We start from the raw sequence: 56494 nt of genomic DNA, 5'->3' as shown, positions 1-56494 counted from the left end.
CGCGGACATGAGCAAGCCCGCCGAGATCGAAGCCATGATCGAACACGCCAAGGCCACCTTTGGCGGCGTGGACATTCTGGTCAACAACGCCGGCATCCAGCATGTGGCGCGGGTCGAAAACTTCCCCATCGAAAAGTGGGACGCCATCATCGCCATCAACATGAGCAGCGCCTTCCACGCCACGCGCCTGGCCCTGCCCGGCATGCAGGCGAAGAACTGGGGCCGCATCATCAACGTGGCGTCGGTCCACGGGCTGGTGGGCTCCGCCGAAAAATCGGCCTATGTGGCGGCCAAACACGGTGTGGTGGGCCTGACCAAGGTGACGGCTCTGGAAAACGCCACCACCGGCGTGACCTGCAACGCCATCTGCCCCGGCTGGGTGCTGACCCCGCTGGTGCAAAAGCAGGTGGACGCCAAAGCTGCCGCGCAAGGCATCAGCAACGGGGACGCCACCAAACAACTGCTGGGCGAGAAAGAACCCTCCATGCAATTCACCACGCCCGAGGAGCTGGGCGCCTTGGCGGTGTTCTTCTGCTCTCCCGCTGGCGACAACGTGCGCGGTGTGGCGTGGAATATGGACGGTGGCTGGACAGCGCAGTAATTTCAAGTCAAATCGGGCTCTAGCGCCCGATAAGTAAGCGCAAGCAGCTATCAAATAAATAGCAAATTGAAAGCAAAATGCTCTGCAAAAGTTTGCAGAGGCTTTTTTTACGTGCCGCGAATGCTTAGCTGGATTGCTTGAAGGCCATCACCGCCTGGTTGCGCAGGGTGCGCAGCAAGGCCAGCTCTTTCTCATCCAGGTCCAGCGTGCCGTGCTGCAGCTTGTCGGCATAAATCAAGCCGAAGGGGGCCCCCTTGATGTGCAAGGGCAGCAGCAAAAACGCGGGCGCATTCAAGCCGGTGCGGTACCAGCCCGGCAAGCGCTGCACGATGCGAGGCTCGGTGGCATCGCTAATCATGGTGTCTGCCCCGCGGATGCACACCACGCCAAACAAGTCCGGCGTGGTCGCCTTCAAGTGGGTTTTGAAGCCCTTGGTGTGCAGCTCCACGCCCTGCCCCAGCCCGAAGCGGCCGGTCATCATCTCGGTTTTGGCATCGCGCATGCAAAAAATGATGCGGTCGAACTCCAGCGCACGCAGCATGGTTTCCAGAATCATGCGCAGCACGTCGGTGAGCTTGAAGTCCTCCACCATGGCGTTGGTGATGTCCTGAATGCCGGCCGACAAGGTTTCGGCCACCCGCGAGCTGCGCACCACCGGGTCTCCCGGCTCGTCCAGCGGTGCTGCCTGGGTAGCGTGCAAGGCGAAGCTGCCCAGGTTGCCATCGGTCTCGTGAGGCGGGCTGGCAGGTGCGTTGGCGGTATCCGCCGGTAATTGCAGCAGTTTGGCAGCCGCAGAGCCGGGAGCAATCGTCAACTCCATGGCCTGCGCCAGCTCCACCAGTTTCTGGCGGGCCCGCAAAGTGGCCTCGGTGACCGCCTTGCCGCTGCTGCCCATGGCTTGGGCGTATTTCTTCACCACGCTGGCAATGCGGGCATCCACCTCGCGGGCTTCGCTGTGGAGCAGCACATCCGCAATTTCGTTGGAGGCCAGCGCAATCCAGCGGATGCGCTCCGCCGTGTCTTGCGGCGCGGCCGACGGTGGCGCCCCCGCCGGCTTGCGCATGCAGCGCTGGATGCCTGTGGGCAAGCCCCAGGTTTTGGCAATGCCCACACCCAGGTCCTCGTAGGTCAGGCCCAGCACGCTGGTGGCGGCAGCAAGCTCGGTCATCGGGTCGCGGGCGGACTGCATCAGGCTGCGCACGCGGGCGGCCTCTTCCGGAAAGTAAAACTTGGCCAGCAAGCGCCCGAGGTTCTGAAACATGGAGCCGATAAACGCCTCCTCGCTCTCTCGCAGCACCGGGCACAACTCGCCGCCAATGGAGCCGGCCATCAGGGAGCGTAAAAACTCCTCTTTGAGCATGGCGGCATGGATTTTATCCTGCATGTGCTCCAGCAGCACCAGGCTCAAGGCCATGTTGCGTATGCCGTTGAACCCCACCAACTGCACCGCGCGCGACACGGTGCTGATGCTGCCACCCCGGGCAAAGTGGGCGCTGTTCACCAGCCGCAATAGCTTGTTGGTGAGGGCCACGTCCTTGAGAATTTCGTTGGTAACACTGCCCACGCTCTCTTTGTCCGAGCTGGCCATGCTTTGGATGCGGCTCACCGAGTCGGAGAGCGCCGGAAAGTCACTCTTGTGCCGCATGCGGCGCAGTAAAAACTCCAGCGTGGCGTTGTGGGCCGCATCGCTTTGCGTGGATGCACCCTGCAAGGCTTGCATCCACGCTTCCAGAGCGGCAAAGAAATCGCTTGCGCGGGCGAAGCGCTGGGTGCTGTCCAGCGCCAAGGCCCTGTGCACAATGGCGCGCAGCTGGTCATCCACCCCCGCCGGCATCACCTGCGGCAGCGTCAGCTGCTCGTGGGTGACGCGGTAAAGCGCGCGGTAAGGGTCTGACTCTTGCAGCAGTTGCCGGCCCATCAGCATTTCGGCCAGCACCAGCCCGGCAGAAAAAATATCCATGGCCGGCGCAGGCGCCACACCATGGGCGACTTCGGGCGACAGGTAGCCAATGGTGCCCGCATGGCTGGCATCCTCACCGGCATGGCCGGCCTGACGGATGCGGGCGGCGATCCCAAAATCCATAATGCGCGCCCGGCCCGCCGTATCGATCAGGATGTTGGAAGGCTTCAAATCCCGGTGCACCACGCCGGCGGCGTGGGCGACACCCACCGCATCCAGCACATCCAGCATCAAGGCCACGGCCTGGGTGGCGGGCAAGGCGCCCTGCTGCCGCACCATGTGGTCCAGCGTGTGGCCTGCGATGTACTCAAACACCAGGTAGGGCTGGATGCCGTGAATATCGGCCTCGTACACCGGCACGATGTTGGGGTGCGTGACCCGGCCCACACTGCGGGCTTCCTGCAACCACTTGGCCACCGCCTGCTCGTCCGCCCCTACCGAGGTGCGCAACACCTTGATGGCGACTTCGCGCTCCATGCGGGGGTCAAACGCCAGCCACACGGTGCTCTGCGCCCCTTGGCCCAGCATGCGAATCAACTCAAACCGGCCCAACTGTGCGCTGGCATCGGGGTGGGCCAGCACATCAGGGGCGGCACTGGCATTCAATAAATCGGGCATGAGACAACTACAAATTACAGATGAGAGACATAGGTCTCAAAATCAGCCAACGACAGCGGACGGCTGAACAAATAGCCCTGAAACAACTCACAGCGGTGGGCAAGCAAAAAGTCGCGCTGCCCGGCGGTTTCCACGCCCTCGGCAATCACCGAGAAACCCAAACTCTCCCCCAGCTGCAGTACCGTGCGGGCGATGGCAGCATCGCTCGGGTCGGTGAGCACATCGCGCACAAAAGACTGGTCGATCTTGAGCTGGTCGAGCGGTAATTTTTTGAGGTAGCTGAGCGAGGAAAAGCCGGTACCAAAATCATCCAGCGAGCAGCCCACGCCCAGGCTGTGCAGCAGGTGCATTTTTTGGACGATGTCATTCATGTCATGCACCAGCATGCTCTCGGTGAGCTCCACCTTGAGGCGGTCCGGCGGCACGCCGTTGGCCGCCAGCACATCGGCCACTTGCTGCACAAAACTGGGCTGTAAAAACTGCTTGGCGCTGACGTTGACCGACAGCGTCAAGCCGGCCAGTGCAGGCGTTTTTGCCCAGGTGGACAAGGTGGCACAGGCGGTTTGCAGCACCCACTCGCCAATGGGCAAAATCAAACCCGTGTCTTCCGCGGCGGTAATAAATTGGCCCGGCGGCACCAGCCCCAGCTTGGGGTGCTTCCAGCGGATCAGGGCCTCAGCCCCCACCACAACACCATCCGCACGCACCTGCGGCTGATAGACCAAAAAGAACTCTTTGCGCGTCAGCCCCTTGCGCAACTCCAGCTCCAGCCAGTTGGCCTCAGCCACATCGGCGAGCATGATGTGTACCAGCGCCATCAAACCAATCACCGCAATACCGCCATGCACCCAGCCCCCGTAGCGGCGGATGGAGGTGGCAATCAGGTACTCCGACTCAAAGCCCCAGGTAGTACTGGCGAAAACAATAAACGTCACGCCCAGCACCGCGGGCGCGCCCCAACGCAACCACCGCGACTCCCCCCGCAAGACCAGGGTGCACGCCATCATCATCACCAGCAGGTACAGGTGGGAGGTGCGCGGCGCATCCTCGCGGGGCACATCAAAAAACAAGGACATGCCCACGATTACCAGATACGCAACCCCCAGCGTCACCAGAAAAGCCAACCGGGTCCGCCGCTTGTGGGTGAGCCAGCCCACCAAGCCGCCTAGCACCAGCAGCGACAAATCCACCAGAAAAATATTGACGTCACCCCGCCACGCAAAAAACACGGCCCAGCTGCCTCCGAGCAGCGCCGTCAACCCCGCAGCAAACCACAACAGCAAGCGGATGCGGCGGATGTGGATGTTCTCGGCGAGGTCTGGCGAACTCATGCGGGCTCCAGCCGGGATGCCGACGCCACCACAAACCCGGCAAACGCCTCTGCCGGCAAGGGGCGACTGAACAAATAGCCTTGGTACATGGTGCAGCCATTGTCAAACAGAAAGCGCTGCTGTGGCTGGGTTTCCACGCCTTCGGCAATCACCGCCATGCCCAGGGTGCGGCCCAGGGCCACAATGGTTTGCACTATCGCCGCGTCGTTGGGGTCGGTGAGCACATCCTGCACAAAGCTCTGGTCGATCTTGAGCTGGTCCAGCGGCAGGCGCTTGAGGTAGGACAGCGAGGAATAGCCGGTGCCAAAGTCATCCAGCGAGAAGCCCACACCCCGCGCCCGCAGGGCAGACATTTTGGTGATCACGTCGTCCAGGTTATCGGCCAGCAGGCTCTCGGTCAGCTCCAGCTTGAGGCGCTTGGGGTTGGCACCGGTGTAGTCCAGCAGGCCGAGGATGTAGTCGGCAAAATCCTGCTGGCGGAACTGCCGCGAACTCACATTCACCGCCAGCGTGAGTGCCTCCGTGGCGGGGTGCCGTGCCCATTCCACCAACTGGGCGCAGGCGGTGTCGAGCACCCAGCTGCCCAGGTTCAAAATATGGCCCGACTCCTCGGCCACCGGAATGAACTCGGCCGGGGACACGGCACCGCGCACCGGGTGTTGCCAGCGCAGCAGGGCCTCTGCACCCAGCACCGTGCCGTTCACATCCACCTGCGGCTGGTAGTGCAGTGCAAACTGGCCTTGCAAAATGCCTTGGCGGATGTCGGCCTCCAACTCCGCACGCCGGCTTACCGCCGCCTGCATCTGCGGGTCAAAAAACTGCATGCCATTGCGGCCGGCGTTTTTGGCTTGGTACATGGCCAAGTCAGCCTGCTTGAGCAGCTCGTCCACCCCGACCTCGTGCCCGCTGTACAGCGTCAAGCCCACACTCGGGGTGCTATGAAATTCGTGGCCCGCCAGGTTGTAGGGGCGGTTCAGGGTGGTAATGATTTTTTCTCCCACCAAAGTGGCCTGCGACGCCGCCGCATCGTGGGCGGCGTCCAGCCCTTCGAGCATCACCACGTATTCATCGCCGCCTAGGCGGGCCACGGTGTCTTCCTCCCGCACTGTGTCGAGCAGGCGCTGGGCCACTTGCTGCAACAATAAATCGCCTTTGTCATGGCCCAGGGTGTCGTTCAGGGTTTTGAAGTGGTCCAGATCAATGAACAGCAAGGCGCCGCAGGCACCGCTGCGGGCACTGCTGGCCAGGGCGTGGCGCAGCCGGTCCAGCAGCATGCGCCGGTTGGGCAGGCCGGTGAGCGGGTCGTAAAACGCCAGTTGCCGGATCTGGTCTTCCGCCGCCTTGCGCTGGGTGATGTCGGTCACGGTGGCCACATAGTGGCTCACAGCACCGGTGTCATCCGCCACCGCCGTCACATGCAGCCACTGCGGATACACCTCGCCGTTTTTGCGCCGGTTCCAGATTTCGCCCTCCCAAGTGCCTTTCTCGACCAGGGTGTCATTCATTTCCTTGTAGAACGCGTTGTCGTGCCAGCCTGAGCTGAACATGGTGGGCTGGCGGCCCAGCACCTCGTAATCCTCGTAGCCGGAAATTCGGGTGAAGGCCTGGTTGACCCGCAAAATTTCCCGCTGGGCGTTGGTCACCATCATGCCCTCTTGGGCTTCAAAGGCAGTGGCGGCCACCCGCAACTCCGCTTCGGTGCGCTTGCGCTCGGTCAGGTCAATATCAAAGCGGAAAAACTCGGCATGGTCCGTCGCCCCTTCCACAGCGGCGTAGCTGGAGAGCACCGGCACCTCGTGGCCGTGGTTGTGCAGCATCACCAGCTCTTGGGGCGCCAGCGCCTCGCCGGTGTCGTGCATGGTGCGCAAGGCCTCCAGCGCCTGCGCCTGGTAGGGCAAGGAAACCAGCGCTTGCAACCCGTCGCGGCCCAGCACCTCTGCCTCGGGGTAGCCGTACAGCTTTTCCGACGCGCGGTTCCAGTAGGTAATAGTGCCGTCTGCCCGGTAGCCCTGCACCGCCACGGAACTGATGTTTTGCAGCAGCCCACGAAAGCGCGCCTCCGACGCGCGCAGGCGCTCCTGAGCGGCGTGGTGTTCGGTCACATCGCGCACCAGCAACAGCACTGCGGGGGTATCAGCAGCTGCCGCGCTGTGCAACGGCGCCACCGCGTGCAGGCGGACTTCAAACTGGCGCAGGCCCTGGTCTGTTGCCCAAGCGCACTCCACCGTGCGCACGTCCCCGGTGTGCAAGGTGGCGCGAATGTGCTCCAGCAGGGCCCCTCTCTGAGATTCAGGCACCGGATTTGCACAGGCGCCAGAGGCGCTCAACGCCTCCACACAGCGGCCCTGTGCATCCATCAGGCACAGCACGTCCGGCAGGGCCTGCATGGTCAACTGCAACCGGCCTACTTGCCGGCGCAGGGCGCGCACGCTGCGCTGTTGCACCCACAGGCAGCCCAGCAAACCCGCCACGCACAGCCCCAACGCCAGCGTCAGCAGCCAGCGAAGCAAACCGTCTCCAAATGCGTAGGGTGTATCCAAGTAATCCTCCCCGAATACCTGTTCGGGTCATTATGGCGCGCCCGTTGTCATCTTCCCAAGATTTGTAACATAGTGTCAAACTCGGGCCCGGCGGGGGCGACTCCGCTCGCCAGCCGCGCAAAATCTGCCTTGTTACATATTTCGAGGACGCCATGCAGCCCCAAGCCAACCGACCCAACAAAATCCTGGTGGTGGATGACGATGCGCGCATCCGCGACCTGCTGCGCCGCTACCTCACCCAGGAAGGGTTTGAGGTGCTGCTGGCCGAAGACGGCAAGTCGCTCACCCGCATCATGCTGCGGGAAACGGCAGACCTGATCGTGCTGGACCTGATGATGCCGGGCGAAGACGGCCTCTCCATCTGCCGCCGCCTGCGTGCCGCCAACGATCTCACGCCGGTCATCATGCTCACCGCCAAAGGCGAAGACATTGACCGCATCGTGGGTCTGGAAGTCGGCGCCGACGATTACCTGGGCAAGCCTTTCAACCCCCGCGAGCTGCTGGCCCGCATCCATGCGGTGCTGCGCCGCCGGCCTGCACAGGAGGCCCCCGGCGCTCCTTCCAGCGACAACGAAGTGGTCAAATTCGGCACCTTTGTGTTTGACCTCGGGCTGCGCACCCTCAAAAAAGCTGACCAGGAAATCACCCTCACCACCGGTGAATTTGCCATGCTCAAGGCCCTGGTCCGGCACCCGCGTATTCCCCTGTCGCGCGAAAAGCTGGCCCAGCTCTCGCGCGGGCGGGAGTTCGAGCCGTTTGACCGCAGTCTGGATGTGCAAGTCTCCCGGTTGCGCAAAATGCTGGAGACCGATCCCACCACCCCCCGCTTTATCCAGACGGTATGGGGCGTGGGCTATGTCTTTGTGCCAGATGAAGCGGCCGCCAGCTAACTACCGGTAGACGCGTTTGCAACAGACCCAGATTCCCGACTTTGACGCCAGCACCCCCGCCGAGCTGGCCGAGGAGATCACCGCCAGCGGCTGGCGCAAGCCGTTTTCCCGCGTCAGCCTGTTTTGGCGTACTTTTTTTCTGCTGGCAGTGCTGCTCATCGGCAGCATCCTGGCGTGGCTGCAAACCCTGCGCGCCCTGGAGTTTGAGCCGCGTGCGGTGCAAACAGCGCAGCTGCTGGCCTCCCAAGTCAACCTGAGCCGGGCCGCGCTGGTGTATGCGGACGGCATTGCCCGCATTTCGCTCATCAAAACCATGAAGGACGAGGAAGGCCTGCGCATCGTGCCGCGTGAGCCTACGGACACCTTTGCCTCCAAAAACAACGATGCTTTCAGCCGCCAGGTGATCGAAGAGCTCGGCACCCGCCTGGGCCAGGGCACAGTGGTCGCCAGCAGCATGAACGGCCAACCCGGCCTGTGGGTGAGCTTCCAGATCGACAAGGACGACTACTGGCTGCAAACCGACCAGACCAAGTTCAACCCCGCAGGCGGCACCACCTGGCTGATCTGGCTGCTGGTGGCGGCGGTGCTCTCTCTTGCAGGTGCTGCGCTGATTGCGGGTCTGATCAACCGCCCGCTGAAGGAGCTGTCTTTTGCCGCCAGCCGCATGCGCGAAGGCAATTTCACCGCCAGCCAGTTGGACGAACACGTGAACACCAGCGAAATCCGCGAGGTCAACATCGGCTTCAACCGCATGGCCCAAAAGCTGGCCAAGGTGGAGCAAGACCGCGCGCTGATGCTGGCCGGCATCTCGCACGACTTGCGCACGCCTCTGGCCCGCCTGCGACTGGAAACCGAGATGAGCGTGAGCAACGAAGAGGCCCGTGCCCACATGGCGGCCGACATCAGCCAGCTCGACGCCATCATCGACAAGTTTCTGGACTACGCCCGTCCTGACCGGGTGAGCCTCACCCCGGTGGTGCTGGGCGATGTGGTGGACACCTGCATCTACAGCATGCGCAAGCTGCACGATGTGCAGATTCAGGTAGAGCTGGAAGACGACTTGCTGGTCTACGCCGACGAGGTCGAGCTGGGCCGCGTGCTGACCAACCTGCTGGAAAATGCCCGGCGCTACGGCAAATCGGTGCACACCGGCATTGCCGACATCCACATCCGCGCAGTGGCCAAAGAGAAATGGGTGCTGATCAAGGTGCGCGACCACGGCATCGGCGTGGCGCCCGAGCAGCTGTACCAGCTCACCCAGCCCTTTTTCCGGGGCGAGGCAGCTCGCACCGCGGCCAATGGCGCCGGCCTGGGGCTGGCGATTGTGGAAAAAACCATGCAACGCATGGGCGGCACCTTCCACCTGGCCAACTCCAGCCGGGGCGGGCTCACCGCCCACCTGCGGTTGCAGCGGGCGACCCGGCTTTGATCTTGTTTTGCAGGTAACTCAGCTCTTGCTGAGCAAGACTACAGCCCGCGCCTCCATGGCGCGGCCCTCGCCCACCGGGCCCATTTTCTCGGCCGTTTTGGCCTTGACGTTCACACAGCCGATATCCAGATCCAGCACAAACGCAATGCGCTCCCGCATGGCCTGAATATGCGGTGCCAGCTTGGGCGCTTGGGCGATCACGGTGCTGTCCAGGTTGATGATGTGGTAGCCCAGCGCCCGCACGTCCGCCGCCACTTTGGCGAGTAACACGGTGGAATCGGCGCCCTTGTACTGCGCATCGGTGTCCGGGAAGTGCTTGCCGATATCGCCCAGTGCTGCGGCACCCAGCAGCGCGTCGGTGATGGCGTGCAGCAAGGCGTCGGCATCCGAGTGGCCCAGCAAACCCTTGGTGTGCGGAATCTCGACGCCGCCCAGAATGAGCTTGCGGCCCTCGACCAGTTGGTGGGTGTCCCAGCCTTCACCGATACGGATGTTCATAGTGCGTTACCTGTTGGGGTTGAAATAGACCTCTAGCGCAGGTGGAATATGCGCGAACAGCTATAAAAAAGATAGTAATAAACGCGACCTCAAGCACGCGCCGCCAGCACCGCCGCCGCCAAAGCGAAGTCCTGCGGGTAAGTGACCTTGAAGTTCTGGGCACTGCCTTCGACCAGTTTGGGGCTTTGGCCCACAAACTCCAGCGCGCTAGCCTCATCCGTCACCGCATCACCGGCCGCTTGCAAGGCGGCTTGCAGGGCTCCAAGGCGGAACATCTGCGGCGTTTGGGCCAGCCATTTGTCGCTGCGGTCCACGGTAGCCGCTACACGGCCGCCGTGCTCTTGCTTCAAGGTGTCGGGCAGTTTCAGGGCCAGCAGGCCACCCACAGCGTCGTGTTGGCAGGCATCTATGAGCCGGTTCACGTCAGCGGGGGTGATCAAGCAGCGCGCGGCGTCGTGCACCAGCACCCAGTCGTGCAGCTGCGCACCTTGGGCCATCAAGGCAGAAATACCGTTAAAAACGCTGCTGGCGCGCGTAGCGCCTCCGCAAGCAGCTACAAAAACAGGAGCGCCCACGAGCTTGGGGGCTGACTCAAAAAACGTGTCCCCCGCAGACACCACCACCTGAATGCCCGCCAGCCGCTCTACCGCCGCCAGCGCCTGCAAAGTGTGCAGCACCATGGCGCGGCCTCCCAACACCGCGTATTGCTTGGGGCCCGCTGCGCCAGACCGGCTGCCGTTGCCAGCGCAGGGCACCAAGCCCCACAGGCGGGCTGGTGCGGCGGGAAGCGAGGGGGCCGTGCGTGCGTCAGCAGGCGACGAAGGGGATATGGACGGTATCTGGGTCATAGTGCGAGCGGCCATTCTAAAATCACCCCAGCGCACTGACGCCCCACGCCGGATTTTTCTGGCGCGGGGCTTATTGCACGCCAGCCGCCCTTTCAGGCGGCTGCACCTATTTTGGCCGCCCTGACTGCACCACACCGATTCATGGACCTCCCCAAGCTCTCCCCCGGCAAACGTTTCACCCTGCCCCGCCCCGTTGGCTCCGCCGACGCCATGTTGCTGGCGCGCCTGGGCGCCCGGGAAAAAGCAGCCGGCAAGCCCATGACGGTGGTCACGGCAGACGCCAGCGATGCCCAGCGCTTGCTGGACGAAATCGCCTTTTTCGCGCCCGACTTGCGCTGCGCCCTCTTCCCCGACTGGGAAACCCTGCCTTACGACACCTTTTCGCCGCACCAGGATCTGATCAGCGAACGTCTGGCCACGCTGTGGCGCATCAGCCAGCGCGACAAGGAAAACGGGGCCGACGTGGTCATCGTGCCCGCCACCACCGCGCTGTACCGCTTGGCGCCCCCCAGCTTTCTGGCGGGCTACACCTTTGAATTCAAGGTCAAACAAAAGCTGGACGAGGCGCGCCTCAAGAGCCAGCTCACATTGGCGGGCTACAGCCATGTCACGCAGGTGGTGAGTCCCGGCGAATACGCGGTGCGAGGCGGGCTGATCGACCTGTTCCCCATGGGCAGCCTGGTGCCCTACCGGGTGGATTTGTTTGACGACGAGATCGACAGCATCCGCACCTTCGACCCCGACAGCCAACGCAGCTTGTATCCGGTGCCCGAAGTGCGCCTCTTGCCCGGCCGCGAGTTCCCCATGGACGACGACGCCCGCGCCAAGTTCCGCAGCCGCTGGCGCGAACTGCTGGACGGCGACCCGACCAAGAGCCGGATTTACAAAGACATCGGCAACGGTGTGGCCACCGCGGGTATTGAGTACTACCTGCCGCTGTTCTTTGAAGAAACCGCCACGGTGTTCGACTACGTGGGCGCAGACGCCACCGTGGTGCTGCATGGCGATTTGGAGCCGGCCTTCCAGCGTTTCTGGCAAGACACCAAAGACCGGTACCGCCTGGTGCAGGGCGACCCGGACCGCCCGGTGCTGCCGCCCGAGAGCCTGTTTTTGGGCACGGAGCAGTTTTATGGCAAGGCGAACGAACATGCCCAACTCGCCGTGCGTGCTCAGTCCGAAGGCACCGAGTTCACCGAGGTCAGCCCCCTGCCCGAGCTGGGCGTGGTGCGCGGCACCGAAGAACCGCTGGCCTTGCTCAAGCAGCACGCCCGCAACACCCAGCAGCGCCTGCTGGTGCTGGCCGAAAGCGATGGCCGGCGGGAGAGCCTGCTGGACTTTTTGCGTGCCTCGCAGTTCAGCCCGCCCGCCTTTGACAGCCTGCAGGAGTTTCTGGACAGCAAAGAGCCCATCGGCATTGCCACCTCGGGCCTGACCAAAGGCTTCAGCTGGCTGGAAACCGGCATCGACCTGATCACCGAGACAGAGCTGTTTGCCGCAGGCCCCACCACCCGCCGCCGCAAAAAACAGGAACAGGTCAGCGATGTGGAAGCGCTGATCAAAGACCTCTCCGAGCTGAACGTGGGTGACCCGGTGGTGCACAGCTCGCACGGCATCGGCCGCTACCGGGGCCTGATGCACATGGACATGGGCAACAAGAACGCGGCGGGAGAGCCTGAGTTGCAAGAATTTTTGCACCTGGAATACGCCGACAAAGCCACGCTCTATGTGCCGGTCAGCCAGCTGCAGCTGATTTCCCGCTACACCGGCGTGAGCGCCGATGAGGCGCCCTTGCACCGCCTGGGCAGCGGCCAGTGGGAAAAAGCCAAGCGCAAGGCGGCTGAGCAGGTGCGCGACAGTGCGGCCGAGCTGCTCAACATCTACGCGCGCCGCGCGGCGCGCGAAGGCCACCCCTTCCGCTACAGCCCAGGCGACTACGAGACCTTTGCCAACGACTTCGGGTTCGATGAAACCGCTGACCAGAAGGCCGCCATCCACTGCGTGATCCAGGACATGATTTCGCCCCGCCCCATGGACCGCCTGGTCTGTGGCGATGTGGGTTTCGGCAAAACCGAAGTGGCCTTGCGCGCCGCATTCATCGCGGTCACCGGGGGCAAGCAGGTGGCGTTTCTGGCGCCTACGACCCTCTTGGCTGAGCAGCATTTTCAGACCTTGGTAGACCGCTTCAGCAAATGGCCGGTGAAGATTGCGGAGATGAGCCGCTTTCGCAGTGGCAAGGAAATTACCGCCGCGCTCAAAGGCGTGGCCGATGGCACGGTTGACATCGTGGTGGGCACGCACAAGCTCTTGTCTGAGTCCACCCAGTTCAAAAACCTGGGGCTTTTGATCATCGACGAAGAGCACCGTTTCGGCGTGCGCCACAAAGAGCAGATGAAGGCGCTGCGCGCTGAGGTGGATGTACTGACGCTCACCGCCACCCCTATCCCGCGTACGCTGGGCATGGCACTCGAAGGCCTGCGCGACCTGAGCGTAATTGCCACCGCCCCGCAGCGCCGCCTCGCCATCAAAACCTTTGTGCGCACCGAGGGCAATGGCGTGATCCGCGAAGCAGTGCTGCGCGAGCTCAAGCGCGGCGGGCAGGTCTACTTCCTGCACAACGAGGTGGAGACCATCGAGAACCGCCGCCAGAAACTCGAAGAGCTGCTGCCGGAGGCCCGTATAGCCGTGGCCCATGGCCAGATGCCCGAGCGCCAGTTAGAGGCCGTGATGCGCGACTTTGTGGCCCAGCGCTACAACCTGCTGCTGTGCTCCACCATCATCGAGACCGGCATTGACGTGCCGAGCGCCAACACCATTGTCATGAGCCGAGCCGACAAGTTCGGCCTCGCCCAGCTGCACCAGCTGCGCGGCCGCGTGGGGCGAAGCCACCACCAAGCCTATGCCTACCTGATGGTGCCCGACATCGAGGGCCTGACCAAACACGCCCAACAACGCTTGGACGCCATCCAGCAGATGGAAGAGCTGGGCAGCGGCTTTTACCTGGCCATGCACGACCTGGAAATCCGGGGGGCCGGCGAAGTGCTGGGCGAAAACCAGAGCGGCAACATGCTGGAAGTGGGCTTTCAGCTGTACAACGAAATGCTGTCGGAAGCCGTGCGCTGCCTCAAAAACGGCCAGGAGCCCGACTTACTCAGTCCGCTCAACGTCACCACCGAGATCAACCTGCACGCCCCCGCCCTGCTGCCCGACGACTATTGCGGCGACGTGCACTTGCGCCTGTCCTTCTACAAAAAGCTGGCCACCGCCAAAACCACCGATCAGGTGGACGGGCTGCTGGAAGAAATTGTGGACCGCTTCGGCAAGCTGCCGCCCCAGGCGCAGACGCTGATCGACGTGCACCGCCTACGTGTGATCGCCAAGCCCTACGGCGTAATCAAGGTCGATGCGGCACCCGGCGTGATGAACATCACCTTCAAAAAGAACCCGCCGGTGGAGATGATCAAGCTTATCGAACTGATCCAGAAGAACAAGCACATCAAGCTGGCCGGCAACGAGAAGCTGCGCATCGAGCGCGAGCTGCCCGAAGTCAAAGACCGGGCGCAGATGGTGCGCGACATCCTGCGCTCTCTGGGGCAACCCGTCGCGGAGAAGGCCTCCGCATAGACCGAATCAGGCTCTAGCGCACATCCTATCTGCGCCAGCAGCTATTAAATTTATAGCAAATAACTTTATGCCCAGTACCGAACTCTCCCCCGGCCTCGTCGTCCAAAACCTGCCTGCCTCGCTGCGTTTGAGCGACTACAAGCTCATCGCGTTTGACATGGACTCGACCCTCATCAACATCGAGTGCATCGACGAGATTGCCGATGCCGTGGGCCGCAAAGCCCAGGTGGCCGCCATCACCGAAGCCGCCATGCGCGGCGAGATCACCGACTTTAAAGACAGCCTGCGCCGCCGTCTGGCCCTGCTGCAGGGCGTGACCGAGGCCGACCTGCACGCCGTCAAGACCGAGCGACTGCGGCTGAACCCCGGTGCGGCTGCGCTGGTCGCTGCCTGCAAACAATCGGGGCTGAAGGTGCTGCTGGTAAGCGGCGGCTTCACCTACTTTGCCTCGCATGTGTGCGAGCTGCTGGGCATTGACTTCATGCGCTCCAACGCCCTGCAAATCGAAAACGGCGCGCTCACCGGGGCTTTGGTGCAGCAGGCCTGGGGCGATATTTGCGACGGCGCCGAAAAACGCCGCACATTACTGGAAGTCGCGTCGCTGATGAACATCCGCCCCGATCAGTGCATCGCCATGGGTGACGGCGCCAACGACCTGCCCATGATGGGCGCTGCGGGCCTGTCGGTGGCCTACCACGCCAAGCCTGCCGTGCGCGAGCAAGCGCAGGTAGCGATCAACGAGGGCGGCTTGGACCGCCTGTTGGAAGTTCTAAAGGCCTGATGGTCTGCTAAAGACCTTGAGGAGGCGGTTGGGACGCTTGGCCGAAGTCCCTCAGGCGCTGTGGACCGTGGGCTGCCCCTGCTCCACCACAAAAGCGGCCAGCGTGCTGATTCCGCTGTCTGCGCGGGTTGCGTCATCCACCACCCGCAAGCGCACGCTGAGCTGTTGCGGGGTGAACTCCGCCACCCCATAACCGCGCCGCTCACGGTCGGCCATGACGAAGTGCGGGTTCTCGGCCAACACCTCCGCCAAACCCTTGTTGTCCCCACCGCGGGAGGTGATGCTGGTACCGCAGAACTCCACCCCCACCGCTTGGCTGTCCGGCCGCGCGTAATCGGCTTTGACGTGCCCCACCCAATTGGAGTGCACATCGCCGCCCAGAAACACCGGGTTGCTGACCTTGTAGCGCTGCAAGGCCTGGGTAAGACGGGTGCGTGCGGGCGCGTAGCCGTCCCACCCGTCGTTGTGCAGCACCAGGCCGTCACCGGACTTGAAGTCCCGCTGCCCGAACACGGTTTGCTGGGCGATCACACTCCAGGTGGCGCCGCCGGTGGCCAAACACTGATCCAGCCAGCGCTCCTGCTCCATTCCGAGCAAGGTACGGGCGGGATCATTCCAGCTGGCGCAGGCCACAGGATTCACCCCGCTGGAGCCGAATGCCCCGCCTTTGGTACAGGCCTGCCGGTCGCGGTATTGGCGATCGTCCAGGGTGTGCAGCACCGCCAACCGGCCAAAAGCCACGCGGTCATACAAGCGCAACTCGCTGCCGGTTTGCATCACACCCGCCATCGCCTTTTGCAACACCGAAGCCCGCAAGGGCATGTGTTCGTAATAGGCCTGGTAAGCCGCCAGACGACGTGCGGCAAAGTCCGGCACCTCCGGCCCGAAGGTGCCTTGCACTCCGCCGGCGTAATCGTTCTGCACCTCGTGGTCGTCCCAAGTCATGATCCACGGGCAGGCAGCGTGCATGGCCTGCAGATCAACGTCACTTTTGTACAGCGCATAGCGGGCGCGGTAGTCATCCAAAGAGATAGTGGCGTTGGTGGGCACGCGCCGCACAGACTTGCTGCTGCCACCGTACTCGTAGATGTAGTCGCCCAGGAACATCACCGCATCGAGGTTTTCAGCGCGCATGTGCCGGTAAGCGCTGTAAAAGCCGTGCTCCCAATGCTGGCAGGACGCATAGGCCAAGCGCAGCTTCTGCGCCACCGCACCCGGCGCAGGAAAGGTGCGGGTGCGCCCGGTAGCACTCACGGCATGCCCGACCTGAAAGCGGTAGAAATACCAGCGGTCCGGCTCCAGGCCCTGCACTTCTACGTGTACTGAGTGCGCCAGTTCCGGCACGGCATCCACCGAGCCGGCTTGCACCATGCGCTGGAAGCCTTCGTCATGCGCCACCTCCCAGCGCACGGCCACCGGGGCCGAGCCCCACGGGGCGGAATCAGCGGCTTGCGCCTGTACCAACCGTGTCCACAGCACCACCGAATCGTGCCGCGGCGAGCCACTGGCTACGCCCAATGCAAACGGGTCACTCGCGAAACGGGGCTGGGCGCGGGAACGATCCGGCAGCCACAAGCCCCCGGCAATGGCACCTGCCATCGCCAGCACACGGCGCCGGTCGAGGAACGATGGGGTGTCCGCCGCCATGGTGAATATGCGGTTCGCCTACTCCGCAGCGATCTGGCGCAATGCCTGCTCAAACACTTCCGGCGGCTGCCCACCGGAGATCAAATGCCGGTCGTTGATGACCACGGCCGGCACCGAGTGAATGCCGGCATTCAGGTAAAACTGCTCTTGCTCCCGCACCGCGTCGGCAAACTCATCGCCTGCCAGCACGGCGCGTGCCTCGTCACCCGACAAACCCACCGATTCAGCCGCCTCCACCAGCACCGTATGCTGGCTCGGGTCCTTGCCATCGGTGAAATAGGCCTTGAACAGCGCTTTTTTGAGCGCGGTTTGCAGGCCGGTGTCTTCGGCCCAGTGCAGCAGGCGGTGCGCGTCAAACGTGTTGTAGATGCGGGCGCGCTTGTCCATGTTGAAGGTGAAGCCCAAGGCCTCACCCCGCGCGCGGATGTTTTCGCGGGCAGCAGCGGCCTGCTCGGGCGTGGAGCCGTATTTTTTGCTCAGGTGCTCGGTGACGTCTTCGCCCTCGGGCACCATTTGCGGATTCAACTCAAAGGGTTGGAACTGCAAATCCACCTCCACCTCGCCACCCAGGCGGCTCAGCGCGGTTTCCAGCGACTGCAGGCCGATGGCACACCAAGGGCAGGAGACATCGGAAACAAAATCGATTTTCAATCGCTGGGTCATAAATATTTAAATAGTTAAAAAACTTGCGCAAGCGGCATAAAACAAAGTTTACAATTACAACGTTTTTGCCACTTAAATCACCAAATCATGTCCGCTGTGCGTTTTTTGGTTGCCGACAGCAGCCCTGCATTACAAACCTTTGTCAAAAACCTGCTCGTGAGCTACGGCTTTGAGGCGGCGTGGGTGCACACCAGCCGCGATCCGCAGTCTGCCTTGGCTGCGGCCAAGGAGCAGGCACCGCACTTTTTGCTGACCGACTGTTTTGCCAAAAGTGCCTTAAACGCAGTGGCCCTGGTGCAAGAACTCAAAGCCCTCAACCCCGATCTTCGCTGGGCGCTGATGAGCACCCAACTCCACCCCGAATTGAACGACACCGCACGTCACCAGGGCGCGATGTTTCAGTTGGAAAAGCCTTTTGGCGTGCACGACATGCAATCCGCCATGGGCAAAGCCCTGGAGCAATGGGGCCGGGACAACCACGAGGTCGGCCGGCGCATGCCTGGCTACCGCCGCCCCCGCATGGCCCCCACCGCGCCTCTGGTGCCTGACACCCCCACGCTCAAGGCAGGCGATCTGGTGGACTACCAAGGCACCCGCGACCGGGTGCGCTACGTGATCTTCCGGCGTGTCGAGCTGCTGGTGCAGCTCGACAGCACGCCGGGCATGCTGCCGGCCACCAAGCTCCGAAAACTGTAGCAGCAGGCGCTTACAGCGCCTGCCCCAGGCGGGCAATACCCTCTTGAATCTTGGCCACGTCCGCCGTGGCAAAGCTCAGGCGCAGGGTCGTCTGGTCCGGGTCATGGGCATAGAACGGCGCGCCCGGCACAAACGCCACCAGCTTGTCGATAGCCCGCTTGGCAAAGTCGCCCGCGTGGGTGGGCTTGCCGTGTGCGCCCGTCAAACGGGCCCAGAAGAACATGCCGCCCTGCGGAGCGTCAAACGCAATCGCATCGCCCAACTCCGATTGCAAGCACGCCGCCATCACACGGGCCCGCTCTGCATAGGTGGTGCGCACGGCTGCAAGCGCCGTGGGCAAGCGGTTCAGGGTGAGGTAATGGGCGGCGGTGGCCTGGGTCAGGTTGCTGGTATGGGCATCGCTGAACTGCTTGCACATGGTGGCGCGGCTGAGCAAAGCAGGCGGCGCGATCAGCCAGCCCACGCGCAAACCGGGGCTCAGCACTTTGCTGAAGCTGCCGCAATGCGCCAACCACTCGCGGCTGCCGGGCACCTCGTCACTCAAGGCCAACAGGCTGGGCGGAGGCGCTTGGTCAAAAAACAGCTCGCCGTAGGGGTCGTCTTCCACCACCAGGGTTTGGGTACGGGCGGCGATTTCCAGAATGCGCTTGCGGCGTTCCAGGCTCAGCATCGCCCCGCTGGGGTTGCCGAAGGACGGAATCAGGTACACCAGCTTGGGTTTGTGTTCTTCGATCAAGGCTTCGAGCTTGTCCACATCCACGCCATGCGCATCGATGGGGGCGCCAATCACCTGCGCACCATAAAGGCGGAAGCACTGGATGGTGGCCAAGAAGGTAGGCGCCTCCATGATGACTTTGTCGCCAGGGGAAATCATGGTTTTGCCGATCAGGTCCAGCGCCTGCTGGCTGCCGGTGGTGACGATCAGCCCGTCCGGCGCCACCGTGGCGCCTTTGCCGGCCATGTGCAGGCTAATGCCTTCGCGCAGGGGTTGCCAGCCTTCGGTGGCACCGTATTGCAGTACCGGGCCCGGGTTGGCGGTGAGCACGGCGTCGGTTGCCTGGCGGATGCCCTCCACATCAAACAAGGCAGGGTCAGGAAAACCACCGGCAAAGCTGATGATGCCGGGCTTGCCCAGCAGCTTGAAAAGTTCACGGATGGCGGAGGTTTCTACGTTGTTCAGACGGTCGGCAAATTGCATATTCTTATTTCACAATTCAAACAAAAAATTATTAATAGTCAGTACAAAACAAGATTCACAAGCAGCAAAAGTAGGAGTAAATTGTCTCCGACAACGGCCCGACAGACGAACCAGGAGACACCATGACCCAGCTCGCAGCGTTCTTTGAAACAGTCAAATTGCCCTCCATGTCCGAGGTGGCGCATGCGCTCATTCAGTCCCTGAATGATGACAGCACCAGCGTCCCGCACATTCGCGATCTCATCGCCAAAGACCCGGCCCTGTCCGCCAAGCTGCTGCGCCTGGCCAACAGCGCCCAGTTCGGGCTGCCGCGCGGCGTCAGCAGCTTGGATGATGCCATCAGCATGGTGGGCATGAGCAAGGTGCGTACTTTAGCGCTGGGGGCCTGCCTGAGTGAGGCGTTTCCCGACATTCCGGGCCTGGACCGCCAGGAATTCTGGCGCACCAGCATGGCCTGCGCCGGCTACGCGCAGTGGCTGGCCACGGGCCTGGGCATGGACGGCCAGCAAGCCTGGCTCACCGGCATGATGCTGCGCTTGGGCGAGCTGCTGATCGTGCAGGCCGAGCCGGAGGTGTTGCAAGAGATTGAAAAGCTGCCCCACATCCCGGGTGTGCGCTGGCAGCGCGAAGCCCGCCTGACGGGCTTTACCGAAGGGCAAATCACCTCCGAGCTGGCACGGCGCTGGAACTTTCCGCCGCAAATGGTGCAGGCCTTGGCCCAGTCGGCAGAGCCGGTCACCACCCACGGCTTCTCACGTCTGGCGGGCATATTGCATCTCGCCGGCCTGATGGCTGAAACCGACCACAACGGCCCCGAAGTGATTGATACACTGCCCGCAGACGTTTTGGGCGCGCTCATGCTGGACATCGACTGGCTGCACGCCAAATTTCCCAAAGAAGACAGTTTTGTAAATATCACCCACCTGTGAAACCTGCCCAGATCGACCAGTTTTTCGCCACCCTGCAGGCCGCCAACCCTCACCCCCAAACCGAGCTGGAATTCAGCTCGGTATTTGAGTTGTTGGCGGCCGTGTTGTTGTCCGCCCAGGCCACCGATGTGGGCGTCAACAAGGCCACCCGCAAGCTGTTCGCCGTGGTCAATACGCCGCAAAAAATTCTCGATCTTGGACAGGAAGGCCTGGAAGCCCACATCAAAACCATCGGCCTGTACCGCAGCAAAGCCAAACATTTGATGGAGGCCTGCCGCATGCTGGTGGAGTTGCATGGCGGCCGTGTGCCCGCAGAGCGCGAGGCCCTCGAAGCCCTGCCTGGCGTGGGGCGCAAAACCGCCAATGTGGTGCTTAACGTGGCCTTTGGCCAGCCCACCATGGCGGTGGACACCCACCTGTTTCGCCTGGGCAACCGCACCGGCATGGCACCGGGCAAAACGCCTTTGGAGGTAGAGCAAAAACTGCTCAAACGCATTCCCGAACGGTTTTTGGTGGATGCCCACCACTGGCTGATCCTGCATGGCCGCTATGTGTGCCAGGCACGCAAACCTTTGTGCTGGCAATGCAGCGTAAATCAAGCGTGTGGATATAAACTCAAGACGCCTGCACCCGCAGGCTGACAGACACCGTAACCAGCAAAGCTTCATGCCGGAAATCACCACTTTTATCCAGACCGTCAAATTGCCCGTGATGCCGGAAGCGGCCCACGCGCTGATCCGCACCCTCAATGACGAGGATGCCGATGTCGTGACGGTGCGGGACATCATCGCCAAAGACCCCGCCCTGACGACCACGCTGCTGCGCATGGCCAACAGCGCCTTGTTTGGTTTGTCGCGCTCGGTGACCACGCTGGACAACGCCGTGAGCGTGGTCGGCATGGCGCAAATCCGCGCGCGGGCGCTGGGCATTTGCATGGCGCAGGTGTTCAAGCTGCCCGACAGCGTGAACCGCCTGGAGTTCTGGCGCTACAGCATGGTGTGCGCGGGTTACGCCAAATTTTTGGCCGGCCAGTGCAAGGTCGACGAGCAGCAGGCCTGGCTCACCGCCATGATGCTGCGCCTGGGCGAGCTGGTGATTGCCCTGCACAGCCCCGATGTGATGCCCGCCATTGAAAGAGCCCCCTGCGCCCCCGGTGAGCGCTGGCAGCGCGAGCGGGACCAAATTGGCTACGACGAAGGCCAGATCACCGGCGAAGTGACCCGCCGATGGGATTTCCCAGAAGAAGTGGTGCAAGCCTTGGGCAACTGCGCCGACGCGCTGGCCGCAGTGAGCGAATCGCGCCTGTGCGCGGTGGTGCACCTGGCCGCCCTGTGGGCCGACCGCTGCAGCGACCTGGCCCAGGTGCAAGCTACCGTGCGGGCGTCGTCCCCCACCGTGCTCAACTACCTGGGGCTGGATGCCGAAGCTCTGGCCGCCAGCGTGCCGGACCCTGAAACCTTCAGCGACATTTCTTCACTCACCTGATTCGTTGCTGGCGTAGCCTGCGGTCAAAAGCAGCGCCATTCCCCGAACGCCGGCCCCTCTTGGGGCCAATTTTTTGCCTGTAGCACCTGCCGCTGCCCTTGGGACAGCAGCTGCACCGCACGCGCCACGCCGGCGTGACTGATCCACACCACATCGTAGCCAGGGCTATCGCGCAGGCGCTGCTGGTAATCGTCCCACGCAGCACCCACACGCGCCATGAACTGCTGCACCGACTCGCCGCCACCAAACCGGTGGTGGGCAAAATCGTCCGTCCAGGCCTGCATCAGCGCGTGGGGAATGGCGGCCCAGGCCTGCCCTTCGTGGGTGCCGAAATCCATCTCTATCAGGCGGGCGTCGGGCATGCAATTTGAAGCCAAATCGGGCCGTAGCGCACACAGCGCGTGCGCAAGCTGCTCACATCTTTGTAGCGGAGAGTAAAAAATTGTGCCCTGCGGTGGCAGCGCGGCGGCCAAGGCGGTGGCCGCGCGCGCGGTGTCTTGCGAGTCAGCGGGCATGTCCAGCCGGCCGTAGCACGTGCCCTCGGCCACCAGAGGGCGCGCATGGCGCACCACCCACAGGCTCACAAAGTAGCTCCCTGGAGTACACGCATCAAGGGGCCGCTCGCCAGGGCCAGCCCCAGGTAAAACGCGATTTCGCACACCTGCTGTGCCGCGCCCAGGCAATCGCCGGTAAAGCCCTGCAGCCGCCGCGCAAACCAGCGGTGCATCCAGCCCCAAGCGAGCACGCTGCACACCACGGCAACCAGCCACAGAGCTGCACAAGCCATCACCCCGGAGGGGCTATTCGCTATTAAAAGCATAGCTGCTTGCGCAGATATCACGAGCACTAGTGCCCCCAAACACCATAAAAGCGCGACCGCTAGCGCAGCCCCGCTGATCTGGCCCGCCAAGGGCTTGGACTTGGACTGGGCAGCCTCCCCCACATGCGGCAGCAGCCGGATGGTCAGCAGCGGCCAGGTGCGCGACACCACATGGGCGGCAAACGCGCCTGCCACCATCAAGCCTGTGCTGATCGAGCCCAGCAGGGCAAGAAGTGCCACTTTGCACAGCAGCGCCAGCATGACCGCAATGGCCCCGAAGGCGCCGACGCGCGAGTCCTTCATGATCTCCAAGGCGCGCTCGCGGTTCAGGCTGCCGCCCAGGCCGTCGGCCACATCGGCCAAACCGTCTTCATGGAAGGCGCCGGTCATCACCACGCTCCAGGCGGTGCCCAAAGCGGCCGCCACCAGGGGCGCGAACGGCCCTGGGGGTAACAGCACCAGCAAGCCCCACGTGAGGAACGCCACCGAGCCCCCCACCAGCCAGCCGACCCCGGGAAAGTGCGCCGCACTGGCGCGCAGCATGACCGGGCTGAAGCCCACCCAGTCCGCTAGCCGCCCAGTAACCGGCACGCGGCTGAAAAACTGCAGGGCCAGCAGGTAGTGGCGAATGAAACTGCGCATAGCGAGCGTACGCCGGGCTCAGCCCACCGCCACCGGAGCGTCTGCTTTTTCAGACACACCGGCAGACGCAAAGCTCGCCATATCCCGCAGGACGGTGCAGGCTGACTGCAGCAACGGCCAGGCCAGCGCCGCGCCCGAGCCTTCGCCCAAGCGCAAGCCAAGGTCCAGCAGCGCCTGCACGCCCAGGTGCTGCAGCATGAATTCATGGCCCCGCTCGCCCGAGCGGTGGGCAAACACACAGCGCTGCAACACATGCGGCTGCAAGGCATGCGCCACCACGATGGCGCTGGTGGCGATGAAGCCATCCACCACAATCACCCGCCGCTCCTGGGCCGCCTGCAACACCGCGCCCACCATGGTCGCGATCTCAAAGCCCCCAAAAGCCGCTAGCGCATCCAGCGGCGCGGTTGCCCCGGCATGCAAGGCCAGCACCTCGCGCAGCACCCCGGTTTTGCGCTGCACCGCAGGCGCGTCCAGGCCGGTGCCGGCGCCGGTGCACACCGCAATGTCCAGCCCGCCCAGGCGCGCCAGCAGCATGGACGCGGCAGATGTGTTGCCAATGCCCATTTCACCCAGCAAAAGCGCATTGCCGGGCAGCCCCTTCACCAGTGCCATGCCGTGCTGCAGCGCTTGGTCGCGCTGGGCAGAAGTCATCGCAGGCTGCGCAGACGAATCCGCAGTGCCCTGCTCGGCCCCCTGGGCCTTGCGCACCTGCAGACCGGGCCGCGTGGCGCCTACAGGCAAGCCCGCCAGAAAGTCGTGTTTTACGCCGCAGTCCACCACCGTCAAGGCGATGCCGTTTTGCTTGGAGAGCACGCTCACCGCCGCGCCACCGGCCAGAAAGTTCTCCACCATCTGCCAGGTCACGTCACTCGGAAAGGCCGAAATGCCGCGGGCCGTGAGCCCATGGTCCCCGGCGAACACCACCATTTGCGGCTGCTCCAACACTGGTGTGGTGGTGCCCAAAATCTGCCCGATCTTCAGCGCCACATCTTCCAGGCGCCCGAGCGAGCCCAGCGGCTTGGTTTTGTTGTTGAGCGTGTCTTGCAAGGCTTGCGTCAATGCCGGATCGGCAATATCGGCTAAGGCAGTCCGCCCGAGAGCGAGGCCCCAAGCGGCTGCAATGTCATTTTGAATTTCGGAAGTTTGGGCGTGCGAGCCCGATGCGGCGTGCGCCGGCGATGTATTCATGGCATTCCCCTGTGCTGAATCAATGGAACGCAGCCCGGCCTTGCTGCGCTAAAAAAACATCAGGCCGGTCTTCTGGCTCGGAATCACCTGACCCGGCGCGCCTTCCCGGCCTTGGCGGCCAGTGGCATAGAGCGCGGGTCATCATCCTTACAGCGTTGGGCACGCGACGGATTCACACCGTCTTCCCGATTCTCCCCAAGCCGTAGCAAGGGGCACCTGAAGCGCCGCATCATAGCAGCGCCCACAAGCCCCACCGGGCATGCCAGCACACCGGTACAGAACCGGCTCAGCGCTTCAAAAAGCCATCCAACACCCCGGGCGCAAAGTGCTGGCCCAGGTAATCGGCCAAGCCGTCAAACACACTGTCCAAGGTAGGCACACGGCCCTGCAAACGTGCGCCAAACAAGGCCTGCAACACCGCCGCGTCCTCCAACATGCCGTGCAAATACACCCCCATGACATTGCCCGCCGCGTTGCACCAGCCCAAGTCATCGGGCAACACCGCCTGCGCCAAGTTGCCCGCCGCCGCCATAGCCGCATGCTGCGCCGTTTGCCCATGGTGAATCTCGTAGCCGGAGACAGTTACGCCAGCGAGCGCGGCCCAAGGAGAAGAGGGCTGCAAGGCATCGTCAGAACTACCCACCAAGCGTGGGGAGGCGAAGTCGGGGGGCGATTTCTGCGCGTTTGGCAGTATGAGCCCCCCGGCTTTGCCTCCCCGCGCGGGCGAGCAAAACGCCTCGGTAAAAGCGGTGGATGTGTGCCGAACCGTCTTGTCCTGCGCAAACACCGTCACCAGCGGCAACAACCCCAGCCCCGGTGCATTGCCATCAATCCCATGCGGATCAATCAAGGCCTCGCCCAGCATCTGCAACCCGCCACACACCCCCAACACCGCCCCACCCTGCCCTGCATGCCGCGCCACCGCCGCATCCAGCCCTTGGGTGCGTAGCCACGCCAAATCCCCACTGGTGTGCTTGGAGCCCGGCAAGATGATCCAGTCCGAAGCCTTCAGCCCCGCCAATTCGGAGGGGCTGCGCACCCACTGCAGCTTGAGACCGGGAATGTTCTTGAGCGGCTGAAACTCATCCAAGTTGCTCATACGCGGGTAGGCAATCACCGCTACCGTCAGGTCCACCGAACCGCGCGCCACGCTGCGGTCGTCAAACACGCCGTCTTCCTCGGGCAGCCCGTGCTGCCACCACATGGGCAACACCGCTACCGTGGGCACGCCGGTCAGCTCCTGCAAGCGCTCCGGCGCGGGGGACAGCAGAGAAGCATCCCCCCGGAACTTGTTGAGCACAAAGCCTTTGATCAGGCGGCGCTCATCCTCCGGCAGCAAGGCCCAGGTGCCATAGAGGTGGGCAAAGGCGCCACCCTTGTCGATGTCGCTCACCAGCAGGCAGGCGGCGTCGGCGTGCTTGGCCACGCGCATATTGACCACGTCGCTGCTGGAGAGGTTGATTTCGGCGGGCGAGCCGGCGCCTTCAATCACCACCACATCGTTTTCCGAACGCAGCTCGTCCAAGGCGGCGGCAATCTGCGGCCACACCTTCAGGCTGCGGCCGCGCCAGGGCAAGGCGCTCAGCTCGGGGCTCACCTGCCCCATCAGCACCACTTGGCTGTGGGTGTCGCGCTCGGGCTTGAGCAGCAGAGGGTTCATGCGCACTTCCGGCACGGTGCGGGCCGCCAGTGCCTGAAAGTACTGCGCGCTGCCGATTTCCCCTTGCCCGCTGGCCGAGGACACGACGCGGGCGTTGTTGCTCATGTTTTGCGCCTTGAAAGGCACCACTTTGAGCCCTTGCCGTGCGTAGTAACGGCACAGCGCCGTGGTGACCCAGCTTTTGCCGGCGCCACTGGTGGTGCCCAGCACCATGATGCATTTGGCGGTCATGGCAGTGCCCTCACCCACGCCAGCACCTGCGGCGCCGCGACTTCCGGTGTGCCCAGGTGGTCGGCCTCCACCACAAGGTATTGGCTGGCAGGGTGCGCGGGGGCTTTCTCGAATGCGTAAGACGGACCGGCCGGGTACAAGGGGTCCTTGGTACCGATCACCCACAAGAAGGGCACGGCTTTCTTGAACATGGACGCGCTCTGGGGCATGTGCCCCAGGCCTTCGGGGTCGAAGTAACTCAGCAGCACATCGGCCCGCATGCGCACGGGGCGCGATTTGCCTTGGTTGAAGTCTTCCATGTCCAGCATGTCGGTGCCTTTGCCCTCGGCCACCATCTGGCGCGCCTGGTCCACCGCCGCTTTGCCGATACCCTTGCCGTAGGTGAACGCGGGCGAGTGCCCAGGCGCCAGGGCAATCACGCCATCCGCATCCGCATGGGTTGCCATGTAGGCCAAGGCCGCATTCGCGCCAAAGCTGTGCCCTGCCAGCAGCACGCGGGCGTAGCCCTTGTCGTGCAGCGCCTTCACGTGGGCAGCGATCTCGGCAATCGCCACCGGGTAGGGCTGGTCGTAATTGCGGCGGCGGGACCAGGGCATTTCGATGCTCTGCGTGTCACACGCAGGCTCCATCTGCCGGTCGAATGCCGCAAGGTTGTTGGGATGGCCCCATTTGCCGTGCATCAGCAGCATGGCGCAGGGCTTGGGCTGGGCCCAGGCGGGTGCAAGGCAGCCGACCAAAAGGCTGGCGAGGCCCGCCACAAGCCAGCGCCGCTGTAAATGGATTTTCATGGTGCGTTTCTCCGTGATGGGGGCTCAGCCGGCCGGCGCGGTGGTCCGGTTGCAGGCCGGCAAGCCGTCGGGCGCGAAACTGCGCAGTTGCGCCCATTGTTCATCTTCCAGCTGCTGCCATGCCGGCAAAGCGGCTTCGGGGTGGGTAAATTCAACCGCAATGCCCTCCCGCTTGAAGGCATGGTGGCAGGAACCACTGGCGGCATGGCACTGCATCCACGCAGTGACCTCGCCGGCAGCGTCCCGCAGAATCCATTGCACATGGGGCACGGCGCGGCGCGAGGTCACGATCTCTTGCTGTTCCAGGCCATACGCCTGGTGCAAGGTGCGTACCTGGTCGCCCGGGCTGGGTGCGAGATACCACGGGTGAATCGGCCCGCGACCACACGGCCGCACATGCACCCGCGCCAACGCCGCCCGGGACGGACTCAAGCCATTGGCAGAAGCAGGCAGGTACTGAAAGGCCGGCATGGCGCAGTCAGTGGTTGGAAGATGCGCCCTAGGAATGCTCCAGGCCACGCCTGCCATCCAAAAGCGCATGGGGTCGCCCCCCACAGGAGCTGGCGCCCACCAGGGCAATGCACTTGCACGATTTGGCACCAGCGGACAGGTCAACACACCCGGCAACGGGTCTTGTTGCCATGCAGATTGCCGGTAGGACCAATAGCGCCACACAGGCTGCTCCACCGTACCTGCCACCATGCGGGCATGCCGGTCGCCGCCCCGGCTTGCCCGGGCAGCAAAACCTGATAAATCCAGCCGACTCAACACCGGTTGCATGCCATGCGGACTGCCGGACAACAAGCAATAAGGCTGCCCCTGTGCCGCCTGCTGTGCTGCATCTGCCTTGGAATACGACGAGGCGAGGGACCACGCAATGGCACCCACGATCGCCACCAGACCCGCCATGCGGAACACGGTGCGCGCCTGCACGCGGTAGGGCACCGCGGACAGCGGCCACACCGCAGGCCACACCTTGGGGATAGCGAACCACCACCCCACACCCGCCACTACGGCGCCCAAATGCAATGCCAGGGCGCCGGGCCACCACACATCCACCACTTGCAGCGTGGCAACCAACAGCGCCGCAGCCACGACCGGGCCGCCCAAGGCTACGTAATACAGATGCACCGCATGCAGATCGGCTACGGGTTCCGGCGTTTTGCGGAAAATAGCAGTCAGCGCCCAGCGCACAGCCCCCACGGCCAGCACGGCGGAGAGCATCAGCATCAAAAAGCCCATGCCCAGCATATCGCCCGCCCGCGCGTTCACCCGGCTGAAGTCCAGCCAGCACAAAGCGAACCCCAGCAGCAGGGTCGCAAACCACGGCCCCAGCCAGCGCCGGGGTATCAGCGCGGTGAGCACCAGCGGCAAAAGGAGCAGCAACAAGACCATAAGCGGGCAGCGCCCTGTCAGGCCGCGAGGGCGGCCATCAGTGCATCTACCGCGCCCGGCGGCAACACGCCAAGCCGGGCCCAGCCGGGTAGGCCAAACGATGTCGTGTCACGCAGCTTGATGCCGCGAGCGCGCAAGGTGGCCAACAAGCTCTGCAAGTCATGGTGCTTGGGCGGGCGGGCACAGAAAAAGTTGGCATGGCCGGGCATCACCGTCCAGCCAGCCTGCTCCAAAGCTTTGATTTGGTACACCTTCCACGCGCGCAAGGTGTCCAGGCTTTGCGTTACCCAGCCCTGTGTCTCGGGCGCAGCCCAGCTGTGCAGCATCGCCACACCATGCGCGCCCAGCACCCACGAGGGCGCCATGGCGTCCAGCGCAGTGGCAGCCGCCTGCGCATGCAGCGGTGCAATCGCATAGGCCGCGCGCACGCCGGTCAGGCCCAGGGCCTTGTTGGGGGAAAACAGTTGCCACACGGCATCGCGCTGCGGTGCGGTCAGTGCCGGCTCACCGCTGAGGCGCAGAGGGGCATAGGCCCCGTCCAGCACCACGGTGCTGCGCTCCAGCGCCCGGAGCCAGCCGGTGTGGTTCTGGCCGGTGGGGCTCGCGGGGTCGCAGGCCCAGACCAGGTCTGCAGCGTCCACGTCGCCCATCTGCACCAAACCCCACGCCTGTGCCGCATGGGCGTAGTCGCCATAAGCGTGCTGCGGCAGATGCACCCGGCTCCCGCCGGCTTGGCGCACCCAGGCACTGATGCGGAAGATGAATTCGCTGGCACTGCCCGCCAGCACCACCCGCCAGGGCTCCACCGCGTGGTGCGCAGCCAGGGGGACTTTCAGTGCGGTGTACTGCGGGTCCGGGTAGCGGGTTGCGTCGGCAGCCTGCACGGCAGCCAAGGCCATGGGGCACGGCCCGCAGGCGTTGCTGTTGGTGGAAAAGTCAAAGCGCGCCGCCCCCGCCGCATCGGGACCGCCGTGGATTCGGGTAACGGCGTTCACTTTTCAAACTCCGATTGCTATCAAAAGAAGAGCTAGCAGCGCACATTTCACGAGCGCTAGCACCGCTTTTGATGCATAGAGCTGCGCCGCTTCTGTGTCCGCTGCCTGCGCCTCGCGGCCATGGGGGTTCAGCACATACACCGCCGGTTTGCGCAGGCCCACGCCCAGCACCAGCGCCATGGCGGCCATGGGCCAGCCGCTGTTGGGGGACGGGGTTTTGCGGGCTTCAGCGCGCAGCTGGCTGCGCAGCGCCCAGCCGCGCCGGCCGGCTGCCAGCAAAAGCAGCACGGCAGTGATGCGGGCGGGCACCCAGCTCAGTAGGTCGTCGGCACGCGCCGCCCATTTACCGGCCCAGGCCCAGTTGCGGCCTTTGTAGATGCCGGGGTAGCCCCACATGGCGTCGGCCGTATTGGCAAAGCGGTAGAGCACCGCGCCCGGCAAGCCCAGCAGCAAAAACCAGAAGATGGGCGCCACCACCGAGTCATTGAGGTTCTCGGCCAGCGTCTCGATGGCGCTTTCACGCACCTGCACGGCAGTGAGCTGCGTCACATCCCGGCTTACCAGCCAGCGCAGGCGCTCCCGCCCGGCGTCCAGCGACACGGCCAGCGCGGCCTCCACCGCACGCACTTCGCTTTGCAACATGGCCATGGCCAGCATGGGCTTGAGCAGCAGGCCCATAACCCCACCTGCAGCCCACCAGGGCAGCTCCAGCGCAGCGCCTTGCAGCAGCAATGCCGCTATCAAAAACAGAGCAACTCCCGCACACCACATAAGCGCTGCAAGCCCAAAAGCCTGGTAATCGGGCACTTCAGGGTCTTGCGCAGCGCGCTGCTGCACCCGGTCGCCCGCCCGGCCAAGGAAGTTGCCCATCCACACCACCGGGTGCAGGCGCACCGGTGGCTCGCCCCAGCGGCGGTCCACCCACAGGGCGACGAGCACAGCCACGCCCACGGCGCCGGCCCAATGCTGGGGGGTGAAATCGGTGGTCATACGGGGTGGGAGTCTGTCATGGGCGCGCCATCATACGTGTGTCAGGCCGTATCAAGGTTGGTCGGGCACAGTGGCGTTTTTACAGAGGGGATGGTGAGATACTTGAGAGTTACCGACGCGCATCCCCCCGTGCAAAGCCATCTTTCCCCCTCCACTGCCAGCGAGCCCCGCATTCAGGGCTGGTGCCCCGGCGCGCTGCGGCCCATGCCGTCCGGCGACGGGCTGGTGGTGCGGGTCCGCCCGACCTTGGGGCGCCTCACGCCTTTGCAGGCGCAAGGGCTGGCGGGCTTGGCCCAGCAATACGCGTCGCCCGTGCTGGAACTCACCAGCCGGGCCAATTTGCAGCTGCGTGGCGTCTGCCCCGACAGCTACCCCGCTTTGATCAACGGCCTGCGCGCATTGGGTCTGCTCGACGAGCGCGCCGATGTGGAAGCCCGCCGCAACCTCTTGCTCAGCCCTTTTTGGACCGAATCCGACAGCACGCCGGCCATCTGCGATGCGCTGAATCGCGCCCTGGGCGCCCCAGACGCGCCCGCCCTGCCCGGCAAATTCGGCTTCGCCATCGACTTGGGCGCACAGCCGGTGCTGCGAGAAGGCTCGGCCGACATCCGCCTGGAGCGCTTGGGCGATCAGGTGCTGGTCTATGCCGATGGCGCAACCACCGGCGCCTGCGTGCCTGAGGCACAAGCTGCCCACATCGCCATAGAGCTGGCGCACTGGTTTGTGGCCTCCGGCGGCGTGATCAATGGCCGTGGCCGCATGGCCAGTCTGATTCAGCGGCACGCCTTGCCCGCACCATTCACCACCACGCCGGTACCCGAGGTCCCTGCACACACCGCCACTGTGGGCAACTCTGCCACCGGCATGGTGATCGGCCTGGAATTCGGCCAGTTACCCGCCGACACCTTGCACCAGCTGGCGGCCTTGGCCCCGCTACGCATCACGCCCTGGCGCGGTCTGGTGCTCGAAGGCTTGCACACTGCGCCCGAATTGTCCGAGCTAATCACCCACCCCGGCGATGCGCGCCTGCGCGTCATGGCCTGCACCGGCGCCCCAGGCTGCACCCAGGCGCTGGGCCCCACCCGCGCACTGGCCCGTTTTCTTGCCCCCTTGTTGCCCGCCGGCCGCACAGCCCATGTATCGGGCTGCACCAAAGGTTGCGCTCACCACGGCGCCACCCTGACCCTGTTGGCTAGTGAAGCGGGCTACCACCTGATTGACCACGGCACTGCCCAGAGCACGCCCGACGCCACCAGCCTCGACGCAGCAGGCATTGCCGCCTACCTAGAACAACAACAATTGCATGCGCCATACGTATGAAACCGATGGCGACGCCATCTACCGACAGTCTTTTGCCATCATCCGCTCAGAGGCGGATCTGGCCCGCTTCAACCCCATCGAGGAAATGGCGGTGGTTCGCATGATCCACGCCGCCGGCATGGTCGGGCTGGAAACCCATGTGCGCTTTTCCGAGGGCATGGCCGAGGCCGCCCGCACGGCGCTGGAAGCCGGTGCCCCCATTTTGTGCGACGTGCGCATGGTGAGCGAAGGCATTACCCGCACCCGCCTGCCGGCCGACAACCAGGTGATCTCAACCCTGCAAGACCCGTCGGTGCGCGAACTCGCCCAATCCATGGGCACTACCCGCAGCGCCTCTGCGCTGGAGCTGTGGCGCCCGCACCTAGCCGGTGCCGTGGTGGCCATTGGCAATGCGCCGACCGCACTTTTTCATTTGCTCAATATGTTGCAAGACCCCGCCTGCCCGCGCCCTGCCGCCATCATCGGCTGCCCCGTGGGCTTTGTGGGTGCGGCTGAATCCAAAGTCGCCCTCATGGCTGACCTGCCCGCCCCCAGCATGGTGGTGCACGGGCGCCTGGGCGGCAGCGCCATCACCGTGGCGGCAGTGAACGCACTCGCCAGCCGGAGGGAAATCTGATGGGACGCATCCTCTGCGCGGGCCTGGGGCCCGGTGACCCGGATTTGATGAGCGTGCGCTCCGACCGCGCCATACGCGCGGCCACCCAAGTGGCCTACTTCCGCAAAAAAGGCCGCCCCGGCCAGGCGCGCCGCATCGTGGAAGGCATGTTGCTACCCGGCGCCACCGAGTACCCGATGGAATACCCGGTGACCACCGAGCTGCCCTTTGACAGCCCCGAATACATCCACTGCCTCGCCACGTTTTACGACGACTGGGCCGACCGCCTGGCCACACTCGCCCAAACGGAAGACGTGCTGGTGCTCTGCGAAGGCGACCCATTCTTCTACGGCTCCTTCATGCACCTCTACACCCGGCTGCAAGGCCGCGTCACGGTGGAGGTGATCCCCGGCATCCCCGGCATGGTGGGCTGCTGGTCCGCTACCGGCGTGCCCATCACCTGGGGCGACGATGTGATGACCGTGCTCATGGGCACCCTGCCCGAAGACGAGCTGGTGCGCCACATGCAAACCGCCGACGCACTCGTCGTCATGAAAACCGGCCGCAACCTGCCCCGCGTGCGCAGCGCACTCGCAAAAGCCGGCCGCTTGGAGCAGGCCTGGCTGGTGGAGCGCGGCACCATGCCCGGTGAGCGCGTCATGAAACTGGCCGACGTGGACGGCACCGACTGCCCCTACTTCGCCATCGTGCTGGTGCACGGCAGCGGCCGCCGCCCCGAGGTGCAGGAATGACTGCGCCCCAGACCGCAGGCACGCTGTGCATCGCCGGCCTGGGCCCGGGCGACGCGCAGCTGGTCACGCCCGAAGTGACCGCCGCCATCGAGGCTGCCACCGACATCGTGGGTTACATCCCCTACGTGGCGCGCATTGCGCCGCGCCCCGGCCTGACGCTGCACGCCTCCGACAACCGCGTCGAGATGGACCGCGCCCGCGCTGCCTTGCAGATGGCGGCCGAGGGCAAGCAAGTGGTGATCGTGTCGTCCGGCGACCCCGGCGTGTTTGCCATGGCCGCTGCCGTGTTTGAAGCGCTGGAAGGCCGGCCCGACTGGCAGGCGCTGGACATTCGCGTGCTGCCCGGCATCACCGCCATGCTGGCGGCGGCAGCCAAAGCCGGTGCGCCCCTGGGCCACGACTTTTGCGCCATCAACCTGAGCGACAACCTCAAACCTGCCGAGCTGATTGAAGCCCGGGTACGCGCCGCCGCCGGGGCCGACTTTGCGATGGCGTTTTACAACCCCCGCTCCGCCAGCCGTCCGCACACCTTCGGCCGCGTGCTGCAGGTGCTGCTGGAAGCCTGCGGCCCGGACCGCCTGATCACCTTTGCCCGCGCCGTGAGCACCCCGGAAGAAAAGCTGCTCACCGTGCGCCTGGGTGACGCCACCCCTGAGATGGCGGACATGCGCACGGTGGTCATCGTGGGCAACAGCGCCACCCGCCACGTGGGCCGCTTCGTCTACACCCCGCGCTCGGCGCTATGAAAGATTCAATGGCCTGCCACGCCCAGCCAACGCAGCACCTCGGGCACGCTGCCCACGGTGCGGCGGCTGGGGATGTGCGGCCGGTCTATCAGAATGACGGGCAGCCCCAACTCACGGGCGGCCACCAGCTTAGCCTCAGCCCCCGTGCCGCCCGAGTTTTTGGAAACGATATGCGTGATTCCATGCGCCTGCAGCAAGGCACGGTCGCCCTGCAATGTGAAGGGGCCGCGGTCCAGCACCACATGGCCTCGCGCTGCGGGCAGCTCCAGCACCGGGTCCACCAAGCGCAACAGGTACCAGTGCTGACCGCAGGCCAAAAACGGCGCGAGGTTCTGCTTGCCGATGGCCAAAAACACACGGGCTGGCTGGCTGGGCAAGGCTTGCACGGCGGCTGCCATGTCCGCCACATGCGTCCACACATCACCACGCTGCGCCTGCCAGGCGGGCCGCTCCAGCGCCAGCAGGGGCACGCCTGCGGCTGCACAGGCCTGCGCCGCGTTGCTGCTCATCTGCGCGGCGAAGGGGTGGGTGGCGTCCGCCACATGGGTGATGCGCTCAGCCTGCAGATAGGCCTGCAAACCCGCCACCCTGCCAAAGCCGCCCACACGCGTGGGCAGCGGCTGGGCGATGGGCGCATCGGTACGGCCTGCGTAAGAAAACACTGCATCCACCCCGGCCTGCGCCAAGGCCTGCGCCAGGCGGCTGGCCTCGGTGGTGCCGCCCAGCAACAACACTCGCAAGGAGCCGTGCGCCATGTCTGAACCGTGGTTATCTAACCCTTGGCTAACGGTCATTGGTATCGGTGAAGAGGGTTTGCATGGTCTGGGCGATGGTAGCCGCTCGGCACTGGCCCGCGCGCAGCATGTATTCGGCGGGCCACGCCACTTGGCGCTGGCAGACGTGGGCAGCCGGGGCATTGAATGGCCCGTGCCTTTTGACGTGGCGCCTGTGCTGGCCCTGCGCGGTCAGCCGGTCGTGGTGCTGGCCTCGGGCGACCCATTTTGGTTCGGGGCGGGTGGCAGCTTGGCGGCGCATTTACAGCCCGGCGAATGGGTGGCCCACCCCGCGCCGTCCACCTTTGCACTGGCAGCCTCACGCCTGGCCTGGCGGCTGGAGACGGTGCACTGCTTCGGCCTGCACGCCGCGCCGTTTGAGCGCACTCGAAGCAGCCTGCACCCCGGCGCGCAGTTGCTCTGCCTGCTGCGTGATACGGCAGCCGTTAGCGAATTTTCCCAGTGGCTTACCGCTCAAGGCTGCGGCGCTTCCAACGTGTGGGTGCTGGAGGCATTGGGCGGCCCGCGTGAACGTATCCGCCAGACCACAGCAACTGCACTCGACTTTGTAGACATCCAAAACCCGGTCGCGGTAGCCGTGCAAGTGGCAAGCACCGACACCACTTTCAAAGGCTTGTCCCGCAGCACCGGCCTGCCGGACGCGGGCTTCGCCAGCGACGGCCAAATCACCAAATCGCCCATACGCGCCTTAACGCTGGCCGCACTCGCGCCCCGCCCTGGCGAACACCTGTGGGACCTGGGCGCAGGCTCGGGTTCGGTGTCGGTGGAGTGGTGTTTGGCAGGCGGCAGCTCCAGCGCGGTGGAGCAGCACGCCGAGCGCGTGAGCAATATCCGCAGCAATGCGGCCCATTTCGGCATCGACCACCGCCTGACCGTACACCACGGCCACACGTCGGATTTGCTAGCCAGCCTGCCCCCACCCCACGCCATTTTTGTAGGTGGCGGGTTTGACCTAGCGCTGTTTGCCCGGCTTCAAGCCGCCGCACCACAGGACACGCGCTTGGTGGTGAACGCAGTCACGCTGGAGACCGAATCGGCCCTGCTGCAACTGCACGCCCAGCACGGCGGCGAGCTGCTGCGCATCGAGTTGGCGCAGGCTGCGCCCCTGGGCCGTATGCGTGGCTGGCAGCCCAGCCGCCCGGTGATGCAGTGGAGCGTGACGCTGTGAACTGCGCTCGCTTGGCGGCCCGCCACTTACATTGCTTGCCCGCATGACGCTGGTGGCGGGCTTGGGCTTTAGAGCCGGGGGCGATGCGGCCTCGCTGCGCAATGCCTTGCAGGCCGCTCTGGATGCCGCGTCCACAGCGCACGGTCAGCCCATCACACTCGCCAACTTAAGCGCGTTTGCCACCGCCGCCGACAAAGCCCACCACCCCGCCCTGCTGCAACTGGCCGCCGAGCTACAACTCCCCATCCACTTCATCCCCCTGCCCGCGCTGGCCGACCAACCCTCTGCTGCCCCCAGCGCCCATGTGCCTGAACGCTACGGTGCGCACAGCGTGGCCGAGGCGGCTGCACTCGCAGCGGCAGGCCCCAGCGCAACGCTCTTGGGCCGCCGCAGCATCAGCCCCGACCGCATGGCCACTGCGGCACTGGCTTTCACTGAAAATACCTCCCCATGACTGTTCACTTCATTGGCGCCGGCCCCGGCGCACCCGACCTTTTGACCCTGCGCGGGCGCGACCTGATTGCTGCCAGCCCTGTCTGCCTGTATGCCGGCTCGCTAGTGCCCGAGGGCGTGTTGGCCCACTGCCCACCCGGTGCGCGCATCGTCAACACCGCGCCCCTATCGCTGGAGCAAATCTTGGAGGAAATCAGCTCCGCGCACGCTGCCGGGCACGACGTGGCCCGCCTGCATTCGGGCGACTTGTCGGTGTGGTCAGCCATGGGCGAGCAGCTGCGCGGCTTGCGCGCGCTGGGCATCCCCTACACCGTGACGCCGGGCGTGCCCTCGTTTGCTGCCGCCGCCGCCACTCTGGAAGCTGAGCTGACGCTGCCGGGCCTGAGCCAATCGGTAGTGCTCACCCGCACCTCGGGCCGCGCATCGGCCATGCCCGACACCGAGTCGCTGGCCAACTTTGCGGCCACGCAGGCGGTGCTGGCGATTCACCTGTCCATCCATGTGCTGCCGCGCGTGGTGGCCGAGCTGTCGCCCCACTACGGCGCAGACTGCCCAGTGGCCGTGGTCTGGCGCGCCAGCTGGCCGGACGAACGCGTGGTGCGGGCCACGCTGGCCACCATCGAAGCAGCTATCGGCGAAGGCATGGAGCGGACGGCGCTGATTCTGGTGGGCCACACGCTCGGCCAAAACTTGGGCGAAGCAGACTTTGCCCACAGCCGCCTCTACGCCGGCGACTACGACCGCCGCTACCGACCGCTGGGCACCGCGCCCCGCTTCCCGACAGGCACAGAATGAATGCCGGCATGAGAGTTGAACTTTACCTGGTCGGCATTGGCACCGGCAACCCCGACCACGTCACCCGACAGGGCGTGAAAGCGCTGAACGCGGCGGACCTCATCCTCGTGCCGCACAAAGGCGACGGCAAAGCCGACCTGGCCGAGCTGCGGCTGGCGTTGTGCCAAGAGCTGGTCACCAACCCTGGCACGCAAGTGGTGCAGTTCGACATGCCAGTGCGCGACGCGCAAGACCCGGACTACCCCGGCGCAGTGAACCGCTGGCACGACGCCATTGCCGAGGTGTGGCTGGCAAAAATCCGCGCCCATCTGCCCGAGGGGGGCCGCGTGGCCCTGCTGGTGTGGGGCGACCCGTCTTTGTATGACAGCACCCTGCGCATTGCAGACCGGCTGGCGCTGCAACTGCCGCTGGCGATATCGGTGGTGCCCGGCATCACCGCCCTGCAAGCGCTGACCGCCGCTCACGCCATTGCGCTCAACGACATCAACGCCCCGGTCACCATCACCACCGGCCGCCAACTGCGCGACCACGGCTGGCCCGGGAGCGCCGACACCATCGCCGTGATGCTGGACGGCCACTGCGCCTTCCAACACCTGACGCCCGAAGGCATCACCATCTGGTGGGGCGCTTACCTGGGCATGCCCCAACAAATCTACATCGCCGGGCCGCTGGCCGAAGTGAGCGAGCGGATTCAGGCAGAGCGCCAAGCCGCGCGCGCAGCGCATGGGTGGGTGATGGATATTTATTTGATGAGGCGGGTGGTTGGCTGACGGAATGACCCGAGGAAGCCACGCGGCAGGGAATTCTTTATTCGATTTTCATATGTCCGTACCCCGCTGTTTTCACCTACCGGTCTAAGCATTGAGTTGTCGTGGTGCTTACGGGTGGCCGGCGAGTTTCGATAACATTGAAGCGTAGGGTTGCCTAGGCGGCTCTGCACAAAGATCAACTATTAGAAAAAAATTGGGAGGTTCAATGTCAAACAAAGTCAAAGTCAAATCACTGACGTTCGGAAAGCCGCCTTTCCGCAAGCTCGGGAGTTTCGACATCCAGTTCGCCGACAGGCTAACGCTTATCGCCGGTCATAACGGCATTGGCAAGTCGACCATATTGGGTTTAGTGGCCAACACATTCGGCATTACCGAGCGCAGTGGACCTAAGACATACTTGGGCGATCCTTTCTACGCAAACATTGAGCAAATTGTTTTCTTGGCTTTGGACGAAGTGGTGGAAGCGCAGAAGAACACTGCGTCCGCACCAGTAGTCATAGCAAATGTCGGCGGTGTGGAAGTCAAGAAGCGATGCTCCATGACCCAGCGCACTCAATGGCAGCGGGCCAGGGTTGTGCCCCGTACGGTGGACAAAGTAGAAGGCGATACCGTTGGTCAAGACGCGAAAGTACCGTTGCCAACGATTTATCTTGGGATGAAGCGCCTTGCCTCCGTGGGGGAAGCAGAGGAGAAGGATGTCAGCAGCGTCAAGTTGGCTATGCACGCGGATGACAGCGCCCTTATGCGGGAGTTTGTCAGCGCCGTGATTCTTGGGGCGGAGTTGACCAACGACGTGAATCACCAATCCATCAAAGGGGCGAAAAAGAAGTCGGCCCAGCCCGGCTACGAAAAGCATGGGCCGTTTGCGGTCTCCATGGGTCAAGACAGTCTGGGCAGCATCGCCACCGCGCTAGCATCGTTCAGCAAGTTGAAGAGGGATATGGGCGACGACTATCCAGGCGGATTGCTGGTCGTCGACGAAATGGATGTCGGATTTCATCCGCATGCCATTGAGCGGCTTGTCAAGTCATTGAAATCTTGCGCGAATCGCCTCGATCTGCAAATCATCGCGACTACCCACTCGCCACGGCTGATCGAGGCGGTGCATCCCGATGGCGACGGGAACGCAAAAGCTCCCGACAGCGTGGTCTATCTGCTGGATACGAAGCACCCCCGCATTGCCAAAGATCAGTCGCTTCGCGCCATCCTCAACGATATGGCCTTGCTTCCCGACGATGACAAGCCGTCTCGGAAGGCAAAGCCTACGTTGGCAATCTACTTCGAGGACGAAGAAGCTACGGAATTTTGCAGTGGACTGATTCCAGCAGCCAAGAAATTGGCGCTGGCCAAGAAATATGGCGTGCGGATCAATTGGATTCCGCTGGGCGTTGGTGGGTCGAATTTGCTGGGCTTCCCTGCCAAAGACCCACTTTTCTTGAATCGGGTTTTGGTCGTCGATGCGGATACGACCATTCCGAATGAGGCTGCAGCGCGAGGCAATGCCGTCAAATTGCCATGCGTTGCGGGCTCTGCCGGGACCGCCAGATCATCGGAAAACACCGTGAAGAAATTTTTGCGAGACATTTCAGAGTCAGGCGATGGCGCCCTCCACGAGGCGTTGCTGAATCTCAACATCACAAATCCGACCAGCGACAGGATTCAATCCGTCTTTTTTGAAGATGGTGCTGGCAAAAGCACCAAACGGGACAGCACCAAGAACTGGTGGACAAAGAACTGGCCCAAATTAAAGAAATGGGGAGTGGTCGAGCGGTGGGCCGAGGTCTACCAAACAGAGGCGGGAGAGTTCGAAGCGGCCTTCGAGCTCGCGATATCGCGCACTGTTGCCCGATTGACGAAAAGTCCATGAGGTAAGCTCGGAACAGCTACCCGTTTTTATGTACTCCAACAAGCTATACACCCCACTGCGCTACCCAGGAGGCAAAGCGCGCTTTGCGCCCTTGATAGCCGGGGTGATTGCGGACAATGACCTCACGGGTGGCCACTACCTTGAGCCGTACGCTGGCGGTGCTGGCGTTGCTTTGTGTCTGCTGGTGGACGGTATCGTTGAGCATGTCCACATCAACGATGCAGATCCGGCAATTGCCGATTTTTGGCGGGCCGCCACGCAACAGTCGGATCAGCTCGTGGCCATGGTCGCATCGGAGCCCATCGACATGGATGCATGGCACCACTGGCGCGGCGTGATGCTTGGTAATGTGCCTGGGTCTGATTTGGAGCGCGGGTTTGCCACGCTGTTCATGAACCGGACGAATCGGTCCGGCATTCTCAAGGGCGGCGTAATCGGCGGGAAAGCGCAGTCAGGCGATTACAAGATCAATGCGCGTTTCATGCGCGATGAGTTGTGTTTGCGCTTGGATCGCATCGGTGCCCATGCCGGTGGCATACATGTGTATGAAGAAGACGCGCACCAACTGCTATTGCGGTGCCATCAGTTTTTGCCTGCCAAATCTCTTGTGTATTTGGACCCGCCCTACTACGTTAAAGGTGCAGGTCTTTATCGTAATTTTTACAAACATGAAGACCATGTCCGAATAGCGAAGCTGTTAGGAAGTGATCGTTTTAGGCGGCCTTGGGTCGTCTCATATGACAATGCGGACGAGATCAAAGAAATGTATGCGTACGCCACACCGTATGCGTATGGCCTGAACTACACGGCCCAACGGCGCTACACCGGTTCAGAAGTGATGTTTTTCAGCAAGCGTATCGCAGCTCCACTGATGTCTATAGAGAAAATGGCAGCTTGAACTATTTGAAGCTAGCTACAAATAGTTCATATCCGGCACGGAAATTTTATTGACTACAACAGCCTAGGGTCGCAACGCGGCTCACACCCAAGCCTTGGTCGGCAACTCATGCGAAATCGTCTGCTCATGTTTGGCGATTGAAATAACATGCTTACCAAATTAGCCCTGCTCTAACGATTAGATCTGTAGCCCAAAGAGTGGGACTTAGCGCTACTTTGCGACGAAAAATTGTGGTTAAAAACAGGCTGTAGCGCCTATGGAACATGCGCAAGCAGCTCCTAACTCCATAGCAATCTAAAGCTTGACGCTAGTCCGCAGCAACGCAGTCCTCAACTCCCGAGTAGCCTCCTTCGCCACATCCACCCCCTTCACCGCCAGCTCAAACGGGGAGCCTGACTTGATGTGGGTGGGGAGCAATTTCTTGATGGGCGTCACAGCGGGGTACTTGCCGCCCGGCACACACATGCGAACCGAGAAGCCGTACTCGTCGAGCACGCCTTTGGCGTAGAGCTCAGCCAGTTGGGCGAAGGACACGAAAGTGGAGCGTTTCACGTCTTTGCCGCTGGGCTCGCGGACGGTGCGGACGATCTCGAACTTGCCGAGCGAATCGCGCTGGGTGTTGGTAAATGGGTGCAGCAACACCGTCACGCTCAGCCCGCCTTTGGGTGGCGCGATGGTGTGCTCGACGGCAATGTCTGTTAACAGCATGTTGTTTTCCTTGTCATCCAATCAGCCGCTAGCGCACATCCTGTATGCGCAAGCAGCTCCTAATTTCATAGTACCTAGTCACCCTGCCGGTACTCTGCGCCCCAGCGTGCAGCCCAGTCGGCACAGCGCCCGACCTTGACCTTGGCGTCGTCAAAGTCCACCACCACCAGTTGCTCCGCGCCTAGTGGCGCGCGTGGTTGCTCCAGCGTGCGGCCATCGGTCAGCAGCCACAGGACGGTAGACACGGTGCTGGCACTGGTGCCGCGCACGCGGCGGTGTTGGGCCATGAGGTTATCAGCGGCGGCCATGGCCTGTGCCAAGGGGGTGCCGCCACCGCCACCGCGCTGTTGCACGCGCACTGCGGCGGCGCGGCGTGCGGGGCCGGGGGGCACCAGCACTTCCACGCCCTGCCCGCCAAAACACAGTAGCGCCACATGGTCGCCCGCGCGAGCGGCCTGCTCCAGGACCTGGGCGGCATAGCCTTTGGCCCGCGCTAGACGGCCGCCTTGACGCATGGAACCGGACGTGTCCAGCAGCAGCAAGTGCAAGGTGGATGGCTTGGCTTGGGGCTCGCGCCAGCGCAGGTGCTGCGCGGCCAGGGCATTGCGGCCTTTGGCTTGCAGGGTGGGTAGCCAAGCGATGGCGCCGCGTCGTGTCGCCGAGCCGGATGGCACGCGCACAGCCACCGCAGGTGCGTGGGCACCCGTTGGTAGAGCTGCTGTGCGCCACCGCCCGCCGCGCGCCGCACTCTGAGGCACAGGGCCGGGGTGGCTCAGGCTTTTTTTGGCGGGAGCACTCCTGCAGCCGCAGGCCGCACGGTGCCCACAGGCACGGGGGGCATGGCGCCCCAATCGCCATCGGCACTGCCGGCACCAGCCGATTCGGGCTGAGCTTTACTTGCGTCTTGGCCCTGGGCGGGGGATTGGGGCTTTTGAGCTGCTTGCGGCGTTGGCTGTTGCGCCCCCACCTGCCTGCGGTGGTGCAAGGCCAGCTCGGCCACGGCGTCCACATCGGCCACCGTCACCGCATCGCGCCCATCCAGCGCGGCGGAGGCGCGGGCGGCGCGCAGCATCACCAAATCGGCCCGCACACCGTCCACTCCGGCGGTCAAGGCCAATGCACCTGCGTGGGTCAGTGCATCGTCCGGCCACTGCACGCGGGGCAACAGAGCTTGCGCGTCCAGCACGCTGGCGGCCAGGTTTTGCAATGCGTCGGCATGGCTTTCGGCCACAGCGCCCGGGTCGGCGTCAAACAGCAAGCGGCTGCGCACGATCTGCTGGCGCTGCGCTGCGTCGGTGGGGTTGTGCAGCCACACCGAGAGGCCAAAGCGGTCCAGCAGCTGAGGGCGCAGCTCGCCCTCCTCCGGGTTCATGGTGCCCACCAGCACAAAGCGCGCGGCGTGGCGCTGCGAAATGCCGTCGCGCTCCACCGTGTTCACTCCGCTGGCTGCTACGTCCAGTAAGGCGTCGACCAGCGCGTCGGGCAGCAAATTCACCTCGTCCACATACAGCACGCCGCCATGCGCGCGCGCCACCAGGCCGGGCGAGAGGCGCACGGCGCCGCTTTGCAAGGCGTCTTCAATACTGAGTGTGCCCACCAGCTGCTCCAGGCTGGCAGCGAGCGGCAGCGTGACGAACGGGGCCTGCGGCAACAAGGCGGCCAAGGCGCGTGCGGCGGTGGACTTGGCGGTGCCACGCGGCCCGCCAATGAGCACCCCGCCAATGCCGGGGTCTACCGCCACCAACAGCAAAGCCCGCTGCAAAGCCTGCTGGCCTACCAGCGCAGTGAAGGGAAAAGGCACTGGCTCGGGCGCGCTCGCGGATGCTGGGGCGCTGGTCTGCTCGGTGGAGCGCATGTCAGGATTCAGGGGCATGGTCAGGATGCTTCCAATTGGTTGTCGAGCGCCAGCACATGGTCCTGGATGCGTTCGCGGTGGTCGCCGGGCTCGGCCCACAGGCCGCGCTGCATAGCTTCGAGCAGCCGCTCGCCGATGCTGCGCAGGGCGCCGGGGTTGTGTTGTTGCAGGAAGGCTCGGGTGTCGTCGTCGTGCACATAGGCGTCGGCCACCAGCGCGTACTGGTGGTCGGCCACCACGCCGGTGGTAGCGTCAAAGGCAAACAAAAAGTCCACCGTGGCGGCCATCTCAAACGCGCCCTTGTAGCCGTGGCGCTTGATGCCGTCTATCCACTTGGGGTTGACGGCGCGTGAACGCACCACGCGGGCCACTTCTTCGCCCAAGCTACGGATTTGCGGAGCGCCGGGTACGCTGAAGTCGCCGTGGTACAGAGCGGCGGTCTTACCGTTCAGGTGCTCCACCGCAGCAGCCATGCCGCCCATGAACTGGTAGTAGTCGCCGGAGTCGAGGATGTCGTGCTCGCGGTTGTCTTGGTTGTGCAGCACGGCGTCCAGAGTGGCCATGCGCTGGGCAAAGGCCTCGGGTGCGGCAGCGCCATCGCTGTCCTGGCCGTAGGCAAAGGCACCAGCGCGAAGGTAAGCCTCGGCCAGCTCCGAGCGCTCGGTCCAGTTGCCACTGGCAATCGACGCTTGCAAGCCCGCGCCATAGCCGCCGGGCCGGGGGCCAAACACGCGCCAGGTGGAGGCGCGCTCGGCGTCTGCATCGCTGTGGCCGGCGGCCTGGGCAAGAGCTGCCTCGGCCTGCACCCGCACGCGGATGGGGTTGACGTCGTCCGCCTCGTCCTCGGGCGAGATGGCGGCCACAGCGCGCACGGCGGTGTCAAACAAATCGATCACATTGGGGAAGGCATCGCGGAAGAAGCCGGAAACGCGCAGCGTCACGTCCACGCGCGGGCGGCCCAGCACGGTCATGGGCATGACTTCGATGTCGGTGACGCGGTTGCTGCCCGCTGCCCATTTGGGCCGCACGCCCAGCAGCGAGAAGGCCTGGGCCACGTCCTCACCGCCGGTGCGCATGGTGCTGGTGCCCCACACCGACAAGCCCATGGCCGTGGGGTAGGCGCCGTGGTCTTGCAGGTGGCGCTCGACCACACGATCTGCGCCCTTGGCGCCCATGGCGTAAGCGGTTTGGGTGGGGATGGCGCGGGTGTCCACCGAATAAAAGTTGCGCCCGGTGGGCAGCACATCGGGCCGGCCACGCGACGGTGCGCCGCTCGGGCCGGGCGGGATGAAGCGGCCATCGAGCCCGCGCAGCAGCTGGGTGATCTCATTCGGGCCACAGGCATCGAGGCGCGGGGCCAACACCGATTGCAGGCGCTGCAATACCTGGGTGGTGTGGGGCCAAGATTCAGGCGCATCCACCGGGCCACCGGGCAGCGCACTGCCCTGCTCTGCCATGTCTTGCACCACGCGGGTGGCCAGCAGTTCCACGCGCTCGCGGGTGTGGCCGGCGTGGCGCCAGGGGTCATCGCTCAAGGCTTGCAGCACGGCGGGGCGTGGGCCGGTCCAGGGCGCGGCCCAGTCGGGGCTCAGGGCGTCAAAGTCCGTCAGGCCCAAGTCTTGCGCCAAGGCCACCGTGAGGCTGGCTTGGGCTGCACCGGAGCCACCGGGGTAGCGAGCCAAGGCCACCAGGGTGTCCACCCGCTGGCGGCCGGTGGGCGACTGGCCGAAGGTGTGCAGGCCATCGCGGATTTGCGATTCTTTGATCTCACACAGGTAGGCGTCCAGCCGGCGCAACAGGGCGTCACGCTCGGTGTCGTCCGCAGGCTTGGTAAAGCCCAGCTCGGTATGCAAGCCATCGGCCAGCACCTGCTCCAGAATGCCCGCGCGCAGCAGCTTGGCGCGGCGCGGGTCCAGGGACAGGGCTTCGTAATACTCGTCCATGCGACCTTCGAGCTGCTGCAGGGGCCCGTAGGTTTCGGCCCGCGTCATAGCGGGCATCAGGTGGTCGATGATGACGGCCTGCGTGCGGCGCTTGGCCTGCGCGCCCTCGCCGGGGTCGTTCACGATGAAGGGGTACAGGTGCGGCAGCGGGCCCAGGATGGCGTCGGGCCAACAGGCCGCGCCCAGTGCCACGCTTTTGCCGGGCAGCCACTCCAGGTTGCCGTGCTTGCCCACGTGCACCACCGCATCCACGGCGTAGGCACGGCGCATCCAAAAATAAAACGCCAGGTAGTTGTGCGTGGGCACCAGGTCAGCATCGTGGTAAGTGGCGACCAGGTCGAGGTCACGCCCACGGGCGGGCTGGTTGCCCACAAACACGTTGCCGTAGCGCTGGCCGGAAATCATGAAGCGGCCATGGCGCACCAACGGGTCCTGCTCCGGCAGGCCCCACAGCGCGTTGATGGCGGCTTGGCTGTCGGCAGGCAGTGCGCCAAAGTCTTGCAGGTAGTGGGCAAGAGCCAAGCTCTGGCCTGCGGGGCGGGCGTCGTTGGCGTCGAGGTTGTTGGTGATGCCGCGGGTCAGGTCGGCCATCAGGGCGTCGCTGTCAGGTGGCACATCGCCCGTCGCATAACCGGCGGCTTGCAAGGCTTGCAGGATGACCACCGTGGACGCAGGTGTGTCCAGCCCCACGCCGTTGGCGAGCCGCGAGTCGTCGTTCGGGTAGTTGGCCAGCACCAGTGCAATGCGCTTTTCGCTACTCTTTTTATAGCGCAGTGCGCACCATCTGCGGGCGAGAGCGGCCACATAGGCCATGCGCTCAAGCTCTGGCTGGTAGCGCACCACATCAATCTCTGCACGCTCGCAGCGCCAGGCCAGGCCCTTGAAGCTGATGGGCCGGGTGCCGATGCGGCCATCCACCTCGGGCAGCACAATTTGCATGGCCAAGTCGCGCGGGGTGAGGCCGTGCGGGTCGTCTTGCCACTGCGCTTGCGAGCAACCCGCGGTAATGAGCTGCAGCACCGGCGCATCGCCCGCCAGCAGCACGGGCTGCACTTCGGCGCCACCCTCTCCTTCCCTATCGTTGCCGTCGATGGAGCCCACGGCAAAGCTGGTGGCGTTAAGCACCACGTCCACCCGATGCTCGTGCGCCATGGTTTGCAGCAGGGCCATGCTCTCGGGGTTTTTGAGGGAGTCCAGCGCCAGCGCCAAGGTGTTGAGGCCCTGCTCTGCCAGCGCGGCCAGCATGGCATCAAAAGCGGCGGTGTTGCCGGCTTGCAAGTGGGCTTTGTAAAACACCAGCAGCGCTACCGGCGCACCTTCACGCAACGGCGCCACTTGGCTCAAAGGCTCGTAGCGCACCGCACCGGGTAGCACTTGCGCAGGCGCAGGCCGCTCGCCCCGGCCAAAAGCGGCGTGGGCAATCAGCTGGAAGAAGTTGTTGGCGTTGTCGCGCCCGCCTTCGCGCAGGCAGCGCCAGAGGTGGGTGCAGTCGGCGTTAGTGGCGGTGCTGCGCAACAGGAGCTGCGCGTCTTCCACGCATTCGCCCGACACCATCACCAGCCATTGGCCGCGCGCTGCCGCCGACTCGCACACCTGGTCCACGATATAGGCCCAGTCGCTGGGGGCGCCCAGGTGTTCGATGACGATGGCCTTGGCGTGGCGCAGCACATCGTCCATGTACAGGTCGGTGGACGCGGGCTGGCGCAGCCACATCAGATTGGCCAGGCGCACGGTCGGAAAATCAGCAGGCAAATTGCTGGCCACCTCGGCCAGGAGCGACAAAGTGGTGTCCGCCACGGTGAGCACCACGATGTCACCGGGCGTTTGCTCCACGCGCACGATGCCGTTGCCATCGTCTTCGACATGGCCGCCGGGGCGGGTGGAAAGCAAATGCATGGTGAACCGCCTTGAATGAGCTGCTCTTAGGCCAACGCGGCTTGCAACTCAGCTTGCAACGTGGCCGCATCCAAATGATCGCCAATGAACACCAGGCGGGTCGCACGCGGCTCGTCGGCACGCCAGGCGCGGTCAAAGTAGCTGTCAAAGCGCTGGCCTACACCCTGCACTACCAGGCGCATGGCTGCACCGGGCAGCGACACAAAGCCTTTGACGCGATAAATCTCGTGTCGCTGCACCAGCGCGGTCAGGGCCGGAATGACCTTGGCGCGGTCGGCCACTTGCAAGGTGAGGGACACGGAATCGAACTCGTCGTGGTCGTGGTCTTCTTCCTCGTCGTGGTGGGTTTTGCGGGAGTCGATCACATCTTCCACCGCGCGCTCCAGGCCCAGCAGCACGTCCATGGGCACCTCCCCATGCGAGGCGCGCACCAGTTTCACACCGGCGGGGGCTTCGGCGCGGATGGTGGCTTCCACGGCTTCGAGCGAAGCGGCGTCCATGCCATCCACTTTGTGCACGATGACCAGGTCGGCCGTGGCCAACTGGTCTTCAAACAACTCAGCCAGCGGGGATTCGTGGTCGAGGTTATCGTCGGACCGGCGCAAGGCGTCCACCGCCACCGGATCTTCGGCAAAAGTGCCGGCGGCGACCGCCGGCGCGTCCACCACCGTAATCACCGAGTCCACGGTAAAAGCGTTGCGCAGCGCGGGCCACTGGAAGGCCTGCACCAAGGGCTTGGGCAAGGCCAGGCCGGAGGTTTCGATAACGAGGTAGTCAATCTGGTCGCGGCGGGCGGCCAGTTGCTCCATGACCGGGGCAAATTCCTCTTGCACGGTGCAGCACAGGCAACCGTTGGCCAGCTCGAACAGTTGGCCGTTTTCTTCACCGTTCTCATCACAGCCGATGCCGCAGCCGCGCAGCAATTCGCCGTCAATGCCCAGCTCGCCAAACTCGTTGACGATGACCGCAATACGGCGGCCTTGCGCGTTGGTGAGCAGCTTGCGCAGGAGCGTGGTTTTGCCGCTGCCGAGGAAACCGGTGACGATGGTGGCGGGGATTTTGCGGGTTTGCATGGTGTGGAAATGGACGTAAAAAATGAATAAAAAAGGTAGCGCTCAGGCGCCGTCCGACTGGTGCAGCAAGGTGTACATGACAAACAAGGCGCCCACGCTGGCAGTGACGATACCCACCGGAAGCTCTTGGGGCGCCAGTATGGACCGGCTCACCACATCGCTGAGCAACAACAGCAAGGCACCAATCAGCATAGCGATGTGCAGCATGTGGCGGTGCAGTGCGCCCGCCAGCGCGCGGGCGAGGTGCGGAACCATGAGGCCGACAAAACCAATCACCCCGGAGACTGCCACAAAACACGCGGTGGCAAAGGCGCACACCACAAAGGCCTGCACCCGCAGCCGCTCAGGCGCAATGCCCAAGCTATGCGCGGTGTGGTCGCCGCTGAGCATGGCGTCCAGCGCGTGGCGCCTGTGCCACGAGAAGACCGACAGCACCAGCAAACCGGTCAAGGGAATGAACAGGTTGTCCCAGCGGGCGGAACCCAGGCCACCCATGGTCCAGAACATGACCGACTGGGCGGCACGCTGATCGCCCAGAAAGGTGAAGTAGTAGGTCAGTGCAGTGAACAAGAACGAAACAGACAGGCCCGCCAGAATCATGCGCTCCGGCGTGTGGCTGCGGTAGCGGCGCAACAGCAGCAACACAACCACCACCGACGCCATGCCGCCCACAAAGGCGGCAAGCGGCAGCGTCCAGACGCCCAACACCTCGCCAGTGAGCGTGATCACCGCCACGGCTCCGGCCGCCGAACCTGACGACAGGCCGAAAAGGTAGGGGTCTGATAAATCGTTACGGGTGGTGGTTTGCAACAGCGCGCCCACCAAGGCCAGACCGGCCCCCACCACAATGGCCAACAACATGCGGGGCACGCGCAGGTCCACCACGATGCGATCCACCATGGTGTAGTCCGCATCGGGTGCGCCGCGCAACCACAGGCCCAGGCCATGCCCGACTTGCGACCACGCCACCTCAGTGGCGCCCGACACCACCGACAGCAAGCTCACGCACGCCAGCAACAGCAGCAGACACACGGTCAGCAGGCTAGTGGATCGGGTGGCAGGAGCCAGGCGCATGCGGGCGGTACAAAACATCAGCGGTTGACGGCGCGGGCCATTTTTTCAATGGCTGCCACGTTGGCCGGGCCGGGGGTGAGCTCTTCGTAACGCAAGGCCACAAAACGCTTGTTTTTGACGGCTGTGGTGTGCTGCATCAGCGGGTGCTTTTGCAGGAACTGGAGGAGCTTGTCAGCGCCGCCGTCGTTCTGGTAATCGAGCAGCACCAGAAACTCGGGGTTGCGGGCGGCCACCGCCTCCCAGGCCACGGTGCCCCAGCTGGCGTCGACATCGTCCATGATGTTGCGGCCGCCCACGGCGGCCATCATCGCGGTGGGGATGGCGTATTTGCCGGCGGTAAACGGTTTGTCTTCACCCGAGTCAAACAAGAACATGCGCAGCGGCTCTTTGCCGGTGCCTTTGGGCAAAGCCGCCAGGCGCTGCTTCCACTGGGCGATTTGCGCGCGGGCCTGGGCTTCTTTGCCGAAGATGGTGCCGAGCTTGAGGTAGTCGGCATACAGCAGCTCCATGCTGGCGGGTGGGCGGGCCTTGTCCACATGGATGCAGCTTTCGCTCAGCACCAGCGTGGGGATTTTGTATTTTTTCAGTGTCGTGGGGGTCACGTCGCCACCCACCGCCATGCCGTAGTTCCAGCCTGCAAAAAAGAAGTCGGGCTTGAGCGCCAAGATGTTTTCCAGACTGGGCTGCTTGGGCGCAATTTCTTGGATGTTGCCCAGAGCCTGCTTGAACTCGGGGCTCATCTTGTACCAGCCGGTAATGCCGCTCACACCCGCCATCTGGCTCTGCAGCCCCAGCGACAGAGCCATATCCGTCATGTTGATGTCGTGAATCAAGGCGGCCTTGGGGGGCGCTGCAAAGGTGAGTTTTTCGCCGCAGCTGTCCACCGTCACCGGGAAGGTTTGGGCCTGTGCCGCCAAAGAGAGCACCGAGAGGCCACAAGCGGTAAGCCACGAGCGGCAGGAAAAAGTGAGATTGGTTTTAGTTTTCATATTCACGGATTGAGTGGCGGAGCCCGGGGGATTCAAACACGGCGACCGGTTGGTCGCGGTGGGGCAGCGGCAGGTAAAACACATCCATACCAAAATTGCCAAGCACCAGCTCGGGCGTGAGTACCCGCGCGGGCACATCGTCAGCCACCACCCTGCCCTCACCCAACAACACGGCGCGGTGGGCGAAGCGCTGCACCAGGCTCAGCTCGTGCAATGCGGCGACCACCGTGATCTCCAGGCTGGCCAGCAGGTCCAGCACATCAGCGCGGGTGCGCAGGTCCAAATGGTTGGTGGGCTCATCGAGCAACAAAATGCGGGGCTCTTGGGCCAAGGCGCGGGCAATGGCGCTGCGCTGCTGCTCTCCGCCCGAGAGCGTGCCCATGGCCCTGTCTTGCAGGCCTTGCAAGCGGCAGCGGCTCAAAGCCGTGTCGATGGCGTGCGCGTGTTCAGCCCGGCTCGCGCCGGTGTGGGGGGTACGGCCCAGGGCTACGTAGTCGCGCACCCGAAGCTGGGCGTGAATGAATTCGTGCTGGTGCACCACGGCCATCTGCCGCGCCCGCTCCGGGCCGGGCATGTGCTGCAAATCGGTGCCGCCCAGCGCCACCTGCCCGGAGTCGGGCCGCAGGCGTCCCGCCATCAGGTGCAGCAGGCTGGACTTGCCCGCCCCGTTGGGCCCCAGCAGTGCAATGTGCTGGCCAAACGGCATGTCCAGCGACACCTGCGCCAGCACCGCCCGCCCCTGCCGCTGGTACGACACGCCAGCGAGAGACAAGGCAGGCTCGGCGGAGGCGACCCGGGGCTCGGTCATCAGTCTTCAATCCCGCGTTGGGCGGGCACACCGGCTTTGAAGTGGTGTTTGATGAGCGTCATTTCGGTCACCGTGTCGGCCAGCTCAATCAGCTCGGCCGGCGCGTTGCGGCCCGTCAGCACCACATGCACATGCGACGGGCGCTCGCGCAAGCAGGACAGGATGGATTCCAGCGGAATCCAGCCGTAGCGCAGCGGGTACATGATTTCGTCCAGCACCACCATGAAGTGCTCGCCGGCCATCACGGTGGCTTTGGCTTGCTCCCAGCCGGCCTGGGCCAGCTCGGCAGAGTGGTCGAGGTCTTTGCTCTTCCAGGTGAAGCCGTCGCCCAGCCCCACGATAGGAATGCCCAGCTGCTCAAACAGGCGGTGCTCGCCAAAACGCGCGGTGGGCACTTTCATGAACTGGTAGACCTTGACCGCCTTGCCCCGGCCGTGGGCGCGCAGGGCCAGCCCGAAGGCTGCCGTGCTTTTGCCTTTGCCGGTGCCGGTGTGCACCAAAATCAAACCACGCCGCTCGCCTTGGGGGCGGGGCGTGTCGCGGTCAACGGGGGGGGCGATCAAATCCACAACAACAGTCCTTCAGTTCAGCAAATGTTTAGGCAGCGGAGTACACGCGCTGGTTCACCAGCAGGTCGCCCTGCAAGCGGCGCAGGGCTTTGGCAGCGGCCAACACCCCCAAGTCCACCAGCGGCTCGACCAGCACGACGGTCATGTAGGCCGCGCCAAACGTGGCGATCTGGCTCATGTTTTCCATGCCCACGCCACGGCCGTAAATGGCCCAGAAAGCCACCCATGCCACGATGCCGCCTTGGTAGGCGGCGGACAGCTTGAAGGCTTGGAGGTACGTCAGGTCCACATAGGCCACGTTGGCAGGCACGATGCGGCGGGCCAAGGCAGCGGTGACAAACAGAGGCACCAGCAAGGTGGTGACGTTCATGCCGTACTGGGGCAAATCCTGCTGCGCGAAAAACACGCTCTGGATCAGCAAGCCGCCCATCAGGCCGATGGCCGCTGGTGCCACGCCGAACATCAACATCAAAGTAGTGCCCAAAATCAGATGCACTTCGGACACGCCCACGGGGTGGTGCGGTGCCACTTCAAAAAAGCAGAACACCAAGCCCACGCACAGCAGCGCGCGGGCAATCAGGGCCCATGGGCCATCTTTTTGGGCGGCATCGACTGCCAGTTTGGTGGCATAAAGCGCGGCCGTGGTGGCGGTGGCGTAGCTGAGGAAGATTTTGGTGGTGTCGACCAACCCGGGTTCGATGTGCATGCGATGGCTCCTTGGTAAAAATGTTTCAGGGCGCTTTCAGGGTCAGCGGCAAGCCGGCGGCCATGAGGGTCACGCGCTCGCAGGTGGCTGCCACCTGCTGGTTGAGCCGGCCCAGCGCGTCCACAAAGGCGCGCACCTCGCGGCCCATGGGGATCACGCCCAAGCCAATTTCGTTACCCACCAGCACTACCGGGCCGGGCGCCTGTGAAATTACTATCAAAAGAGAAGCTGCTCGCGCGGTATCTACGGGCGCTGGAGGGCTATTAGGGTCAAAATCTGGCGGCATCAGCTGGTTGGTCATCCACAGGGTGAGGCAATCCACCACCACCAGCGTGGCCGGTGTGCTGTGCTGCGCAATCGCCTCGGCGAGCGCCAGCGGCTCTTCCACCGTCGTCATGCCCGGCACCCGCTCGGCACGCTCTTGCTGGTGGCAGGCGATGCGCAGGCGCATTTCGTCATCCCACGGCTGGGCAGTGGCGACCATGACGGCGCGATGATCCGGCGACTGCTGCACCCACTGCCGGGCCAACAACTCGGCACGGCGGGATTTGCCACTTTTCTGGCCCCCCAGAATGAGCTCGCTGCGGGCTATGGTGAATGCGGTCATGGAGAGGCTCCCGAGCCGCCGGGCCGCCCCAAGGCGCGGACGGCCTCCTCGGCGGGCAGCGCAGCACACGCAGTGGCAAGCGTGGGGGCCACAGGGTTGTCCATCCACTGCATGAAAAGGCGGTGCATTTGCTGCACCCCATCCGTCAAGGCGGCGGGGCCGGGCTGCAGGATGTCGGCGGACTTGATTTCAAACAGCTGCCCGTCCCTCACGGCTGGTACATCAGCCAAGCCTTCTCGGGTAGCGACCTTTTCAGGGCGGAATTTTTTACCGCACCAGGAGCCCAGCACGATGTCGGGCGCGCGCTGCACGATGGTGGCACCGTTCGCAATGATGCGCTGCTTGCCCATGGGCTCTTGCGCCAACTCCGGGAAGCAATCGTCCCCGCCGGCAATCGCCATCAACTCCGACACCCAGCGGATGGCGCTGATGTGGGGCTCGTCCCACTCTTCAAAATACACCTTGGGCCGGCGCGCACCGGCAGCCAGGCGAGTTGCCACCGCGGCTTGCATGGCTCGCAGACCGGCTTGCATGTCGGCAATGCGCCGGGCGCCCTGCTCGGCCTCGCCCACCATGGCGGCGACTTGGTACAGCATGGAAAAAATGTCGGCCACGCTGCGCTGGTTGAAGATGGTGACCTGCACCCCGCGCTTGACCAGATCGGCCGCAATGTCCGCTTGCAAATCTGAAAAACCGAACACGCAATCGGGCTGCAGCGCCATGATCTTGTCCGTCTTGGCACTCAGGAAGGCGCTGACGCGGGGCTTCTCGTCCCGTGCCCGCCGGGGGCGCACGGTGTAGCCCGAAATGCCGACGATACGGTGCTCTTGGCCCAACAGGTACAGCCACTCGGTGGTCTCTTCGGTCAGGCAGACGATGCGCTGCGGGCCAGGGCTGAAATGCAAAAGGTCTTTTGTCATGCAACGCTCTCTTGCACGGGGGTGAACAGTTCCACCACGGCCTCGGGGCAGGACGGAAACCAGGCGTGGAAATAGCTGGCCCGCACCGAACCCTGCTGCCACAGGGCCTCACCGGCGTCTTGCATGGGGTCGTGGTCCGGACGCGCAGTGCGGGTAACGGGCACCAGCGGACTGGCGCTGGTGGAGTAGTGAAAGGTGTGGCCGCGCAGGGTGCCAGACTGCAGCTTGAGCTGCTGGGGCCCCAACGCGGACAAGCGCTTGTGCATGGTGACGTCGCCGGGCAGCAAGCCCCAGAGCGTGTGGCGTGCACCATCCGTGGTCGTGATCGATTCAAACAGCGCCATCATGCCGCCGCATTCGGCCCACACGGGCTTGCCGGCTTGCACATGGGCGGCCAAGCTGTCGCGTAAAGCAATATTGGCGGCGAGGGTGCTGGCGTGCAGCTCGGGGTAGCCGCCGGGAATCCACACCGCATCGCAGGCGGGCAAGGTGGAGTCTGCGAGCGGCGAGAAGAACACCAGCTTGGCGCCCAGTGCTTGCAGGCACTCAAGGTTCGCGGTGTAGATAAAGCAGAAGGCTGTATCACGGGCTACTGCGATGGTTTTGCTTTTGAGATTTGGGCTTGTGGTCGTTTGGTTCGGCGACGTGTGGGCGGTCGGGCGAAGCGGCTGAGCACCCTGCTCCGTGTCCCCCGCCCGCTGCGCGGGCTCCTCCTCCACCTGCGCAGTGCGCTCAGCCGCCTCGCCCTTGAGGGCTCGCTCTGGCGCTTGACCTGTTTTTAGCACTTCGAACTCTACGGACCACAGTTGCAGGTCTTGCAGGCTCATTTTTCCTAGCGGCGTATTGGCCAATGCGTCAGCAGCGGCATCTAGGCGGGCTTGGGCGTCGGCGACTTCGCTTGCAACCGTTAGGCCAAGGTGACGTTCAGGGAGTGTCATGGCGGCATTGCGCATCACGGCGCCCAGCCAGGGGCTGTCGCTGCGCAGGCTGCGTTGCAGCATGGCGGCGTGGCGCTCGGTAGCAACGCGGTTGGCCAAAGCACCGGCCCAGCGCAGGCCGGGGCGGAAGGTTTGCAGGCCGTAGGCCAGTGCGCCGAAGGTGCCTGCCATGGATCCAGAGTCCATGACCGCCATCACCGGCAAGCCAAAGCGCTGGGCCAAGTCGGCAGCACTCGGGTCGCCATCAAACAGGCCCATGACGCCTTCCACCAGAATCAAGTCCGCTTCTTGCGCCGCCTGCCACAGGCGTTGGCGGCAATCCGCGTCGCCGGTCATCCACAAGTCCAGCTGGTAGACGGGCGCGCCACTGGCCAACTGGTGCCAGTAGGGGTCCAGAAAATCCGGTCCGCACTTGAAGACGCGCACCCGTCGCCCCTGGCGCGCATGCAGGCGCGCCAAAGCGGACGTGACCGTCGTCTTTCCCTGTCCTGAGGACGGGGCGGTAATCAGTAGTGCCGGGCAGGAACGTGACATTGCAAGCGCCAATGCATGCCTTGTGTTGCATCACTCTCCCCGGCTTCCCCGCCAGGGCATGAGCGTTACGGATGTGCGCTGGGCGCATCTCCACCTTGTTGGCCGGTATCCGGGCTGGTGGAGGCAACCCTCATCGTCTTCCCAAGCGCGTGTTCAAAGCGTTCAGTGACTGTGATGAAAGCAGTGTCGAAACGACACGTCCACTTACCGTTGCGGGGGCAGCGCAGGTTAAAGATCACCGCATGCGGCACCCTCTCCTGCTTCCCGTTGAACTGCGGCATGCGAACCACACCGCGAGCACCAACACGCTGCATTTTACGCAGCTGTTGCTTGCGCCACCCCTACAATGAACGCCTTATGTCGAATCAGACTCCCATCGACCAAATTGCCGAGCGCGTGGAGCGCCTGCTGCTTCGCTATGAAGAATTGCAGCGCACTAACGCCTTGCTCACCAGCCAGGTGGAAACACTCACCCACGAGCGGGATGCGCTGAAGTCCCGCTTGAGTGCGGCGCGTGCCCGGGTGGATGCGCTGCTGGAGCGCCTGCCCGACAACCTGGTCACCCACAAAGACCCGTCATGAAACAGCTGGAAGTTCAAATCATGGGGCAAAGCTATTTGCTTGGATGCCCCGAAGGCGGCGATGCCCGCCTGCTGGAAGCTGTAGAGCGGGTAGACACGGCCATGTGCAAAATCCGCGATGCAGGCAAAGTGCGCGCCCGTGACCGCATTGCAGTGCTGGCAGCACTCAACCTCGCTTTTGACTTGTCTGAAAAACCTGCAGCACCGCCTGAACCTGTACCAGCAGCCGCCGCGCTTACGATTCCCCCAGCGGTAGAGGGCGATGGCGCTCTGCTGCTGCACTCCCTCATGGAGCGTTTGGACGCCGCCTTGGGTGAAGACGGCCGCCTTTTATAAAAGCCGAGGTACCTTTTTTGGCGCCTGCCATAGCAGCGAAGATCTACAATAGTGGTGCCTGCGAACCCGCCGGGCTTTATATTTCCTTGAACCAATGCTCATTGAGCCAGGGCTTGGAATATTGCCCAGCAAGCGTGATCATCTCGCGTTAGATGAACCCAATGTTGGCGCTGACCTCGCCCACCTGAACCCCGGTTCAGGATGCCGGTCCGGTGGACCTTCGCAGGCACCTTATTCTTGGGTTGCTCCCGCTAAATAGCAGCTCCGGCATCGCCAAACGGGCTTCCTTTCCCTTGTTCTCTGGCCCACTCGGTCAAGCGTTCTGGCGGCACGCCCGGCGCATACAAATAGC

At 64.0% G+C, this 56494-nt stretch carries 52 protein-coding genes and 2 riboswitches (2 of these 54 only partly in view); of the genes, 21 read left to right on the top strand and 31 right to left on the bottom strand.

The window, feature by feature from the left end:
• Positions 1–601 carry the 3' portion of a 3-hydroxybutyrate dehydrogenase gene (locus tag FDM28_RS11575; RefSeq protein WP_138515343.1) on the top strand. Its footprint begins 170 nt before the window's first position, so only the last 601 of its 771 coding nucleotides appear in the window; its start codon lies off the left edge, out of view; it ends in the stop codon at positions 599–601.
• Between the two features lie 124 nt (positions 602–725).
• On the opposite strand, the gene FDM28_RS11570 is transcribed toward FDM28_RS11575, so the two are convergent.
• The 3 genes from FDM28_RS11570 to FDM28_RS11560 are packed head-to-tail and all read right to left on the bottom strand — an operon-like array spanning position 726 to position 7020.
• Positions 726–3179, bottom strand: a complete 2454-nt coding sequence (locus tag FDM28_RS11570) for a serine/threonine protein kinase (protein ID WP_138515342.1) — start codon at positions 3177–3179, stop codon at positions 726–728.
• A 14-nt stretch (positions 3180–3193) separates the two neighbouring features.
• A complete protein-coding gene (locus FDM28_RS18170; RefSeq protein ID WP_138515341.1) occupies positions 3194–4510 on the bottom strand; it encodes an EAL domain-containing protein in 1317 nt (438 codons plus the stop codon).
• The gene (locus FDM28_RS11560; protein WP_138515340.1) at positions 4507–7020 is read right to left on the bottom strand and encodes an EAL domain-containing protein; all 2514 of its coding nucleotides are present in this window, start codon (positions 7018–7020) and stop codon (positions 4507–4509) included. Before FDM28_RS11560 ends, FDM28_RS18170 begins: the two co-directional genes overlap by 4 nt.
• Before the next feature lie 182 nt (positions 7021–7202).
• Here FDM28_RS11560 and ompR point away from each other — a divergent pair, with 182 nt between their 5' ends.
• Positions 7203–7940 (top strand): osmolarity response regulator transcription factor OmpR, encoded by a 738-nt coding sequence (ompR, locus tag FDM28_RS11555; protein WP_138515339.1) that lies wholly within the window; start codon positions 7203–7205, stop codon positions 7938–7940.
• Positions 7941–7956: 16 nt separating this feature from the next.
• Positions 7957–9369 carry an ATP-binding protein gene (locus FDM28_RS11550; protein WP_138515338.1) on the top strand — a complete coding sequence of 471 codons (1413 nt, stop codon included), beginning with the start codon at positions 7957–7959 and terminating at the stop codon, positions 9367–9369.
• Positions 9370–9387: 18 nt separating this feature from the next.
• Here FDM28_RS11550 and ispF read toward each other — a convergent pair whose 3' ends face one another.
• Both ispF and ispD read right to left on the bottom strand, forming a co-directional pair.
• Entirely contained in the window at positions 9388–9867 is a 480-nt protein-coding gene (ispF, locus tag FDM28_RS11545) for a 2-C-methyl-D-erythritol 2,4-cyclodiphosphate synthase (protein ID WP_138515337.1), read from the bottom strand.
• An 89-nt stretch (positions 9868–9956) separates the two neighbouring features.
• Positions 9957–10715, bottom strand: a complete 759-nt coding sequence (gene ispD / locus FDM28_RS11540; RefSeq protein ID WP_138516267.1) for a 2-C-methyl-D-erythritol 4-phosphate cytidylyltransferase — start codon at positions 10713–10715, stop codon at positions 9957–9959.
• A gap of 141 nt (positions 10716–10856) precedes the next feature.
• On the opposite strand from ispD, the gene mfd reads away from it, so the two are divergent.
• The gene (gene mfd / locus FDM28_RS11535) at positions 10857–14336 is read left to right on the top strand and encodes a transcription-repair coupling factor (RefSeq protein ID WP_138515336.1); all 3480 of its coding nucleotides are present in this window, start codon (positions 10857–10859) and stop codon (positions 14334–14336) included.
• A 67-nt stretch (positions 14337–14403) separates the two neighbouring features.
• Positions 14404–15117, top strand: coding sequence for a phosphoserine phosphatase SerB (gene serB, locus FDM28_RS11530; protein WP_138515335.1), 714 nt, complete (start codon positions 14404–14406; stop codon positions 15115–15117).
• A gap of 51 nt (positions 15118–15168) precedes the next feature.
• On the opposite strand, the gene FDM28_RS11525 is transcribed toward serB, so the two are convergent.
• Both FDM28_RS11525 and FDM28_RS11520 read right to left on the bottom strand, forming a co-directional pair.
• On the bottom strand, positions 15169–16764 hold the full coding sequence (locus FDM28_RS11525) for an alkaline phosphatase D family protein (RefSeq protein WP_138515334.1): 1596 nt from the start codon (positions 16762–16764) through the stop codon (positions 15169–15171).
• A gap of 18 nt (positions 16765–16782) precedes the next feature.
• On the bottom strand, positions 16783–17427 hold the full coding sequence (locus FDM28_RS11520; RefSeq protein WP_138515333.1) for a DsbA family oxidoreductase: 645 nt from the start codon (positions 17425–17427) through the stop codon (positions 16783–16785).
• An 87-nt stretch (positions 17428–17514) separates the two neighbouring features.
• Here FDM28_RS11520 and FDM28_RS11515 point away from each other — a divergent pair, with 87 nt between their 5' ends.
• On the top strand, positions 17515–18123 hold the full coding sequence (locus tag FDM28_RS11515) for a DNA-binding transcriptional response regulator (protein WP_138515332.1): 609 nt from the start codon (positions 17515–17517) through the stop codon (positions 18121–18123).
• 10 nt (positions 18124–18133) lie between these two features.
• Here FDM28_RS11515 and FDM28_RS11510 read toward each other — a convergent pair whose 3' ends face one another.
• Complete coding sequence (locus FDM28_RS11510; RefSeq protein WP_138515331.1) at positions 18134–19321, bottom strand: aminotransferase-like domain-containing protein; 1188 nt, start codon at positions 19319–19321, stop codon at positions 18134–18136.
• A gap of 122 nt (positions 19322–19443) precedes the next feature.
• On the opposite strand from FDM28_RS11510, the gene FDM28_RS11505 reads away from it, so the two are divergent.
• Genes FDM28_RS11505 through FDM28_RS11495 form a run of 3 tightly spaced genes read left to right on the top strand, consistent with a single transcriptional unit; the run spans position 19444 to position 21735 of the window.
• Positions 19444–20250, top strand: a complete 807-nt coding sequence (locus FDM28_RS11505) for an HDOD domain-containing protein (protein ID WP_138515330.1) — start codon at positions 19444–19446, stop codon at positions 20248–20250.
• A complete protein-coding gene (nth, locus tag FDM28_RS11500) occupies positions 20247–20891 on the top strand; it encodes an endonuclease III (protein WP_138515329.1) in 645 nt (214 codons plus the stop codon). Before FDM28_RS11505 ends, nth begins: the two co-directional genes overlap by 4 nt.
• A 25-nt stretch (positions 20892–20916) precedes the next feature.
• Complete coding sequence (locus FDM28_RS11495; protein WP_138515328.1) at positions 20917–21735, top strand: HDOD domain-containing protein; 819 nt, start codon at positions 20917–20919, stop codon at positions 21733–21735.
• Positions 21736–21758: 23 nt separating this feature from the next.
• Here the strand turns inward: FDM28_RS11495 and FDM28_RS11490 are convergent, their stop codons facing one another.
• The 8 genes from FDM28_RS11490 to cbiB all read right to left on the bottom strand — a co-directional run bounded on the left by FDM28_RS11490 (position 21759) and on the right by cbiB (position 30447).
• Positions 21759–22319, bottom strand: a complete 561-nt coding sequence (locus tag FDM28_RS11490; protein WP_138515327.1) for a histidine phosphatase family protein — start codon at positions 22317–22319, stop codon at positions 21759–21761.
• Complete coding sequence (locus FDM28_RS11485; RefSeq protein WP_138515326.1) at positions 22316–23197, bottom strand: adenosylcobinamide-GDP ribazoletransferase; 882 nt, start codon at positions 23195–23197, stop codon at positions 22316–22318. Before FDM28_RS11485 ends, FDM28_RS11490 begins: the two co-directional genes overlap by 4 nt.
• An 18-nt stretch (positions 23198–23215) precedes the next feature.
• On the bottom strand, positions 23216–24388 hold the full coding sequence (cobT, locus tag FDM28_RS11480; RefSeq protein ID WP_138515325.1) for a nicotinate-nucleotide--dimethylbenzimidazole phosphoribosyltransferase: 1173 nt from the start codon (positions 24386–24388) through the stop codon (positions 23216–23218).
• Positions 24389–24433: 45 nt separating this feature from the next.
• Positions 24434–24623, bottom strand: a riboswitch (cobalamin riboswitch).
• 51 nt (positions 24624–24674) lie between these two features.
• Positions 24675–26279: a cobyric acid synthase gene (locus FDM28_RS11475; protein ID WP_138515324.1), complete on the bottom strand. Its 1605-nt coding sequence runs from the start codon at positions 26277–26279 to the stop codon at positions 24675–24677.
• The gene (locus FDM28_RS11470) at positions 26276–27067 is read right to left on the bottom strand and encodes an alpha/beta fold hydrolase (protein WP_240791990.1); all 792 of its coding nucleotides are present in this window, start codon (positions 27065–27067) and stop codon (positions 26276–26278) included. Before FDM28_RS11470 ends, FDM28_RS11475 begins: the two co-directional genes overlap by 4 nt.
• 24 nt (positions 27068–27091) lie before the next feature.
• Positions 27092–28462 (bottom strand): YihY/virulence factor BrkB family protein, encoded by a 1371-nt coding sequence (locus FDM28_RS11465; protein ID WP_138515323.1) that lies wholly within the window; start codon positions 28460–28462, stop codon positions 27092–27094.
• Positions 28463–28479: 17 nt separating this feature from the next.
• Entirely contained in the window at positions 28480–29457 is a 978-nt protein-coding gene (locus FDM28_RS11460; protein ID WP_138515322.1) for an aminotransferase class I/II-fold pyridoxal phosphate-dependent enzyme, read from the bottom strand.
• A gap of 3 nt (positions 29458–29460) precedes the next feature.
• A complete protein-coding gene (cbiB, locus tag FDM28_RS11455) occupies positions 29461–30447 on the bottom strand; it encodes an adenosylcobinamide-phosphate synthase CbiB (protein ID WP_138515321.1) in 987 nt (328 codons plus the stop codon).
• Positions 30448–30576: 129 nt separating this feature from the next.
• Between cbiB and cobG the strand changes: the two genes are divergently transcribed.
• Genes cobG through cobJ form a run of 4 tightly spaced genes read left to right on the top strand, consistent with a single transcriptional unit; the run spans position 30577 to position 33860 of the window.
• Positions 30577–31767, top strand: coding sequence for a precorrin-3B synthase (cobG, locus tag FDM28_RS11450; protein WP_170211727.1), 1191 nt, complete (start codon positions 30577–30579; stop codon positions 31765–31767).
• The gene (locus FDM28_RS11445; RefSeq protein ID WP_138515319.1) at positions 31751–32383 is read left to right on the top strand and encodes a precorrin-8X methylmutase; all 633 of its coding nucleotides are present in this window, start codon (positions 31751–31753) and stop codon (positions 32381–32383) included. The genes cobG and FDM28_RS11445 overlap by 17 nt, the downstream gene beginning before the upstream one ends.
• Positions 32383–33114, top strand: coding sequence for a precorrin-2 C(20)-methyltransferase (locus FDM28_RS11440; RefSeq protein ID WP_138515318.1), 732 nt, complete (start codon positions 32383–32385; stop codon positions 33112–33114). The genes FDM28_RS11445 and FDM28_RS11440 overlap by 1 nt, the downstream gene beginning before the upstream one ends.
• Positions 33111–33860, top strand: coding sequence for a precorrin-3B C(17)-methyltransferase (gene cobJ, locus FDM28_RS11435; RefSeq protein WP_138515317.1), 750 nt, complete (start codon positions 33111–33113; stop codon positions 33858–33860). The genes FDM28_RS11440 and cobJ overlap by 4 nt, the downstream gene beginning before the upstream one ends.
• A gap of 5 nt (positions 33861–33865) precedes the next feature.
• Here cobJ and FDM28_RS11430 read toward each other — a convergent pair whose 3' ends face one another.
• Positions 33866–34615: a cobalt-precorrin-6A reductase gene (locus tag FDM28_RS11430; protein WP_138515316.1), complete on the bottom strand. Its 750-nt coding sequence runs from the start codon at positions 34613–34615 to the stop codon at positions 33866–33868.
• Between FDM28_RS11430 and cbiE the strand changes: the two genes are divergently transcribed.
• The 6 genes from cbiE (at position 34614) to FDM28_RS11400 (ending at position 40605) form a co-directional block, all read left to right on the top strand.
• Positions 34614–35822, top strand: coding sequence for a precorrin-6y C5,15-methyltransferase (decarboxylating) subunit CbiE (gene cbiE, locus FDM28_RS11425; protein WP_138515315.1), 1209 nt, complete (start codon positions 34614–34616; stop codon positions 35820–35822). The genes FDM28_RS11430 and cbiE overlap by 2 nt on opposite strands.
• A gap of 43 nt (positions 35823–35865) precedes the next feature.
• The gene (locus FDM28_RS11420; protein ID WP_138515314.1) at positions 35866–36276 is read left to right on the top strand and encodes a cobalamin biosynthesis protein; all 411 of its coding nucleotides are present in this window, start codon (positions 35866–35868) and stop codon (positions 36274–36276) included.
• Positions 36273–37070: a precorrin-4 C(11)-methyltransferase gene (gene cobM, locus FDM28_RS11415; RefSeq protein WP_138515313.1), complete on the top strand. Its 798-nt coding sequence runs from the start codon at positions 36273–36275 to the stop codon at positions 37068–37070. The genes FDM28_RS11420 and cobM overlap by 4 nt, the downstream gene beginning before the upstream one ends.
• A gap of 8 nt (positions 37071–37078) precedes the next feature.
• Positions 37079–37840 carry a precorrin-6A synthase (deacetylating) gene (cobF, locus tag FDM28_RS11410; RefSeq protein WP_138515312.1) on the top strand — a complete coding sequence of 254 codons (762 nt, stop codon included), beginning with the start codon at positions 37079–37081 and terminating at the stop codon, positions 37838–37840.
• 205 nt (positions 37841–38045) lie between these two features.
• Entirely contained in the window at positions 38046–39707 is a 1662-nt protein-coding gene (locus FDM28_RS11405; protein WP_138515311.1) for an ATP-binding protein, read from the top strand.
• A gap of 28 nt (positions 39708–39735) precedes the next feature.
• Positions 39736–40605, top strand: coding sequence for a DNA adenine methylase (locus FDM28_RS11400; protein ID WP_138515310.1), 870 nt, complete (start codon positions 39736–39738; stop codon positions 40603–40605).
• A gap of 294 nt (positions 40606–40899) precedes the next feature.
• Here the strand turns inward: FDM28_RS11400 and FDM28_RS11395 are convergent, their stop codons facing one another.
• From FDM28_RS11395 to FDM28_RS11335, 13 genes are all read right to left on the bottom strand, one after another.
• Positions 40900–41313 (bottom strand): hypothetical protein, encoded by a 414-nt coding sequence (locus tag FDM28_RS11395; protein WP_138515309.1) that lies wholly within the window; start codon positions 41311–41313, stop codon positions 40900–40902.
• Between the two features lie 74 nt (positions 41314–41387).
• Entirely contained in the window at positions 41388–41993 is a 606-nt protein-coding gene (locus tag FDM28_RS11390; RefSeq protein ID WP_240791989.1) for a vWA domain-containing protein, read from the bottom strand.
• A gap of 92 nt (positions 41994–42085) precedes the next feature.
• The gene (locus FDM28_RS11385) at positions 42086–43186 is read right to left on the bottom strand and encodes a magnesium chelatase ATPase subunit I (protein ID WP_170211725.1); all 1101 of its coding nucleotides are present in this window, start codon (positions 43184–43186) and stop codon (positions 42086–42088) included.
• A gap of 2 nt (positions 43187–43188) precedes the next feature.
• A complete protein-coding gene (gene cobN, locus FDM28_RS11380) occupies positions 43189–47007 on the bottom strand; it encodes a cobaltochelatase subunit CobN (protein ID WP_138515307.1) in 3819 nt (1272 codons plus the stop codon).
• 26 nt (positions 47008–47033) lie between these two features.
• Entirely contained in the window at positions 47034–48080 is a 1047-nt protein-coding gene (cobW, locus tag FDM28_RS11375) for a cobalamin biosynthesis protein CobW (protein WP_138515306.1), read from the bottom strand.
• A 42-nt stretch (positions 48081–48122) separates the two neighbouring features.
• On the bottom strand, positions 48123–49154 hold the full coding sequence (locus FDM28_RS11370) for a FecCD family ABC transporter permease (protein ID WP_138516260.1): 1032 nt from the start codon (positions 49152–49154) through the stop codon (positions 48123–48125).
• A 17-nt stretch (positions 49155–49171) separates the two neighbouring features.
• Positions 49172–50143, bottom strand: coding sequence for an ABC transporter substrate-binding protein (locus tag FDM28_RS11365; RefSeq protein ID WP_138515305.1), 972 nt, complete (start codon positions 50141–50143; stop codon positions 49172–49174).
• Positions 50133–50951, bottom strand: a complete 819-nt coding sequence (locus FDM28_RS11360) for an ABC transporter ATP-binding protein (protein WP_138515304.1) — start codon at positions 50949–50951, stop codon at positions 50133–50135. Before FDM28_RS11360 ends, FDM28_RS11365 begins: the two co-directional genes overlap by 11 nt.
• The gene (gene cobO, locus FDM28_RS11355; RefSeq protein ID WP_138515303.1) at positions 50951–51520 is read right to left on the bottom strand and encodes a cob(I)yrinic acid a,c-diamide adenosyltransferase; all 570 of its coding nucleotides are present in this window, start codon (positions 51518–51520) and stop codon (positions 50951–50953) included. The genes FDM28_RS11360 and cobO overlap by 1 nt, the downstream gene beginning before the upstream one ends.
• Before the next feature lie 28 nt (positions 51521–51548).
• Positions 51549–52226, bottom strand: coding sequence for an energy-coupling factor ABC transporter permease (locus FDM28_RS11350; protein WP_138515302.1), 678 nt, complete (start codon positions 52224–52226; stop codon positions 51549–51551).
• Between the two features lie 25 nt (positions 52227–52251).
• Positions 52252–52833 carry a bifunctional adenosylcobinamide kinase/adenosylcobinamide-phosphate guanylyltransferase gene (locus FDM28_RS11345; RefSeq protein WP_138515301.1) on the bottom strand — a complete coding sequence of 194 codons (582 nt, stop codon included), beginning with the start codon at positions 52831–52833 and terminating at the stop codon, positions 52252–52254.
• Complete coding sequence (locus tag FDM28_RS11340) at positions 52830–53753, bottom strand: ABC transporter substrate-binding protein (protein WP_138515300.1); 924 nt, start codon at positions 53751–53753, stop codon at positions 52830–52832. Before FDM28_RS11340 ends, FDM28_RS11345 begins: the two co-directional genes overlap by 4 nt.
• A complete protein-coding gene (locus FDM28_RS11335; protein ID WP_138515299.1) occupies positions 53750–55225 on the bottom strand; it encodes a cobyrinic acid a,c-diamide synthase CobB in 1476 nt (491 codons plus the stop codon). The genes FDM28_RS11340 and FDM28_RS11335 overlap by 4 nt, the downstream gene beginning before the upstream one ends.
• Positions 55226–55308: 83 nt before the next feature.
• Positions 55309–55545, bottom strand: a riboswitch (cobalamin riboswitch).
• Positions 55546–55582: 37 nt separating this feature from the next.
• On the opposite strand from FDM28_RS11335, the gene zapB reads away from it, so the two are divergent.
• Together zapB and FDM28_RS11325 are read left to right on the top strand one after the other, a co-directional pair.
• Entirely contained in the window at positions 55583–55807 is a 225-nt protein-coding gene (gene zapB, locus FDM28_RS11330; protein ID WP_138515298.1) for a cell division protein ZapB, read from the top strand.
• Positions 55804–56142 (top strand): cell division protein ZapA, encoded by a 339-nt coding sequence (locus tag FDM28_RS11325; protein ID WP_138515297.1) that lies wholly within the window; start codon positions 55804–55806, stop codon positions 56140–56142. Before zapB ends, FDM28_RS11325 begins: the two co-directional genes overlap by 4 nt.
• A gap of 251 nt (positions 56143–56393) precedes the next feature.
• Here FDM28_RS11325 and FDM28_RS11320 read toward each other — a convergent pair whose 3' ends face one another.
• Positions 56394–56494: the 3' portion of a sensor domain-containing protein gene (locus tag FDM28_RS11320; protein WP_138515296.1), read on the bottom strand. The gene runs 2359 nt beyond the window's last position; only the last 101 of its 2460 coding nucleotides appear in the window; the start codon falls outside the window, past its right edge; the stop codon is at positions 56394–56396.

Origin of the sequence: Rhodoferax bucti (genome assembly GCF_005876985.1) — a bacterium.
Lineage (GTDB): Bacteria > Pseudomonadota > Gammaproteobacteria > Burkholderiales > Burkholderiaceae_C > Allorhodoferax > Allorhodoferax bucti.
The sequence above is the reverse complement of the archived record's forward strand: the minus strand, read 5'-3'. Positions and strand labels throughout refer to the sequence as shown.

Coding starts and splice junctions, on each gene's coding strand:
- FDM28_RS11570 (WP_138515342.1), bottom strand. CDS start 3,179: ATGCCCGATTTATTGAATGCCAGTGCCGCCCCTGATGTGCTGGCCCAC.
- FDM28_RS18170 (WP_138515341.1), bottom strand. CDS start 4,510: ATGAGTTCGCCAGACCTCGCCGAGAACATCCACATCCGCCGCATCCGC.
- ompR (WP_138515339.1), top strand. CDS start 7,203: ATGCAGCCCCAAGCCAACCGACCCAACAAAATCCTGGTGGTGGATGAC.
- ispF (WP_138515337.1), bottom strand. CDS start 9,867: ATGAACATCCGTATCGGTGAAGGCTGGGACACCCACCAACTGGTCGAG.
- ispD (WP_138516267.1), bottom strand. CDS start 10,715: ATGACCCAGATACCGTCCATATCCCCTTCGTCGCCTGCTGACGCACGC.
- mfd (WP_138515336.1), top strand. CDS start 10,857: ATGGACCTCCCCAAGCTCTCCCCCGGCAAACGTTTCACCCTGCCCCGC.
- serB (WP_138515335.1), top strand. CDS start 14,404: ATGCCCAGTACCGAACTCTCCCCCGGCCTCGTCGTCCAAAACCTGCCT.
- FDM28_RS11525 (WP_138515334.1), bottom strand. CDS start 16,764: ATGGCGGCGGACACCCCATCGTTCCTCGACCGGCGCCGTGTGCTGGCG.
- FDM28_RS11520 (WP_138515333.1), bottom strand. CDS start 17,427: ATGACCCAGCGATTGAAAATCGATTTTGTTTCCGATGTCTCCTGCCCT.
- FDM28_RS11515 (WP_138515332.1), top strand. CDS start 17,515: ATGTCCGCTGTGCGTTTTTTGGTTGCCGACAGCAGCCCTGCATTACAA.
- FDM28_RS11510 (WP_138515331.1), bottom strand. CDS start 19,321: ATGCAATTTGCCGACCGTCTGAACAACGTAGAAACCTCCGCCATCCGT.
- FDM28_RS11505 (WP_138515330.1), top strand. CDS start 19,444: ATGACCCAGCTCGCAGCGTTCTTTGAAACAGTCAAATTGCCCTCCATG.
- FDM28_RS11495 (WP_138515328.1), top strand. CDS start 20,917: ATGCCGGAAATCACCACTTTTATCCAGACCGTCAAATTGCCCGTGATG.
- FDM28_RS11485 (WP_138515326.1), bottom strand. CDS start 23,197: ATGCGCAGTTTCATTCGCCACTACCTGCTGGCCCTGCAGTTTTTCAGC.
- cobT (WP_138515325.1), bottom strand. CDS start 24,388: ATGAATACATCGCCGGCGCACGCCGCATCGGGCTCGCACGCCCAAACT.
- FDM28_RS11475 (WP_138515324.1), bottom strand. CDS start 26,279: ATGACCGCCAAATGCATCATGGTGCTGGGCACCACCAGTGGCGCCGGC.
- FDM28_RS11470 (WP_240791990.1), bottom strand. CDS start 27,067: ATGAAAATCCATTTACAGCGGCGCTGGCTTGTGGCGGGCCTCGCCAGC.
- FDM28_RS11465 (WP_138515323.1), bottom strand. CDS start 28,462: ATGGTCTTGTTGCTGCTCCTTTTGCCGCTGGTGCTCACCGCGCTGATA.
- cbiB (WP_138515321.1), bottom strand. CDS start 30,447: ATGACCACCGATTTCACCCCCCAGCATTGGGCCGGCGCCGTGGGCGTG.
- FDM28_RS11445 (WP_138515319.1), top strand. CDS start 31,751: ATGCGCCATACGTATGAAACCGATGGCGACGCCATCTACCGACAGTCT.
- FDM28_RS11440 (WP_138515318.1), top strand. CDS start 32,383: ATGGGACGCATCCTCTGCGCGGGCCTGGGGCCCGGTGACCCGGATTTG.
- cobJ (WP_138515317.1), top strand. CDS start 33,111: ATGACTGCGCCCCAGACCGCAGGCACGCTGTGCATCGCCGGCCTGGGC.
- cbiE (WP_138515315.1), top strand. CDS start 34,614: ATGTCTGAACCGTGGTTATCTAACCCTTGGCTAACGGTCATTGGTATC.
- FDM28_RS11430 (WP_138515316.1), bottom strand. CDS start 34,615: ATGGCGCACGGCTCCTTGCGAGTGTTGTTGCTGGGCGGCACCACCGAG.
- FDM28_RS11420 (WP_138515314.1), top strand. CDS start 35,866: ATGACGCTGGTGGCGGGCTTGGGCTTTAGAGCCGGGGGCGATGCGGCC.
- cobM (WP_138515313.1), top strand. CDS start 36,273: ATGACTGTTCACTTCATTGGCGCCGGCCCCGGCGCACCCGACCTTTTG.
- cobF (WP_138515312.1), top strand. CDS start 37,079: ATGAGAGTTGAACTTTACCTGGTCGGCATTGGCACCGGCAACCCCGAC.
- FDM28_RS11405 (WP_138515311.1), top strand. CDS start 38,046: ATGTCAAACAAAGTCAAAGTCAAATCACTGACGTTCGGAAAGCCGCCT.
- FDM28_RS11400 (WP_138515310.1), top strand. CDS start 39,736: ATGTACTCCAACAAGCTATACACCCCACTGCGCTACCCAGGAGGCAAA.
- FDM28_RS11395 (WP_138515309.1), bottom strand. CDS start 41,313: ATGCTGTTAACAGACATTGCCGTCGAGCACACCATCGCGCCACCCAAA.
- FDM28_RS11385 (WP_170211725.1), bottom strand. CDS start 43,186: ATGCCCCTGAATCCTGACATGCGCTCCACCGAGCAGACCAGCGCCCCA.
- cobN (WP_138515307.1), bottom strand. CDS start 47,007: ATGCATTTGCTTTCCACCCGCCCCGGCGGCCATGTCGAAGACGATGGC.
- cobW (WP_138515306.1), bottom strand. CDS start 48,080: ATGCAAACCCGCAAAATCCCCGCCACCATCGTCACCGGTTTCCTCGGC.
- FDM28_RS11370 (WP_138516260.1), bottom strand. CDS start 49,154: ATGCGCCTGGCTCCTGCCACCCGATCCACTAGCCTGCTGACCGTGTGT.
- FDM28_RS11365 (WP_138515305.1), bottom strand. CDS start 50,143: ATGAAAACTAAAACCAATCTCACTTTTTCCTGCCGCTCGTGGCTTACC.
- FDM28_RS11360 (WP_138515304.1), bottom strand. CDS start 50,951: ATGACCGAGCCCCGGGTCGCCTCCGCCGAGCCTGCCTTGTCTCTCGCT.
- FDM28_RS11350 (WP_138515302.1), bottom strand. CDS start 52,226: ATGCACATCGAACCCGGGTTGGTCGACACCACCAAAATCTTCCTCAGC.
- FDM28_RS11345 (WP_138515301.1), bottom strand. CDS start 52,833: ATGACCGCATTCACCATAGCCCGCAGCGAGCTCATTCTGGGGGGCCAG.
- FDM28_RS11340 (WP_138515300.1), bottom strand. CDS start 53,753: ATGACAAAAGACCTTTTGCATTTCAGCCCTGGCCCGCAGCGCATCGTC.
- FDM28_RS11335 (WP_138515299.1), bottom strand. CDS start 55,225: ATGTCACGTTCCTGCCCGGCACTACTGATTACCGCCCCGTCCTCAGGA.
- zapB (WP_138515298.1), top strand. CDS start 55,583: ATGTCGAATCAGACTCCCATCGACCAAATTGCCGAGCGCGTGGAGCGC.
- FDM28_RS11325 (WP_138515297.1), top strand. CDS start 55,804: ATGAAACAGCTGGAAGTTCAAATCATGGGGCAAAGCTATTTGCTTGGA.